Below are 57,671 nucleotides of genomic sequence, written 5' to 3'. Positions count from 1 at the left end.
GTTGCGAGTGGCAGAGGCGAAACCTAACCAGCTAGCCAGTTGTTCGCGATCGATGTCATAGGCAGTACCTGCCAATGCCCCACAGCCCAATGGGCTGACATCCAAGCGCGTCAGGGTATCTTGCAGTCGGCTTTGGTCACGCGACAGCATTTCTGCATACGCCAGACACCAGTGAGCAAAAGTCACCGGTTGAGCACGTTGCAAGTGGGTATAACCCGGCATGACGGCATCCTGATTCGCTTCGGCTGTGGCAACCAGCGCCTGCTGCAACTGCTTAACCGCAGTTTGTAATTCAGTAATCTGGAATTTGCACCACAATTTCAGATCGGTCGCCACCTGATCATTACGGCTACGGCCGGTATGCAGTTTTTTACCTAAATCGCCAACTTTATCAATCAGTTTGGTTTCGACCCAACTGTGAATATCTTCAGCATCACTGTGCAAGATAGCCTGCGGATCGGCCTGCACTTCTTTTTGCAATGCATCAAGTGCCTGTTCCAGTTGTTGCTGTTCGGTAGCCGTTAATACCCCAACCGTCACCAGCGCTTTCGACCAGGCAACAGAACCGATAATATCCTGCTCCGCCAGCCGATAATCAAACCGCAGTGAATCGTTGAATTGCTTGAAACGCTGATCTGCCGCCTGACTGAACCGCCCGCCCCACAATGCCATAATCTTTCTTCCCTAGTTTCAGAATAAAAACTCATAATATACCCAAAGTAGTTGGAGTGGCAGCAAGGCAGCAAACGCACGAATCCCGTTGAGCTGACTCAAGTCAGTGATTCGGGTGAGTAAGAGCCGCTAACAGCGCTGCAACTTCAAATAAGAAGGGTATTTAGGCCAGAATACGTGTGCCAATTGGCTCACCATTAAACAGTGCCGGTAACTGATCCGCATGACGCCAACTGGCAATATCTACCGGGCGGCCTAGTGAGCGTGCTGCATCCAGTGCTGCGTTCACTTTAACTACCATACCATCGGTGATGATGCCTTGAGCAATGAGTTGCTCGGCCTTTTGCGCCGTCATTTCAGCAATCCGTTGGCCTTTACCATCCAGTATGCCACTAACATCAGACAACAAGATCAAATCTGCCCCAAGGGTGGCGGCTAACGCGGTGGCTGCCTGATCGGCATTCACATTCATCAGTTGGCCGTCGGCAGTAATACCAATGGAGCTGATAATGGGCATGTAATCCGCAGCCAGCAAGGTATTCACCAAAGTAGGTGATCCCGGCTGAGCATTACCCACATGCCCCAGCTCGGCATCCAGTAGCGTTACCGAGACGGTTCCACCATCGCCCAGACACAAGCCAACAGCATTAATATTATGTTTCACCGCCCAAGACAGCAGGGTTTTGTTAGCGGTGCCAGCCAGTGCGCCGGTAATGATATCAATCTGATCAGCAGGGGTGACGCGTAAGCCGTTTTTCTTCACTACTGGCAAAGCGAGTTTTTTCATCAGAATGTCAACCAGACAACCGCCACCGTGCATAATCACTAGCGGGCGCTCATGCTTTTCGCGATAAGTCACCAATGCAGTAAACAGGCGTTCCAGCGCTTCTTCGCTGTCGAGCAACACGCCACCTAATTTAATGACTAACGGATTCATCATTTTTGCGCCTTATTTAATCGGGTAAAATTTATGGGTTTACAGGCATGACCGCAACCAGCAATTTCGGCTAGTGACTTACCTTGCCCCACAACAGAGACTCGGTTTCTGTAAAACCAAAACGTATATTCATGCATTGTACAGCCTGAGCTGCCGCACCTTTCAGTAGGTTATCTTCAGTAGCGACAATAATTAAATGTTCGCCTTGCACCGAGAAACCAATATCGCAGAAAGGCAAACCAACCACCGCTTTCAACGCGGGAACACCCTGCTGATACAACCGCACCAGCGGTTTATCCTGATAAGCATGGTGATACGCGTCGGCAATATCTTGCGCCGTAATACCCGCGTTCAGACGGCAGGTAATGGTCGCCAAAATGCCCCGGGCGAAATTACCCAAGTGCGGGGTAAAAATAACTGGCGTGCCAAGGTGAGCCACAATTTCTGGATGATGACGATGATTAAACAAGCCGTAGGGCTGTAAACTCACTTCACAGAAACTGTTGCCGATACTGGCCTTACGCCCTGCGCCGCTGACGCCACTGACCGCATTAATCACCGGCCACTGTGCTTCATTCAATAATTTGCTATCAACCAACGGCTTAAGCGCTAATTGCGATGCGGTTGGATAACAGCCTGGTACCGCGATCAACTGTGCCTGCTTAATCTCTTCTGCCTGCCATTCAGCAAGCCCATAGACGGCTTTATCCAGCCAATCGGGATGTTTATGTTCAAAACCATAATACTGACGGTAAAACGCCGTATCTTTAACCCGAAACGCACCGGAGAGATCGAATACTACACAACCGGCAGCTAAAAATTGCGGCGCTAAATCATGGCTGACCTCGTGGGCGGTAGCGAGGAACACAACATCAACCCCTTTTGCCGCCTGAGCCACATCCACCAAGGGTTGCAGCGGGAGATCAATAATGCCTTTTAGCTGCGGATGCAGGTCAGAAAGTAATTTTCCTGCATCTGCACTTTGCGCTGAAACCGTTAAACCGGTTATGTTCATATGTGGGTGACGACTCAGGTAAGCCGTAAGCTCCGCTCCGGCATAACCACTGGCACCAACAATTAGCGTATTCAACATGGGTTCAGTTCACCTTACCCTACTTACTTGACGTTGCAGCAGTGCTTATTACTCACTTGCCGCCTACCTGCAACTCCAAGTACTTTGGGTATAAAAATGTAATTCGGTATAAAGACATAAGTAGTCAAAACCGGTATTTGGGTTTTCAGCAAGGTTTTGCTGTTCCCCTCGTGATTGAGCGTTGACATTTTCGTAAATTTAAGGGTGTTTTTCGGTTCCCTTACGCTCAAGCTTAATGTATTTTTATTCATAATTACTGCATGAATATTGATACTATCCTAACCAAAGGCTGTCAACAGTGAAGATGAAATTACCTCCATTTATTGAGCTGTATCGGGCGTTAATCGCGACGCCATCGATCAGCGCAACCGATAGCGCTCTCGATCAAAGTAATGAGGCGTTAATCAACTTGTTGGCCGGATGGTTTGCAGACTTGGGTTTTCGTGTCGAGATCCAACCCGTGCCCGATACACGCCACAAATTTAATCTGCTTGCCAGCATTGGAGAAGGCAATGGTGGATTATTGCTGGCGGGTCATACCGATACAGTGCCTTTTGATGAAGGGCGTTGGACGCGCTCACCGTTCACCCTGACCGAACATGACAATAAGTTGTATGGTTTGGGTACCGCCGACATGAAAGGCTTTTTCGCCTTTATTCTGGATGCGGTGCGCGATATCGATGCCAGCAAACTGAGCAAGCCGCTGTATATTCTGGCAACCGCCGATGAAGAAACCACCATGGCAGGCGCGCGCTACTTTGCCGCCTCCAGCCAGTTGCGCCCAGATTTTGCCATTATCGGTGAGCCAACCTCGCTGCAACCGGTGCGGGCGCACAAAGGGCATATTTCCAATGCTATCCGAATTACCGGTCAGTCTGGGCATTCTAGCGATCCGGCACGTGGGGTGAATGCCATTGATTTAATGCATGAATCTATCACTCAATTGATGAAGCTACGCACCAAGTTGCAAGAGCGTTATCACAATCCGGCGTTTACTATTCCGTATCCCACCATGAATTTTGGTCATATTAACGGCGGTGATGCGGCAAACCGTATCTGTGCTTGCTGCGAATTGCATATGGATATCCGCCCGTTGCCGGGCCTGACATTAAGTGATCTGAATGAGTTAATGACCGAAGCGCTGACACCGGTAAGCCAGCGCTGGCCAGGCCGTTTGAGCATTGACGAACTGCATCCACCGATCCCAGGCTATGAATGCCCAACCGATCACCATATGGTAGGGGTTATCGAGAAATTATTGGGTGAGCGTACCGCGGTGGTGAACTACTGCACCGAAGCGCCGTTTATCCAGCAAGTGTGCCCAACTCTGGTGCTGGGACCCGGTTCGATCGATCAAGCCCATCAGCCAGATGAATTTATCGATATGGCCTTTATCGAGCCAACCCGCGAGCTGATTGGTCAGTTGGTTGACCATTTCTGCCAGCAGTAATTACCTCTTATGGGGTAGGCGATCAATTTTGCCTATTAGGAAGACTGATAACCTGACCTTGGTAATTAAATTTCAGCAATATCCCTAAAATTGATGTTTTTTTGCTAAAAATAGTGTCAATTGGAGTATGGAATTGAACGTGGCGAGTGGAATTGTCCATCTCGGCCTTTTGGGTGAAATTAATTTACAAAAAGAAACCATAAAAGTTTATACCCAAAGTCATTGGCGTTGCAGGTAGGCAGCAAGTGAAAGACAAATCGGTTGAAGACCGATTTGAACAGCATTTATGCTAGCCCGCAGGGTGAGCCTCTTTGAGGCTCATTAATCCCGATAAGCTGACACCGGTCAGTGATTCAGGTGAGTAAGCGTCGCTAACCACCCTGCGGCGTCAAGGGCGAAGGGGATATGGGTCAGGGGTCATATGAACGAACAATATTCCGCAATGCGAAGTAACGTCAGTATGCTCGGTACGCTACTCGGGGACACCATCAAAGAAGCGCTTGGTGAACACATCCTTGAAAAAGTAGAAACCATCCGTAAATTATCCAAATCTTCGCGTGCTGGTAATGAAGCGAGCCGTCAGGAACTGCTGACCACGCTGCAAAATCTGTCCAACGACGAGCTGCTGCCGGTAGCCCGTGCTTTTAGCCAATTCCTCAATCTGACGAATACGGCGGAGCAATATCACAGTATTTCACCACACGGTGAAGCCGCAAGTAACCCAGAAGCTCTGGCCCAGCTTTTCACTCGCTTAAAAGATAAAAAGCTGAGTGAGAAAGATATGCGCAGCGCGGTTGATGAGTTATCCATTGAGTTGGTGTTAACCGCTCACCCAACCGAAATTACACGTCGCACCCTGATCCACAAACTGGTGGAAGTGAATACCTGCCTGAGCCAGTTGGATCACAATGACTTAGCCGATTACGAACGCAACAAGATCATGCGTCGTTTGCGCCAGTTAGTTGCACAATCGTGGCATACTGACGAAATTCGTAAAATACGCCCTTCCCCAGTAGATGAAGCCAAATGGGGCTTTGCCGTGGTTGAAAACAGCCTGTGGGAAGGTGTGCCCGCATTCCTGCGTGAGTTTAACGAGCAGTTACAAAACTCGCTCGATTACCGCTTGCCTGTAGAGGCCGTGCCAATACGCTTCACCTCTTGGATGGGGGGGGACCGTGACGGTAACCCGAACGTTACCGCTGAAATTACCCGCCATGTGCTGTTACTCAGCCGTTGGAAAGCCACCGACCTGTTCTTGCGTGATATTCAAGTGTTGGTATCAGAGCTGTCCATGTCGGAATGTACCCCGGAACTGCGTGAATTGGCCGGTGGCGAAGAGGTGGTCGAACCTTATCGCGAATTAATGAAACGCGTCCGTACCCAGTTGACCAATACTCAGGCTTATCTGGAAGACCGTCTGAAAGGCGAACGTGTCTTGCCACCGACTGATTTGCTGGTGAGTAATGACCAACTGTGGGACCCACTTTACGCCTGTTATCAGTCTCTGAAAGCCTGTGGCATGGAGATCATTGCTAACGGCCAACTGCTGGACACCCTGCGCCGCGTACGCTGTTTTGGTGTGCCATTGGTGCGTATCGATGTACGCCAGGAAAGTACCCGCCACACCGATGCCATCGCTGAACTGACCCGTTATCTGGGCCTCGGCGATTATGAAAGCTGGTCTGAGGCGGACAAACAAGCCTTCCTGATCCGCGAGCTGAACTCCAAGCGCCCACTGGTTCCGCTGAAATGGGAACCGAGTGCTAATACACAAGAAGTGCTGGAAACGTGCCGGGTGATTGCCGAAGCACCACAAGGCTCTATCGCCGCTTACGTTATCTCCATGGCTAAAGTGCCATCAGACGTGCTGGCAGTGCATTTGCTGCTGAAAGAAGCGGGTTGCCCATTCACGCTGCCCGTTGCGCCATTGTTCGAAACCCTTGATGACCTGAACAATGCCGACGAAGTGATGACCCAGTTGCTAAATATCGACTGGTATCGCGGCCTGATCCAAGGCAAGCAGATGGTGATGATTGGCTATTCCGACTCAGCAAAAGATGCTGGCGTGATGGCTGCATCCTGGGCGCAATATCGGGCGCAAGATGCGTTGATCAAAACCTGTGAGAAGGCCGGTATCTCTCTGACGCTGTTCCACGGTCGTGGCGGTTCTATCGGCCGTGGCGGTGCGCCTGCACATGCAGCTCTGCTCTCTCAGCCTCCGGGTAGCTTAAAAGGCGGCTTACGCGTCACTGAACAAGGCGAGATGATCCGCTTTAAATTTGGGCTGCCGGAAGTCACTATCAGCAGTCTGGCGCTGTATGCCGGAGCGATTCTGGAAGCCAATCTGTTACCGCCGCCAGAGCCGAAGAAAGAGTGGGTTGAGGTGATGGACATTCTATCGGACGCTTCCTGCGATATGTATCGCGGCTACGTGCGTGAGAATCCTGAGTTTGTCCCTTACTTCCGCGCCGCGACCCCAGAGCTGGAATTAGGTAAGTTGCCATTGGGTTCTCGCCCGGCAAAACGCCGTGCGGATGGCGGAGTCGAGAGCTTACGTGCCATTCCATGGATTTTCGCTTGGACACAAAACCGCCTGATGCTACCTGCCTGGCTGGGTGCGGGGGCCGGTTTGCAAAAAGCGATTGATGCCGGTAAGAAAGAAGTATTAGCCACGATGTGTCGTGACTGGCCATTCTTCTCTACCCGTATCGGGATGCTGGAAATGGTGTTCGCCAAAGCTGATTTGTGGCTGGCGGAGTATTACGACCAACGTTTAGTGGATAAATCACTGTGGCCGTTGGGTCAGCAATTACGTGACCAGTTAGCCGCGGATATTAAAGTGGTGCTGGCTATCGCCAACGATGACCACTTGATGGCTGATTTACCGTGGATTGCGGAATCGATCGCGTTGCGTAATGTGTATACCGATCCACTGAACGTGCTGCAAGCTGAGCTGTTGCACCGTTCGCGCCAGCATGAGCACCCAGATGCCCGTGTTGAGCAGGCATTGATGGTGACTATCGCCGGTGTCGCTGCGGGCATGCGCAATACAGGTTAACCATTGATTTTGGGGGAAGCGATTCCCCTGATTATCTTTTGTTTACTTGATGATTATGATGAAAAGGGGCCAGCGCCCCTTTAACAACTTACGGCCTCACCCCAAGAGTATGGCAAATCGCATAACTCAACTCTGCCCGATTCAAGGTATAGAAATGGAAATCCTTCACCCCTTCACGGCTTAAAATCTTCACCATATCCATCGCCACTGAGGCACCCACCATTTTGCGCGTCTCAGGATCATTATCCAGCCCTTCGAAAATACTGGTCATCCAGTGTGGTACCCGCACGTTGGTCATGGTGGCAAAGCGCTGAAGCTGTTTAAAATTGGATACCGGTAAAATGCCCGGCACGATTTCAACGTCGATGCCGGTAGCCACACAGCGGTCGCGAAAACGCAGATAGCTCTCAACATCAAAGAAGAACTGGGTAATTGCCCGGTTAGCACCCGCATCAATCTTACGCTTGAGGTTGATCAGGTCAGCTTGCGCGCTTTTAGCTTCAGGATGGACTTCTGGATAAGCCGCCACCGAGATATCAAAATCCCCTACGTCTTTCAGCAAGGTCACCAAATCAGATGCGTACATTTCTGGTTTACCACTATCCGGTGGCAAATCCCCTCGCAGAGCAACGATATGACGGATACCGCTGTTCCAGTAATCGGTAGCAATATCACGTAACTGAGTCGGTGAAGCATCAATGCAGGTCAGATGTGGTGCGGCTTCCAGGCCAGTGCGCTCTTTTATCCCTTTGATGATGCTGTGGGTACGATCGCGCTCGCCAGAGTTCGCGCCATAAGTCACCGAGACAAACTTGGGTTTCAGGGTGCTCAGACGATCAATCGAACTCCACAGGGTCTCTTCCATCTCGCTGGTGCGCGGCGGGAAAAACTCAAAAGAAACATTAATCTGACCCTGCAACTCTGACAGACTTTGATTCAGCGCTTCCCGCTGGTTTGCGTGGAAAAAACTCATACCCTGTTACTCCATTGTCGTTATGACGACTTATGTTATCTGTTACCGCTCATTTATGAGCGTCTATACGTTTAGACGGCTAAATAGAAAATGACGGAAGTTGGCTAAAGAGTCAACTTTTAAATAAGTTTAGGGTGATGATTAATCTTCACACGCCATACGCGGAAAATTCATGTAGACCTCTAACCCTTGAAGTTACAGGGGTTCGCGGTATTCGCTTACTGCCTGTCAGCAATATGCGCTCTTGGGGACCGGCATTAAAGAGGGGATGGGTTAAAGAGGCAGTTTCGCCTCCTCCGCTTAAGCAGAAGAGGCGAGTTAATGCAAATTACAGCAATTGAGACAGGCGGTTTAAATCAGACTGAATTGCACCAGCAGTAACATCACGCCCGGCACCTGGGCCACGAATGACCAGTGGGTTATCGCGATACCAACGGCTCTCAATGGCAAAGACGTTATCGCACGGCAGCAATGAGGCCAGCGGATGGTCAGCACGGACTGCTTCAACGCCCACTCGAGCCTTACCATTAGCATCAAAGCGTGCCACGTAACGTAACACCAACCCCATCTCATTCGCGGCTTCTAAGCGCTGAATCATTTGCTGATTCAATGCTTCGCCATTTTCAAAGAACTGATCTACCGACCCCACATCAGCACCAGCAGGCACCAGCGACTCCACCCGCACCTGATTCGGTTCAATGTCATAACCCGCTTCACGGGCCAGAATCACCAGTTTACGCATCACATCCTGGCCTGAAAGATCCACCCGTGGATCTGGCTCAGTCAGACCTTGTTGCCAGGCTTGATCTACTAATTCGGTAAAGGGTACCGTGCCGTCAAATTGCAGGAATAACCACGACAGCGTGCCGGAGAAGATACCACTGATCGCCAAGATACTGTCGCCGCTATCACGTAGATCACGCACCGTGTGGTTAACCGGTAAGCCAGCGCCCACCGTGGCGTTGTACAGCCAGTGGCGGCCGGTTTTGGCAAAAGCATCGCGAATTTGGCGGTAGTTATTGCTACTGGATGCTCCGGCCAGTTTGTTGGCGCTGATAACGTGGAAACCGTAGCTGGCGAAATCCAGATATTGTCCGGCCAGCGACTCACTAGCGGTCACATCCAGCACCACCAAATCATCAAACGGGTGTGCTCGCATCCATAAAAACAGCGACTCTTCATCCTGCTCTTTGGCTTCGTCATCATAAAATGCCAATGTCCGACTGGCATCCAGCCCATCGTAACTTAACAGGCTGCGGCGGCTATCCACCACACCTGCTAGCACAAACTCAAAACCACTGCGCGCCGAGATATTCTTCTGCTCGCGGGCGAACAGTTCCAGCCAGCGGGCACCAATATTACCTTTGCCAAACAGCATCAGACCAATGCGTTTTTCTGCACGGAACAGTGACTGGTGCAAGCCCTGAATCAGGTGTTCAGTCGGACCAAGGCGCAAAACGGCCACCATGCTGATCCCATCTTCTGCCTGCCAAATAAACTCAACTGGCTGATCTTTTAACTGTTGGTAGAACCGGTGGCTGTGCAGTGGGTTCTTGCAAACCCCCGCGCCCACCAGTGCGACCAGTGCCAGCCCTTCGCGTAGGGATAATTTACCCGGCAGCGCGGCATCTTCCAGCACTCTTAGTGCACTGTTAACTACTTCGGAGGTATAGCAGAGTTGCAACAGATTGCGATCGGGATGAATACCGGTGGCTAGCGGTTTGATTTGCGCACGTTTGAGTAGCAAATCAATCTCTTTCTGCGCCAGCGAGAAATCGTGATGACCGGCAATCTGCAATTCGATCAGGCAGACATCATCATGGCTGGTAACGATTTTCGCCCCCGAACCTGATGCCAGTACGCGCTCAATGCGGGTTGAACCCTGCTCTGGCTGATAACTACAACGCAGTTGTAAATCGATATCGCTGCCTGAAACCGGCTGTAGCGTGCGGGTATGCAGCACCGGTGCTGCCAGACGGGCCAATTCACTGGCTTCATCCAATCGTAGCAACGGTAACAGACAGGCATCTTTTACTTTGCGTGGGTCAGCACTGTATACCCCAGCAACATCACTCCAGATGGTCACGCGCTCGACACCCGCCAGCGCCCCGACTTGTGTCGCCGAGTAGTCACTGCCGTTACGCCCCAGCAGCACGGTTTCACCGGAATTACTGCGCGAGATAAACCCTGTCACCACCAAACGTTGATGTGGGTGCTGGGCCATTAATTGTTGTAACAGCGGGTAAGAACGGCCTTCATCGATTTGTGGTTGTGCCGCACGCTCTGCACGCAGGAAACTACGGGCATCCAGCCAGGTGGCGTTCATATCCTGCTTGTTCAAAACCGCCGCCATCAAACGGGCGGACCAAATCTCACCGTGCCCCACCACTTCGGCGTAAATTGCATCGTCGACTTTGTTATCCAGCAGGCCCGCCAGACGCTCCAAATCATGGATAAACTCACTAATCAGCGGTTCGGCCATTTCTGGAGACAATAAACCACTGATCAGATCATGTTGATAACGACGTAAATTTTGTTGCACCTGATGAGCAGAAAGACGATCACTTTGGCTCAGTTTCAACCAGCTAATCAGTTGGTTGGTGGTACTGCCTGCCGCAGACACCACCATCAGATCACCAGGATGACTGTAATTGGCCATAATATTGGCCACCCGCAGGTAACACTTCACATCCGCAAGGCTACTACCACCAAACTTATGCAGTTGACGGCCGGTCACCGCCGCTGCTACCGCTGTTGCATTCATGCTTACCTCGTTCCCGCCAACTGGAAAGCATTTTCCAAATCGGCAATCAAATCTTCGCTGTCTTCAATACCCACGGAAATGCGCAACAAGCTGTCAGTAATACCTGCGGCAATGCGCGCTTCTGGTGCCATACCGGCATGGGTCATGGTCGCTGCATGGGAAATCAGACTTTCCACACCGCCCAAAGACTCCGCCAGAGTAAATAACTCAAGGGCTGAGAGGAAGCGACGCAGTAGCTGTTCATCACCATCAAGCTCAAAACTGAGCATCGCACCGAAACCAGACTGCTGACGGCAGGCAATTTCGTGGCCGGGATGTTGTGGCAGAGAAGGATGATACAGCTTTTTCACCAAAGGCTGCTGCTGTAAATAACGAACAATCTCATCCGCGTTACGTTGCTGCTGAGCCATACGTGGCGACAAGGTACGCAAACCGCGTAATAACAGGTAGCTATCAAATGCTGCCCCCGTTACCCCGATATTATTCGCCCACCATGCCAGCTCAACCGCCAGCTCAGGATCTTTGGCAATTACCGCACCAGCGACCACATCAGAGTGACCATTTAGGTATTTAGTACAGGAGTGAACCACCAAATCCGCCCCTAAAGAGAGTGGCTGCTGCAAGGCAGGGCTGAGGAACGTGTTATCACAAACCGTCAGAGCACCTACTGCATGTGCCGCCTTGCAGATAGCGGCAATATCTACCACCCGTAGCAGCGGATTGCTGGGTGTTTCAATCAATATGAGCTTGGGTTTTTCCGCCAAGGCCCGGCTCAATGCCGTTTCATCACCCTGATCGACAAACAGCACCCGATAAGCACCGCGCTTGCTCAGACTATCGAATAAACGATAACTGCCGCCGTAACAGTCGTGTGGGGCGACCAGCAAGTCACCCGGTTTTAGGAATGTGGTGCAAACCAAATGAATCGCCGACATCCCGCTGCTGGTCATGACTGCACCCGCACCACCTTCCAGTTCCGCCAGTGCACGCTGTACCACATCGCGCGTCGGATTCCCGCGACGTGAATAATCATGTGCGCGCGGCTGATTAAAATCGATAAAATTATAGGTACTGGAGAGGTGAATCGGGGGGACAACGCAGCCGTATTGCTCGTCATCGTTCAACCCGCTACGGACTGCTATTGTTGCCTGTTTACGCGTCATATGGATTTCCACCAGCCGGTTATCAAGAAAATGTTACGCCAGATTAGACGCACAAATTACGGACGTCAATACATCTGGACATCTAAACTTCTTTGCGTATAGATTGAGCAATGGAATAATAACCGCTAAAATTGTAGAGGCTTTAACTATCTTAATGATGTCAGTGAGTTTTCGGTGGTGTTTTGTTTAACCGCGAGGACCGTATCGAAAGGTAACGGCTATCAATAAGTAGTAAAATGATTAAATGGGTGATGTTGCTCTAGTAAAATCGACATTTATTTAGTGAGAACAGCGAAGATCGGGCATAATTGGCCGGTTTTCAGAATTTTGTATTTTCCCGACAAATTTAAGGTGTCCCATGGCTGAGTGGAACGGCGAGTATGTCAGCCCTTACGCTGAACACGGTAAGAAAAGCGAACAGGTCAAAAAAATTACGGTATCCATTCCGCTGAAGGTGTTAAAAATCCTCACCGATGAACGGACCCGCCGTCAGGTGAACAACCTGCGCCACGCCACCAACAGTGAATTGTTGTGTGAGGCCTTTTTGCATGCATTTACCGGCCAGCCGCTACCGAATGACGAAGACCTGCGTAAAGAACGTAGCGATGAAATCCCGGAAGCCGCGAAAATTTTAATGCGTGAGTTGGGTGTTGACCCCGATACCTGGGAATACTAATCCCCAGCTACCACTCGGTTCATTAGTCATAGTGAACCTGAAATGTAGAAACAAAAAAGGCACCCGAAGGTGCCTTTTTCATCTGACGGGCAATAATTACTTCTTAGCGCCCGGCATGCTGAAACGCTTGTTAAAGCGGTCAACACGGCCACCGGTAGCAACATCACGCTGCTTGCCAGTGTAGAACGGGTGGCATTCGCCGCACACGTCCAGATTCAGGTCATGACCAACAGTAGAGTTGATCTTGATAACGTTACCGCAAGAGCAAGAAGCAGTAACTTGTTCGTATTTAGGGTGGATACCTTGTTTCATGGAAAACCTCTATATTTAGGCCGTGTCGCTATCCAGCCCTGTTCCGCCAGACACCACACGATTGATAAATAACAATTTGATTGTTAACGAACAGCTGCGGATAAAGTAAGCAACGGTTGTTAACAGGATTTGATATCGAATTATACCAAAGGCGGCGAATCATACAGAATTTGACCAAACCGCGCAATCGAATCCGCACATTGTGAAGCACGCAGTGTAAACTGTTCAATCTTTATTTAGACCCGTCATACTTCAAGTTGCATGTGCGTTGGCTGTGCTCAATAACCCGAATCACTTACTCATGTAAGCTCATCGGGATTTTCTCGCTTGCCGCCTTCCTGCAACTCGAATTATTTAGGGTATAGGCCAATTGTACTTATTTAGACCAATTTTAGTTATCAGGATGAAAACACATGTCCGTTGTTCAAGTGGCATTACCCGTACCGTTGGCCCGTAGCTTTGATTACCGTTTAGACAGCGCCATGGCCTGCCCGGTGGTCGGTGCTCGCGTTAGTGTGCCATTTGGTAAACGCAAAGCCATCGGAATTGTGGTGGGTATCAGTGATACCAGCACATTCCCCCTTGAACAACTGAAAGCCATTGACGCCGTTCTGGATGAGCGCAGCTTATTCCCACCCAGCTTGTGGCGCATTCTCTGCTGGGCAACCGAGTATTATCATTACCCGATAGGTGAAGTGCTGTTCCATGCTCTACCTATTCTGTTGCGCCAAGGGAAGCCTGCCCAATCTGCGCCGTTGTGGCAGTGGTTCGCAACCGAACAAGGGCGAGCCACACCACCGGAAAGCTTAAAACGCGCCCCGAAGCAGCAACAAGCGCTTGCCGCATTATTGCAAAAACCGGTCTATCGCCATCAAGTTAATGAAATGGCACTCACCGAAAGCGCATTGCAGGCATTACGCAGTAAAGGGCTAATTGACCTGCGGGCACAGGAAATCGCGACTACCGATTGGCGCAACGGCTTCGCCGTTCTGGGTGAGCGCCTGCGGCTGAATACCGAGCAGGCAACCGCCGTTGGGGCGATTCGCAGTGAAGATACCCAGTTTGCAGTCTGGCTGCTGGCTGGGGTGACCGGCTCCGGTAAAACAGAAGTTTATCTGAGCGTGCTGGAAAATATTCTGGCACAAGGCCGCCAGGCGTTGGTTTTAGTCCCTGAGATCGGCCTGACCCCACAGACTATCGCTCGTTTTCGCGAAAGGTTTAACGCCCCCGTTGAGGTGCTCCATTCAGGTTTAAATGACAGCGAACGTTTGTCCGTCTGGCTACGGGCACGTAACGGCGAAGCCGCAATTGTTATTGGTACCCGCTCGGCACTGTTTACGCCGTTTTCCCGCCTCGGGGTCATTATTATCGATGAAGAGCACGACAGCTCTTATAAACAGCAAGAAGGCTGGCGGTATCATGCCCGGGATTTAGCCGTATTTCGGGCCCGTGAAGAAGGCATTCCTATCGTGATGGGCACGGCGACCCCGGCGCTTGAGACCCTGCACAATGTGCAAATGGGTAAATATCGCCAGTTGACGCTATCTAAACGGGCGGGGAATGCCAAACCCGCCGTACAGCATTTGCTCGATTTAAAAGGCTTACCGCTTAAAGTTGGCCTCTCTCAGCCACTGCTAAAACGGATGAAAACCCATTTACAGGCCGATAATCAGGTAATTTTGTTCCTGAACCGCCGTGGCTATGCTCCCGCGCTACTGTGCCATGAGTGTGGCTGGATTGCTGAATGCCAGCGTTGCGACCACTATTACACCTTGCATCAAAATCACCGTCAGTTGCGCTGCCACCATTGCGACAGCCAGCGCCCGGTGCCTCAGCAATGCCCAAAATGTGGTTCAACCCATCTGGTCTCTGTCGGTGTTGGCACTGAACAGTTAGAGAACGAACTGGCTCCTCTGTTCCCGGATACTCCCATCACTCGAATTGACCGCGATACCACCAGCCGCAAAGGCTCGCTGGAACAGCATTTGGCTGATGTCCATCAAGGGGGATCGCGCATCTTGATTGGTACCCAAATGTTGGCTAAAGGGCATCACTTCCCTGATGTCACGCTAGTGGCCTTGCTGGATGTCGATGGCGCACTGTTCTCGGCAGATTTCCGTTCGGCAGAACGGTTTGCCCAGCTTTATACACAAGTTTCAGGTCGTGCCGGGCGCGCGGGTAAGCAAGGTGAAGTTATTTTACAAACACACCACCCTGAGCATCCACTGCTGCAAATTTTGCTGCAACAGGGCTACGATGCCTTTGCCAAACAGGCCCTAGAGGAACGTAAAAGCGTATTTTTACCGCCTTATACCAGCCATATCATCGTGCGCAGTGAAGATCACGATAACCAGCAATCCGCGCTGTTCCTGCAACAATTGCGTAATTTGCTGGAGGCCAGCCCACTCAAAGATGATGCATTGTGGATTATGGGGCCAGTGCCCGCATTGCAGGCCAAACGCAGTGGACGCTTCCGTTGGCAATTGCTGTTACAGCACCCTTCACGGCAATTGCTACAACGGCTGATTAAAACCTCTCAGCCGCTAATCAATACATTGCCGCAGGCACGTAAGGTTAAGTGGACGTTGGATGTTGACCCAATAGACAGCTAATTCCCCGCCTTAATTAATGCCAATAACGTTGAGTACTCTCTCTTTCACTTGGGGAATTTATTGTTTGATCTGTGCCACAAAGCAATCGATTACCCCGCTTTCTGCGAGCCAGTTCGAAAAAACCTACTTATGTCACACTTTTTATGCAAATTAGGTAACAAATTACCCCCACTATCTGTATAGAATGACGGAAAGCCTGCATTAAGCATCAGTGCTGGCTCGGAGCCAGAGCAAGGAGAAAGGCGTTGGAACATAAGAAAGAATTCACGATGGCTACCATGAAAGACGTTGCTGAAATGGCAGGTGTTTCAACTGCGACGGTGTCACGCGCACTGATGAACCCGGAAAAAGTGTCAACAGTAACCCGGCAAAAAGTGGAGCAAGCTGTTCTGGCGGTGGGTTATTCTCCTCATGCTTTGTCCCGCAATATTAAACGTAATGAATCGCGCACGATTCTGGTTATTGTACCGGATATTAGTGACCCGTTTTTTGCTGATATCATTCAAGGGATTGAGTATGCGGCAGCCCAGCAAGGTTATCTGATCTTAATTGGCGATTGCGCACAACAAACCCAGCAAGAGCGTAGCTTCGTTAACCTGATCATTACCAAGCAAATTGATGGCATGTTGTTGTTAGGTTCCAATCTGCCTTTTGATGCCAGCAAAGAAGAGCAGCGCAATTTGCCGCCAATGGTGATGGCAAACGAGTTCGCTCCTGAACTGGAACTGCCAACGGTACATATCGATAATCTGACTGCCGCTTATGAAGCGGTTAATTATCTACATGAATTGGGGCACAAACGTATTGCCTGTGTTGCCGGGCCGGAAAGTTTGCCGCTAAGTCATTATCGGCTCCAGGGCTATATTCAGGCACTGCGTCGTAATGGTATCGCTGTCGACAGTGACTATATTATGCGCGGTGACTTTAGCTATGAAGCTGGCGCAGAAACCTTTGCGGTGCTGATGGCATTACCTCATCCCCCAACAGCAATATTTTGTCACAATGATGTGATGGCGATAGGCGCGATGTGGCAGGCAAAGAGAATGGGACTACGTATCCCGCAGGATGTCTCGCTGGTAGGCTTTGACGATCTGAAGTTGTCACAGTATTGTGATCCCCCTTTGACCACCGTGGCTCAACCACGTTATCAAATTGGTCAGCAAGCCATGTTACTATTACTTGAGCAGCTACAAGGGCATTCAGTACAAAGTGGCTCCCGGTTGTTAGACACCGAGTTAATTGTCAGGGAAAGTACTGCTGCGCCTAAACGCTAGGCAAATATTCAGGGGTTCAGTAACATGACGGACTTATTCCATCATCAAGACGCAGCGAAACGATAGTGGCACAAAGAGATTATGTAAGCCGAGGGCGCTCAGGAGCGCGGCGCAAAAGCACCAGCCGGAAAAAACGCAGTGCGCCAGCAGTATCTAAAACCGTGGTGGCGCTGGCCGTCGCGCTATTAGTGGTATTTGTTGGTGGCCTCTATTTCATCACCCATAATAAGCCGGGTGAGCTTCCGTTATTGCCCAGCCATGATCCTCGTACCGGTAATGGGTTACCGCCCAAACCCGAAGAACGCTGGCGTTATATTAAAGAGCTGGAAAACCGTCAGATTGGCGTCCCAACACCTACAGAGCCCTCTGCTGGTGGCGAAGCCAATTCTAAAACGCAACTGACTAATGAGCAGCGCCAATTGCTAGAGCAGATGCAGGCAGATATGCGCCAGCAGCCAACGCAGTTATCAGAGGTTCCGTATAACCAAGGGATGACGGTGCCACGCTCTGCTGTGACCATCAAACCACCGGTCACGACCCTGCAACAGCAGCCGCTAACACCGCCGCGCCAGACTACCGCGCCGGTACAGCAGCAGACGCAGGTACAATCGCCTGTGGCTACCCCACAACGCGCGCAACCGGCAGCTCCGGTAACACCGGCCGTTACACCGCCGAAACCGGAAAAAGAGAAAGAAAAAGCACAACGTTGGATGGTGCAGTGTGGTTCATTCAAAGCCATCGATCAGGCCGAATCTATCCGCGCCCAATTGGCATTTGGCGGTATCGAAAGCCGCATTACCAGCGGTGGTGGCTGGAATCGTGTGGTCCTTGGCCCTTACAGTACCAAAGCAGCCGCTGATAGTACCTTGCAACGTTTGAAAGGCGCGGGTCAATCAGGATGCATTCCCCTCGCTGTAGGGGGTTGAAAAGTCGCAATCCTCCCCCATTTATAATCTCAATATACCCCGTGCTGTTTTTTGACAGGCAGTACGGGGACTCATTCAGTCTGCAACGAGGGTCCGCTCGTGACAACAATTGTAAGTGTACGTCGTAATGGTCATGTCGTTATTGGTGGTGATGGCCAGGTCACTCTGGGTAATACCGTAATGAAGGGTAATGCCAAAAAAGTACGCCGCCTTTATAACAATAAAGTGATTGCGGGCTTTGCTGGCGGTACTGCCGATGCCTTTACGCTGTTTGAGCTGTTTGAGCGCAAACTGGAGATGCATCAAGGCCACCTGACTAAAGCGGCTGTCGAGTTAGCCAAAGACTGGCGTACTGATCGTATGTTACGCAAGCTTGAAGCACTACTGGCTGTAGCGGATGAAACAGCATCACTCATCATTACCGGCAACGGCGATGTTGTTCAACCAGAAGACGACCTGATTGCTATCGGTTCCGGTGGGCCTTATGCCCAATCTGCCGCGCGCGCGCTGTTAGACAATACTGAATTAAGTGCCAAAGATATCGTTGAGAAGTCTCTGAGCATTGCGGGGGATATCTGTATCTATACCAACCGCTTCCAAACCATCGAAGAATTAACGTATAAAGCGTAAGGATAGAGTGACATGTCTGAAATGACCCCACGCGAAATCGTCAGCGAACTTGATAGCTACATCATCGGCCAGGATAAAGCTAAACGTGCGGTGGCAATTGCCCTGCGTAACCGCTGGCGCCGTATGCAGCTCAATGAAGAGTTGCGTCACGAAGTTACCCCTAAAAACATTCTGATGATCGGTCCAACCGGTGTCGGTAAAACTGAAATTGCTCGCCGTCTGGCAAAATTGGCCAATGCGCCATTTATCAAAGTTGAAGCGACCAAATTCACCGAAGTGGGTTATGTTGGTAAAGAAGTGGATTCTATTATCCGCGATCTGACCGATGCGGCTGTGAAAATGGTTCGCCATCAATCAATTGAGAAAATGCGTTACCGGGCTGAAGAGTTAGCCGAAGAACGTATTCTGGACGTGTTGATTCCACCGGCCAAAAATAACTGGGGCCAGCCGGATGAAACACAAGAGCCATCCGCTACCCGCCAGGCTTTCCGCAAAAAATTACGTGAAGGGCAACTGGACGACAAAGAGATTGAAATCGATCTGGCTGCTTCGCCGATGGGGGTTGAAATCATGGCACCTCCTGGCATGGAAGAGATGACTAACCAGTTACAATCTATGTTCCAGAACATCGCCGGTCAGAAACAAAAACCGCGTAAAGTCAAAATCAAAGACGCGTTCAAACTGCTGATTGAGGAAGAAGGCGCGAAACTGGTCAATCCAGAAGAGCTGAAACAGCAGGCGATTGATGCCGTTGAACAACACGGGATCGTGTTCATCGATGAAATCGATAAAATCTGTAAACGCGGTCAAACGTCAGGCCCGGATGTGTCCCGTGAAGGGGTACAGCGTGACTTGCTGCCATTGGTCGAAGGTTGCACCGTATCAACTAAACACGGCATGGTGAAAACTGACCATATCTTGTTTATTGCCTCCGGCGCATTCCAGGTGTCCAGCCCGTCAGATCTTATCCCGGAATTGCAAGGCCGCCTGCCAATCCGCGTTGAATTGCAGGCGCTGACCACCGATGATTTCGAGCGTATCCTGACCGAGCCAAGTGCCTCATTAACCGAGCAGTACAAAGCGCTGATGGCTACTGAAGGGGTTACCGTTGAATTTACTCGCGAAGGTATCCGCAAAATTGCTGAAGCAGCATGGCAAGTTAACGAGCGCACCGAGAATATCGGCGCACGCCGCTTGCATACCGTGCTGGAGCGTTTGATGGAAGATATCTCCTATGACGCTAGCGAAAGTAATGGTCAATCCATCACTATTGATGCTGTATATGTTGGTAAGCATCTTGATGAGCTGGTAGCAGATGAAGATCTGAGTCGTTTTATCCTATAATTCGCTTTATATCTTTATGCTGGATAAAATAGTCCGTCAGGACAATATCGAGTGGGAGGCATCGCCTCCCACTGTTGTTTTTTGACAGACATAATGTTTTTAACACGCCGATATGGGCGGACCAGACTCCTAATATAATAAAATGAAGCGAAACATGAGCCTATCAACCAACACCAGCCAGACCCAGGCTTGGCTGGAAAGCCTGCGACCACGAACCCTGCCACTGGCCTTTGCCTCAATCGTTACCGGTTCAGCCCTTGCTGTCTGGCTCGATAGTTTTAAACCTGCCGTAGCACTCCTCGCCTTATTAACTGCTGGCCTGCTGCAAATTCTATCTAATCTGGCTAATGATTACGGTGATGCCATCAAGGGCAGTGATACTGAAGAGCGTATCGGGCCATTGCGCGGGATGCAAAAAGGGATGATTACCCGCCAGCAGATGAAAGTGGCGCTGATTGTCACCGTTATTCTGACGATTATTTCCGGTATCGCACTCATTGCTGTGGCCTGTGAAAAACCCAGCGATGTTTTAGGCTTTTTATTGCTTGGGTTAATGGCAATTGTGGCAGCTATTACCTATACCGTCGGTAGCAAACCCTATGGTTATATGGGGCTGGGTGATATTTCAGTACTGGTCTTCTTCGGCTGGCTGAGTGTCGCGGGGACTTACTATCTCCAGGCTGGGCACTTTGACACTATCGTGATGTTACCCGCCACGGCCTGCGGTTTACTGGCAACGGCGGTTTTGAATATTAATAATTTGCGCGATATTGAAAACGACGCAGCTAATGGTAAAAACACGTTGGCAGTGCGTTTGGGGCCGGTGGTCGCACGTTATTATCATGCCATATTAATCGCGGCAGCAATTTTGTGCCTGGCAATATTCACACTTCAGAATTTGCATAGCTGGGCCGGCTGGATCTTTATTCTAGCCGTTCCGTTACTGGTCAAACATGCGCTGTTTGTACTGCGTGAGCCTACTGCTGCGGGTATGCGCCCAATGCTTGAGCATATGGTTAAAGCCGCATTACTGACCAACGTTCTGTTTGCTGTCGGTCTGGTATTCAGTTAATCCCAGCGGTTTGTTCTTCAAACCTTCTCCGGGCCACACCCCATAAAGGCCAGCCCGGATAAATTTAACAATTGATGATTTTGCCAACAGCAGCCAGAAAGGGATATACTTAATCTCCCAGCCGCAACCAGACGTTAATCCTATGAAATATGATACTTCCGAACTCTGTGATACCTATCATGAAGAGGTAAATGTGGTAGAACCACTGTTCTCCAATTTTGGGGGGCGCACTTCATTTGGTGGCAAGATTACTACTGTAAAATGTTTCGAAGATAACGGCTTGTTGTTCGACCTGCTTGAAGAAAATGGTCTGGGCCGTGTTCTGGTCGTCGATGGCGGTGGCTCAGTGCGCCGTGCATTAATCGATGCTGAGTTAGCTGAATTAGCATTGAAAAACGAGTGGGAAGGCATTGTGGTTTACGGTGCTGTGCGTCAGGTAGACGATCTGGCGGAGTTAGATATCGGTATTCAGGCAATGGCTGCAATTCCGGTAGGTGCGGCAGATGAAGGCATTGGTGAGAGCGACATCCGTGTGAACTTTGGCGGTGTAACATTCTTCTCTGGTGACCACTTGTACGCAGATAACACTGGGATCATCTTGTCAGAAGAACCACTGGATATTGAATAATATCCCTCTGATTTTCATAAGAAAGGGCGATATTGATATCGCCCTTTTTGCTACTTCGTATTTGCAGTAGCTACGTGACAAGCCGCCTTCAACAACCGATTACGGTTGCGTTAAGCCAGCTAGCACTTAGACTTCTTCCATCTTTCCCAACAGTGCCCGCAGACGATCCTGCCAAACATGCTGCTCTTGTTTTAGTTGCTCATTTTCGCGCACTAAGGCTTCACGGCCACCAGCAGCATCCTGAACTTCTTGGGACAGGGTGTTATTCTTCTCTTTCAGCTCTTCAATTTCCATCTGTAGCAAAGTGATGGTATCAATCGCCTGCTGAACTTTAACTTCCAATTTCTCAAATACTTCAAATGACATTCTTCGGTCCCCTTATGGTAGCAAGGCGTACATCTTTTGGTCGCAGTCATCATTCTTAGCCGACGTCGCCGTATTAACTAAGTCACCGTATCTACTGAGCTGACACTCGGCAGATGAAACTGCTGTGAATACTTATCGCGCTATATATCCATCGAACTAGGTGTAACAAGCGCTATGTTCTAACGCGTTCCTTTGCAGAGGCAACGCAGCTTGATAAAAACGATGCTCTTGATAAACCGATTGTATGTAGCCAGCCCCCCCCTGTCTAGCGCCATACCGGTACAAACCACACTCTGTAGCAATTTCGTGTCAGTAACTATCAGCAAAAACCGAAAAACCGCTATGACCCATCCTGTAAAATTATACATGCCTTTAACAACTGATAGCGAAACCACTGGTCTGATCACACTTTCAAAGTCCCTTAACAGCCGTGAATAACGCGAAATCGCTCATTTTTATGACACACCACACACATTTTGATTTCGCTATTTCTCGTTTGTGCTCGTTAACGATAAATTTACATCACTCCCTTCGCGGTTCGAAGGGCAAAAATAAGAAATACCCTATAAATCTCTGTCTGTAGGACATCTACTATGAGCCAAACCGCTAGTTCGACGTTGAAGGGCCAGTGTATTGCGGAGTTTCTCGGTACCGGTCTGCTGATCTTTTTTGGTGTAGGCTGCGTTGCTGCATTGAAGTTGGCTGGAGCCAGTTTTGGGCAGTGGGAAATCAGTATCATTTGGGGCCTGGGTGTTGCCATGGCCATCTATTTGACAGCAGCAATCTCAGGTGCACATCTTAATCCGGCCGTAACCATTGCATTGTGGTTATTCGCTTGTTTCGATCGCCGTAAAGTTCTCCCTTACATTGTGGCGCAGGTTGCCGGCGCATTTTGCGCTGCCGCGTTAGTGTATGGCCTCTATTACAACCTGTTTGTCGATTTCGAACAAACGCACCAAGTGGTTCGCGGTAGCGCCGAGAGCCTGAATCTAGCCGGAATCTTCTCAACTTATCCAAATCCACATATTTCTGTGTTCCAGGCCTTCCTGGTTGAAACAGTGATTACTGCCATTCTGATGTGTCTGATTCTGGCACTGACCGATGATGGTAACGGTATTCCACGCGGCCCACTGGCTCCTCTACTGATTGGTATCTTGATTGCCGTTATCGGTGCATCTATGGGTCCATTGACTGGGTTTGCATTGAATCCAGCACGTGACTTTGGTCCAAAGGTATTCGCTTATCTGGCAGGTTGGGGCGAAATTGCCTTCACTGGCGGGCGTGATATTCCTTACTTCCTGGTCCCTATTTTCGGGCCTATCGTCGGTGCATTACTCGGTGCTTTCGGTTATCGCGCCCTGATTGGCCGCCATTTACCGTGCGATGTGTGCGTGGTTGATGATGAAGAAACCACGGTAACGACCACAGAACGTAAAGCATAAATAATAGATACTACCCAATAGATTTACGGCAACTTAAAAGTAGGCTAACTATGACAACTGAAAATACTACTCAAAAGAAATACATTGTCGCGCTTGATCAGGGAACCACCAGCTCCAGAGCCGTGGTGCTGGATCATGATGCCAATATCGTGAGTGTTTCTCAGCGCGAATTCACTCAAATTTACCCTAAAGCCGGTTGGGTTGAACATGACCCGATGGAAATCTGGGCGACGCAAAGCTCAACACTGGTTGAAGTACTGGCAAAAGCCGGTATCAGTTCTGACGAAATCGCCGGTATCGGTATTACCAACCAACGTGAAACCACCATTGTTTGGGATAAAGTAACTGGGAAACCAGTGTATAACGCCATTGTTTGGCAATGCCGTCGTACTGCTGATATCTGCGAAAAACTGAAAAAAGAAGGGCTGGAAGAGTACATCCGTTACAACACCGGCCTGGTGGTCGACCCTTACTTCTCCGGCACCAAAGTGAAATGGATCCTTGATAACGTCGAGGGTGCCCGTGAGCGCGCTGAACGCGGTGAGTTACTGTTTGGTACGGTGGATACCTGGCTGGTATGGAACATGACCCAAGGCCGCGTACACGTTACGGATTACACAAACGCATCACGTACCATGATGTTTAATATCCGTACCAAAGAGTGGGATGACCGTATGCTGAAAGCGCTGAATATTCCGCGCGCTATGCTGCCTGAAGTCCGTCCATCCTCAGAAGTTTACGGCCAGACCAACATTGGTGGTAAAGGCGGGACCCGTATTCCAATCGCAGGGATCGCGGGTGACCAGCAAGCGGCCTTGTTCGGTCAGCTTTGTGTACAACCCGGCATGGCTAAAAATACCTACGGAACCGGCTGTTTCTTGTTGATGAATACCGGTACAGAAGCCGTTCAGTCTACTCATGGCCTGCTGACTACTATTGCCTGCGGCCCACGAGGTGAAGTTAACTATGCACTGGAAGGCGCGGTATTTATTGGCGGCGCATCTATCCAGTGGCTGCGTGATGAGCTAAAACTGATCAGTGATGCTACCGACTCCGAATATTTCGCCACTAAAGTGAAAGACAGCAACGGCGTATACGTAGTGCCAGCGTTCACCGGCCTCGGTGCACCTTATTGGGACCCGTATGCCCGAGGTGCGATTTTCGGCCTGACACGTGGGGTTAACAGTAACCACATTATCCGTGCAACCCTTGAATCGATTGCTTACCAGACGCGTGATGTACTGGATGCGATGCAGGCAGATGCCGGCGAACGTCTGAAATCACTGCGTGTGGACGGTGGTGCGGTGGCGAATAACTTCCTGATGCAGTTCCAGGCCGATATTCTGGGTACCCGCGTTGAACGCCCAGCGGTTCGTGAAAGTACCGCTCTCGGTGCTGCGTTCCTGGCAGGTCTTGCGACTGGCTTCTGGAGTGATCTGGATGAAGTGAAAAGCAAGGCAACGATTGAGCGCGAATTCCGCCCAGGGATTGAAACCACTGAACGTGATGTTCGCTACCGTGGCTGGAAGAAAGCCGTGGCGCGTGCCCAGGCATGGGAAGAGCACGAAGAGTAACGGCCCGCTTGTTTTACACTGTTTTTTGTAAACCAAAGGCGCCATCATTCCTGATGGTGCCTTTTTATTGTGAAAAATCTCATCCCGCCAAAAGACACCCCTACGGCTTTACTTCGCAAAGATGGTAGAATTCCTGCTTACATCCTTCTTCTATTACCCTAAATAATTCGAGTTGCAGAAAGGTGGCAAGCGAGAAAAGCCCCAAGAGCTTACATTAAGTAGGTGACTGGGATGAAAAATCTGCTTGCAGCGGTCTCGCCTTGTGAGGCCCATTGACGAGCCAAGTAACGAGCGTAGCCAACGCACATGCAGCTTGAAGTATGACGGGGATACAGGTCTAACCATGAAACGTGAACTAGCCATCGAGTTTTCCCGTGTCACCGAAGCTGCCGCGCTGGCAGGCTATAAGTGGCTGGGCCGGGGCGATAAGAATGCCGCCGACGGCGCTGCCGTACGGGCCATGCGTATTATGCTCAATCAAGTCAATATTGATGGGCAGATTGTTATCGGTGAAGGTGAAATCGATGAAGCACCGATGCTTTTTATCGGTGAAAACGTGGGGACCGGTCAAGGTGATGCGGTTGATATTGCGGTTGACCCGATTGAAGGCACCCGTATGACCGCCATGGGCCAGGCAAATGCGCTGGCGGTGCTGGCGGTGGGAGATAAAGGGACATTTTTACATGCCCCGGATATGTACATGGAAAAGCTGGTAGTTGGACCGGGAGCCAAAGGGGCTATCGACCTTAACCTACCGCTGGAACAAAACCTGCGCAATATCGCCATCAAGCTCAATAAACCCTTGAGTGATTTAACTGTTATCACACTGGCTAAACCACGCCATGACGGTATCATCGCTGAAATGCAGCAACTTGGGGTGAAAGTGTTTGCCATTCCAGATGGCGACGTGGCAGCGTCCATTTTGACCTGCATGCCAGAAAGCGAAGTCGATGTGATGTACTGCATCGGTGGTGCGCCTGAAGGTGTCATTTCTGCTGCGGTGATCCGTGCACTGGATGGCGATATGCAAGGCCGCTTGTTGCCACGCCATCAAGTTAAGGGCGATAACGAAGATAACCGCCGTATGGGTGAACAAGAATTGATTCGTTGCAAATCCATGGGTATTGAAGCAGGTAAAGTGCTGTTATTGGGGGATATGGCCCGTAATGACAATGTGATTTTCTCTGCAACCGGTATTACCAAAGGCGACTTGCTGGAAGGGATTTATCGTAAAGGCAACATGGCGACCACTGAGACACTGCTGATCCGGGGTAAATCCCGCACTATCCGCCGTATCCGTTCGACCCATTTCCTTGATCGCAAAGACTCAGCATTACACGAGTTCTTGCTGTAAACCGCCCCGTGAATCTTTTTCGTCCTCTTTGAGCAAAAAATAAAACGGGTACCGCATTAAATCAGTACCCGTTTTTATCTGCCGACTTAAGCATGATGCTCTTGTGGTTGCATCCGATGAGATAACGGCCACCAACACAGCAAAATCAGAATTGCCATGGCAAACATCAGTAGCCCCAAACTAAATTGCCCGGTTTGTGGCAGCATAGCTGACAACCAGGTAGCCAATCCTGATCCCATATTCTGCAATCCCCCCACTAATGCCCCTGCCGCACCGGCCAGGTATGGAAACGGCTCCATGGCACCGGTAGTTGCCAGTGGGAACAGCATTCCGGCGCCAAAGAAGAACAACGCTGCCGGTATCACCAGTGTCCAGATATTCATGATGCCGAACCAACCAGGGATCCACATCATCAACCCGGCCAGCAGGCAACTGATAACCGAATGCCACATCAGGCTGTGAAAGGTTTTACCTTCGCGCCCGGCATACCATGCACCGAAAAATGCGGCTGGGATCGGCAAAATAAACAGAATACTGACCATCATACCGCTCAGCCCTAGCACTCCCCCCATCAACACGCCGGCACTGGCTTCAAATACGGCAATCCCGGCCAACGCTCCAATCAACATGATTAAATAGCAACTAAAGGCCCGGTCAGCGAGTAACAGGCGGAAGCTGGCCAACATTCGCCGCTTTTCAGTTTGCTGTGGCCGAGTCTCCGGCAACCAGCGGAACATACAAAACGCCACACCACCACACAGAAATAGCAAGAACGCATAGCAAGCGCGCCAGCCAAATAGACTGGCCAGCACTCCACCGATAACCGGTGCCATTAAAGGGCTGACTAAAATACCCATATTTAACATACTGTTGGCGTAGCGTAGCGCCGTACCGGCATATAAATCCCGTGGCATGGTGCGTGCCATCACACCTGCAACTCCCGTCCCCATCCCCTGCAAAGCGCTGGCAGCAACCAACATGGTCAGGCTATCCGCCAGCCAAGCCCCAAGCGCCCCCAACATGAATATCATCATACCAACCAGAATCACCGGCCGGCGACCAACCCGGTCTGATAGCGGGCCATAAATCAATTGTGAAAAACCATAGGTCAATAGATACGCTGCCATCACGCGCTGCACCACTCCGGTGCGAACCGATAAATCACGGGCGATATCCGAGATAACCGGCACATAAATGGTTTGCGCCATCTGACCAACGGCAACCAGGAGGATCAACATAACCAGCAGGTGGAAATTTTCTATTTTTCTCATTGTCTTAACTAGTCTATTAGCCGGACTACGTGCCACATTGATATTGAAAAAGTGACACACCTCACTATTGGCGCATAAGCTAACAAATCTAGAAATTTTAGCGAGCCAGCACGACATATTGCCAAATAGCCAACTGGCAGATAAAAACACCATGGCCGTAAAGTAAACTGTCCAGATGAACCTTGATGGAGAAGAGATGTGTTTAAATATTGGAAAATAATTATACGATAAGCCTGTTTTTTGAACAGAACAGATCGTTATATTAGGGTGCTCCAGCGCAGTAAAGCATTTATGCGGCAATCGTGAATAATGGCATAACCTAAAAGCAATACATGGAGAGAGATAATTTAAAAGCGGTAATCATTGACGCTAAATAAATCTGTTGCGTATCGATAGTGGTTAAATAATGTTCTAAACGTACAATAATTTCCGTTTCCTGAGCGGACCTCAAAATTAGCAATTGTATTAATAGAGTTCTGAATAAAAATGTGACTAAAAAATACTATAAAGACCCCACAAAATAGTCTATACCAATTAATATCCCCCCGGTATCATTCAGCGAGTTTTATATTTACTGATACACTTTGTTTTTTATTAAATTATTTTTCATACAATAACATCATATTATGAGTAACAGGATTTAAAATCACCGGTTGAATAAGCCAAATCATCAATATAAGATTTATTTGCACCACTCATGGCTAATAAAGTCGATGGGTGAAATCTCAACCTAAAGAGGTGATATATGTCTAACTGGAATGATATAGCAAGTATATATAAATTAAGTATTTATATTTCCAATGGTGAGAAATCGACTTCTATCTATGCCAATGGTAATAATCAAATACCCGTAGATATAATTATTGAAGCTAGAGATAAAAAAATAACCCAGTATTTTTATCCAGCGATGAAATATACGACCATATTAATCTCGTCGATTATAAAAATACGCCTATTCCCAGCAGGATATTAACCAAATCAAAAGTGGCTGGGGAATATGTTTATCCTGTTCTCAAGCAAATATCACGAGACAATCCCGGTAACCCTTGTCACTTCTATTTATCTGTTCCTAAAGTTTCAGAGTCCCCACTCAAAGTATATGTTCAGGTTTTCATTAACGATCCCAATACTGGGACCAAAATAGAGTATACAACGGCACAAATAAACAATAATAACAATGCAATACCTGACTATATATCAATGAGAATTCTCCCGGCGAGAATATTCACTGATAATGATTTGGACATTTTGACTAAACAAGAAAACCGTGTTGACGGCTATAACAGTATCTTGAGAAAGTATTACGTCCGATTTAAATCGACAGATAATACCATTACCCATGATGCTTTATGTGATCAGAGATACTGGTTCTATTATAGACAGCAAGGCAACTATAAAGGCTGTTCTACCTCAACTGATAGCTCAATTGATATTAGCTCAGCTAACTATACTGCCAAATTTCAAGTGTCGAACTCCTGGACCATTAGCGTTACCTCGAAAAATCATGAGGAACGCGGTATCTGTTTCTGGTCTTATCGCCTATGGTACGGTGCGCTATGGTCTTATAACGATTGGTCTAAATCTCTGCATTTCTTCTTACATGACCAATACGGTAACAGAGCTGATATTGACGTAAAATCTAATGGCGACCAGGACATATCCTTCCATGTCTTGGCTTAGTTCACCTTGCATTCATCCCATTGCTTAACCGTGATTTATTATTAAAAGTAGTTTCAGTTTTACCGACTGGGCTACTTTCATTTCAATATTAAAAAAACTCAATGGAGGTCATTTATATGACTCAAGTGGCTAACTATTTCACTCAGAGTGGTAATTTCATCAGTGCAGCCTTAGGCGGCGTTGACCCGAGAACCGGTTTATATTCATTTTCTTTTCCTATTACCAGTGTGGTGGCTAATAACAATTTAGGGCCGGAAATAGATGTATCACTACATTATAATATGTTTGATAATAATAACATTGGCCTTGGCATGGGGTTTTCATTTTCTTTCTCACAGTATGATGCACTAAATAAAGTTTTGTATTTATCAACAGGTGATAAATACCATATTTATGAAAGTGCTAACGGCGTAGAAATTGAGCAAAAAAAATCAAGCTCTTTTAAATTCGAGCGTAATAATGATAACTATATTATTACTTATAAATCAGGTGTGGTCGAAATATTAGAAGGCAGGAATTCAGGTCAAAATATTAAAAATGTTATTTCAGTGATTTCTCCGTTAGGGCATGAAGTTCATTTTAACTGGATATTTAAAGGTTTCAAGCGTTTAGCCAGCATCCGAGATGCCAATAGAGAATTACTTAAAATAAATTACGACGATGCGATATTCCCTGAAATTACTATTTTTTCAGGGACGCAGGAACAGCGCACGCTACAATTTCAGTTGTTCAACAAACGATTGCAAAAAATAACCTTAGTTGATAATAAGTATCAATGGGTTATGGCCTATACTGGCGAGGGTTATATTGAACAGGTGACTTATCCATCCGGCTTAATTGAAAACGTTGATTACCAAAATAACTTGATGCGCTTTCCTGAGAATGCCGTGCCCGCGTTGCCTGCCGCCGTCAGACACACTATCACCCCCGGAACTGGGCAGCAAAAGTTGGTCACCCTCTACGAATATACCAACACGAACTATTTAGGCTTTGCCAGTGGCGTGAATTTCTTACCAAATAGCGATAATGCTTATCGGATCCTGACGGATTACCAATATGGATCAACGGAAACTCAACTCGGTGATAAGCACAATATTGTTATTACCCGTAGATACAATAATTTCCATCTGATTACGCGGGAAAGCACCCAACAAGGCAGCTGTTCATGTACTGTAGAAACTGAGTATTACGCCCAAAAAGGCACCCCTTTTGACCAACAGCCCGCACAATTTCAGCTCCCCAAACAAACCACAACGACGTTTCTTGATACCAGCAAACCGGCAACCGAACAACGCCGCGTTGAAATAACGAAAACTGAATTTGATCTCTGGGGCAACCCAACGAAGGAAGAAAATCCTGATGGTTCGGTGGTAGTGACCCGTTGGTACGCCAGCCAGGGGGAGGAAAACTGCCCAGCGGAACCCAACGGTTTTGTGCGATTTATAAAACAACAAAAACTCATCCCTGCCGAATCCGCTTATACCACGCCAATCCGGACCTGCCGTTTTACCTACCAAAGACTCGGCAATACTCCGTATGTGGTGCAAGAGAAGAAATTCTTTTATCGCGACGACCAGTTGTTGTCGCAACAGAACCTAATGTCAATAAGTGACGCTAATGACGCCGAGTTTGGGCGAATTATTGCCATTAACGAGGGCATGTATGAGCTGTCAGATAGCGGCAAGCAATTCACCAGCACTCAGCGTTTTACGACTCAAATACAAAGTGGTTTATTAACTCAAATAGCAAAATTTATCGGCTCTGACGGTGTAACCAGTACGGTAACTCACACTCGCTCCGCTTATACTGGGCTGTTGTATGCAAAAACCGATGCTCAAGGTATTACTACGCATTATCAATACGATGAAATGGGCCGTCTTACCTCCAGAGTTACCTGCCCTGGCACTCGCTATGAAAATACGACCCGTTGGGACTACCTGATCGATGGCGAAGGGAAGCTTTCCACTACTGAAACAGATGCCGCAGGTAATAAGCTTCGCACCTATTTTGATGGTCTGGGTCGCACATTACGCCAACAGCAGTCGAATGCGGGAGAGACACCTTCTTGGTATGAAATTCAGTCTTATAGCTATAACCTGTTAAATGAAATCACCGCAGAGAAAAGCAGTGATTGGTGGATAGCGAAAAATCAGCGGCCTGAACAATATGCCATTAACTCGGCTCATACTTATGATAATTGGGGGGAAATAACTAAAGCCGCTGGCAGCGACGGCATTACGCGTTGGCAAGTGAATGACCCTATTCAGCTTACCCAAACTCTCCACCAGAGTGGTAACAACAATAACCGTGAGATCGACAGTGGTAGCAGCAAAATTCAATACGATATCAATCTACGCCCTCTGAGCACGACCCGTATTGACACTGCCGGAAAGCCACAGGGAGTGTGCCACTATGCTTACGATGGACTGGGCCGCTTATGCCGAGAAGAAGATGAACTTGGGCATGTCACTTTACATACCTATGATGCTTACGACCGGCTGGTCAGCCAAACTACAGCAGACGGCAGCATAGTAACCCGCACCTACCCCGGCTATTTAAAGGGCAATTATGTAGCCTCACTCACCCTTACGGGTAAGAATTCAGCAGGAGAAACCCAGCATTGGCTACTAGGTACTCAGAATTTTGATAGCCTGGGGCGGCTGATCGAAAGCTCCAGCTGTGGCCGAACTACGTCCTATCGCTATCAGGAAGCATCACCCGTTCCGTTCAGTATCATCACCCCTGAGAAGGAAGTGATTAATCTATCTTACATTCCCGAACTGAATAATTCGGTGCAATCTCTCAACGCAAACGGTGTCACCCAAGAGTTTAGCTATGACCCTATTAGTGGCCGGCAGTTGGACGCCAAAGAAACTGACAGTGTCGATACTCAATTTTCCTGGCACCCTTCCGGCAGTTTGAAAACCGAAACAGTGATCCATCACCAAGATTCCCCCCGTGCCAGTCATTATCGCTGGACGCTGCGTGGTAGCAACACCACTTTTACCGATATCACCGGCGCACAAACCCGCTATAACCGAAATACTGACGGCAGAATAATTGAAGTTGCGGATGATGATCTGAATGCACGGCTAAGTTATAACCCGTTAGGCTACCTTGCCAGCTTGCTGATTACCGATGGAACAACGCAGAACAGCCTGAAAACTCAGCTAGCTCACGATGATTTTGGCCGGGAAACATCCCGTAAGGTGACTGATAGCAAAGGCATAGAAATCATCATATTACAAACATGGCTGGCAAACGATCAGTTGGCTACTCGTATCACCAAACACAATAATATCACCATTCACACTGAAAATTACGGCTATGATAAACGTAATCGTTTGGTCAGCTATGTCGCGACCGGAAGCAACCTGTCACCCGCGCCTAATGGCATGATGTTATCTGCACAACGCTACGCTTATGATGCTCTGAATAATCTGACCCACCTGGAAACCACTTTCTCCGATGGCACTACCGACAGTGTAGTGTACCGATATCTCAATGATGACGATCCCACACAATTAACCTCAATAACTCATACGCATCCTAATTATCCCGCCAGTATTGCCCTCGACTATGATGCCAATGGGCGCATGATTAAAGATGAATCGGGCCGCACGCTCACCTACGACGTAACCGGTCGTCTTATTGGCATAAACGGAGAGAATATCGCAGGCGGTAGCTACAGTTACGATGCACTGAACCGACTGGTGGCCCAGAACGTCAGTGATGGCGATAAGCGAGTGTTGTATTACCAAGGAAATGAGTTAGCCAACGAAGTCATAACGTATCAGGCAAGTAATAATCGATTGATTAAACTGGGTCATGCCTGTCTGGGGGTAAAAGAGCTCAGCCATCTTACCCTGACGGCCACCGATAACCATGATAATTTGCTCTGGTCACGAGAGGTAGCTAACAGCAGCGGTACTCTCAACACTTGGTCACCCTACGGCTATGGCTATGGCTACACGCCTTCCCCGTTACCGGGGTTTAATGGCGAACGCCTCGATCCGGTTAGTGGAAGCTACCATTTAGGTAACGGTTATCGTGCCTACAACCCTTTACTAATGCGATTCAACTGCCCGGATAGCCTCAGCCCGTTTGGCGCTGGCGGCATTAATCCATATGCTTACTGCGCAGGAGATCCTATTAATCGCCTAGATCCAAGCGGTCACCTGAGCGGAAGCGCCATTGCTGGGATCGTGTTGGGCTCTCTGGGATTATTGGCAGCTATATTTAGCGCCGGTGCATCAATAATTGCCGCTGGCAGCGTGATGACAGCAATCAGCTCAGCTTCAGCAATATCACTGGTGGTTGGCTCGATGGGCGTTGCTTCAGATGTAATATCTATTGTGAGCAACGCTATTTCCGATAGTAATCCCGAAGCATCCTCAGTATTGGGATGGATATCACTGGGAACAGGGATTTCCGGACTGGCAGGAGGCGTGGGCCGTGGCGTTTATAAAGGTATCTCCCGCGCCACATCGGGGCTGAGAACACGAACTGCTAATATTCTGGAAAAAGGCTTATCAGGCCGTGGTAGCCCAGCTGCGGCCAGAACATGGGCTTCTGAGGATCTGATGACGTTTTATCGCGGTGACGATCGTTCACCGGAGGCCATCAGAAAAGCGGGTGGATTCTACCCCAGAAGCGGTGATTCCTCGAAAGACGTGCTTACGCGATTTAAAAAAGCCTTTGGTGAAGACGCCGCTGGGCATTCCCAGGCGCATGTACGTCAAGGCAATCCTGATTATATTTCCTTTGGTACCGATCTCGATTCAGGCGGCTATGCTGACACCCGCAGCTATTTTTATGAAGTTAAAATTCCAGGCCTGCGTCAGCAAAACATTACCGCTGAGGTGATCGGCACTCAATCGGTTAGAACCGGCCCCAAAGTCAGTGCGCCGCGATTGCTGCTTGACGGTCATTCGGTGGATACGTCTAATTTTGTTGCCATGTTACCAGCACGTACCGTCGAAGCCACTTTCGTAACACCAGTACCGATACAATTCATTAGCCGTTATCGAATGAAAGGTGGTAGTTGGATGAGTTTTTGACCTGAGATAGTAATATGATGCCCCCTATCAATTTGGATGAAACGGCAGTTCCTGCAAGACAAGGGGGGACGCGATGATAATACCAGTAGAAATCATAGCCCAGTGTCATTTTCAGAATGATGACAGAGGTCCAAGGACGAAAGGCATAACATTTTATCGATAATGTTTTTCAACCAAATGCTCTAAAATATCGCCATCGCTTTAGGCATCACTTCAGATAAGTATATGATGGGAAAGAATTATGGCTGAATGGGTTAGTGGCAAAATTACTCACATCGAACACTGGACCGACTCGTTGTTCAGTATTCGGGTCAATGCGCCAATTGACTCCTTTACCGCCGGTCAATTTGCCAAGCTGGCATTAGATATCAACGGCGAGCGGGTACAGCGGGCTTATTCTTACGTTAATGCGCCAAGTGACGACAATCTGGAGTTTTATCTGGTCACAGTACCGGAAGGCAAACTCAGTCCACGGCTGGACCAGTTGCCCGTAGGCGGTGAAGTGATGGTTACCAAGCAAGCGGCGGGCTTCTTTGTGCTAGAAGAGATCCCCGATTGCGATACCTTGTGGATGTTAGCCACCGGCACCGCGATTGGCCCCTATCTGTCAATTTTACAGGAAGGGCGTGATTTAGAACGCTTCAAAAATCTGGTGTTGGTCCATGCGGCACGTTTCGCCCGTGATCTCAGCTACCTGCCACTGATGCAACAACTTGAACAGCGCTACAACGGCAAGTTACGTATCCAAACAGTGGTGAGCCGTGAAGAGTCCCACGGTTCATTGACCGGCAGAGTTCCGGCCTTGATTGAGAATGGCTCACTGGAAGCCGCTGTCGGCCTGAAAATTGACGCGCATGACAGCCATGTAATGCTATGCGGTAACCCGCAAATGGTACGAGACACCCAGCAATTGCTGAAAGAACAGCGTGAGATGCGTAAACATTTACGCCGCAAACCGGGGCATATGACCAGCGAGCAATATTGGTAATAGACAGTATTGTCAAAGCTAACCAACTGATAGTAAAGGGCCATATGGCCCTTTTGGCTTTATCAAACCCTATTCACTGTGGTGTTTTATCAGCCAGAAACTTCACCGGTACCGCTTCTGGGCCAAAACGATTGTCACCCTCGGTACCGAGAAATGCGCCACAATCAATAAACATCATGACAATAATTAGTGTGGGAATAAACCGCCCAACACCCCATTGCCAGATGGGCGCTAGCATCTGCCAGTTACCGGCCATCAGCATCCAGGCCAGTACCACCAAAAATGCCCACCAACCGGCTTTATTACGGTCATGAAGCCGTTTAACCACCACTGCCGCCGTTGGCCACAGCAAAAAAACTATCGCAAAAGCCGCAGTCTGAATGGGTAACCAATCCTTACCTGCCAGCGTAAAAACAACCAGCATCGCCAACAGCCACAAACTAATCCAGATCCAAAAGTCCCGCCGCCCGATACGGCCTTTAAACGAGAAACACCACTGCTGTATTGTCATCAATGAACCGATCCATTTACCTGATATAACCTAAAGTTGATGTATACCCTAAATAATTCGAGTTGCAGGAAGGCGGCAACTGAGCGAGTCCCCAAGAGCTTACACAAGTAAGTGACTGGGGTGAACGAAGGCAGCCAACACACATGCAGCTTGAGGTATGACGGGTATACACAATAGAGTACCCCAATGCCGCAACTAACCTATAATCTTTGCAGTGAATTTTGACAATCACACTCAATTACCGCTTTAATCCCCTACACACACTTCTAACGACGGCATAAGTCATGAGAAAAGAGAGAGTCGCGATACTGGCAATACTGCTGCTAATAGCAACAGTTAGCCGCGCTCATGCCGACCCCGCAGACGACAGCGGTCAGCCAACGGAAGAGGCTCAGCCGACCGCGCCTTATCTACTTTCTGGCGCGCCAACTTTTGATTTAACACTGGTCAAATTTCGTGAAAGCTATAACCGCACGAATCCAACACTGCCTCTCAGTGAGTTTCATGCGATTACAGTAAAAGATGATCTGCCCCCACTGACTCGGGCTGCCAGTAAGATTAATGAGAATCTCTATGCTTCAACCGCACTGGAAAAAGGTACCGGTAAGATTAAGACCTTACAAATTACCTATTTGCCGATAAAAGGGAGTGAAGAGAAAGCGGCCCGACTAGTGGCTGTCAATTATATGGCAGCCCTGATGCGCCAGTTTGAGCCCACACTCACGCTCCAGCAAAGTCTTGATAATGTGCAGCAACTGCTGACACAAGGTAAAGGTTCGCCTTTCTATGCCCATCCGGTTGGCGCAATTCGCTATGTGGTAGCGGATAACGGCGAAAAAGGGCTAACTTTCGCTGTTGAACCGATTAAGCTGTCACTATCTGAAGCATAGTCTTGCCGCAATTAATGACGAAAAGCAAAGCCATTGCCACTAATCATCTCTATACTGTTGGACAGGTAAACTGCCTGTCGGGCAGTCATTATTATTGACCCTCGCGTCCCCTTGTTGGAGGAAGAAACATGCGTCATCCATTAGTTATGGGTAACTGGAAGCTGAACGGTAGCACTAACATGGTCAAAGAGCTTATCGCTGGCCTGCGTACAGAACTGAGCACCGTTGACGGTTGTGGTGTTGCTATTGCCCCACCGACTATCTATCTGAATCAAGCTAAGCACGAGTTGGCAGGTAGCCGCATCGCTCTGGGTGCACAGAATGTTGATGTGAACCTGTCTGGTGCATTTACCGGTGAAACCTCTGCTGACATGCTGAAAGATATCGGTGCGCAATACATCATCATCGGTCACTCTGAGCGCCGTACTTATCACAACGAAAGTGATGAATTCATCGCCAAGAAATTTGGTGTATTGAAAGAAGCCGGTCTGATCCCCGTTTTATGTATTGGTGAATCCGAAGCAGAAAACGAAGCGGGCCAAACTGAAGCAGTCTGCGCCAAACAACTGGATGCCGTGCTGACTACTTTGGGCGTAAAAGCGTTCGAAGGCGCAGTCATTGCTTATGAACCAATTTGGGCAATCGGTACTGGCAAATCAGCCACTCCGGCACAGGCTCAGGCAGTTCATAAATTCATCCGTGACCATATCGCGAAACAAGATGCCGCGGTTGCAGCACAAGTTATCATTCAGTACGGCGGTTCTGTTAACGACAAAAACGCAGCAGAGCTGTTCACCCAGCCTGATATCGATGGCGCACTGGTTGGCGGTGCATCACTGAAAGCGGATGCTTTCGCGGTTATCGTGAAAGCAGCAGCGAAAGCTAAAAAAGCCTAATTCAGGTTCTAAGTTACTGATTAAGCTGGGGCAGATGATGCTCCGGCTTTTTTATTAAAATTTTCATGAAACTCTTTTTTATATAAATCAATTCCGTCAGTGCCAATTGGGCCAAGAAATTTGCTTATCTCCGCGCTTTTTCCTGCAATATTATTAAGGTGACATTCAACATAAGTCTTTTTCTGCGCATCAAAAAAATGAATAATATTACTGCCTTTAAATTTAATCACATTACAGGCATGCCCTTGTGTCGCCCCCGGTAACATGCGCAACATAGCTGGCCGATGAATCACAAGGACACCATTTAACTCGTCAGTGGGTTGATATTGCTGTAGCTGAGTCAACAGTTCATCAACAGACTTAGCACTCTTATCTAGCAACCCCATATTCCCTTTGACATCCCCACCTCTCAGTTCGGGTATTGCAAGATAAACCGTATTCTTCTCAAATGTTTCAGCCACGGCGGTGGCACAAGAAGCACAGTTAGTTTGCCCAAAACCATGAATGCCGAAGTATGCCAGCAAAGCAGCGAGTGGTCGTAGTAACAGAGGCGGCTTACCCTTACTATTGCCTATATTTAACAAATAGCCTGTTAGATAATTCTCTTTGGTACCAAAAATGGAGTAGTTACTGGGCTTAATGCCAAAGGAGGCTTTCTCATTTGTTATGGCTAATGTTGGTGGTGTATAGCTCTCAGTGATAACTGCTGAAGCGGCATCCCATTCATCAGGTTCACATATAATTGACACGTTACTATACAGTGATTCAGTACTCCCACCCCTCGATAATGCCCTCAATGGCGGACTTAATGGGTCCAAACCTGGATTATCTATCAAGCTCGTACTTGAAACGCCACGAATGCTCATAATTCTCTCCGCATAATTTGCCACATTTATTAGACCAAATAACTCAATAGCGCATTTAACACGTGCTGGCGAATTACGCGGTTTTTATCTGTAAGAAAGAGATGAATTGTGAAAATAATCAGAGGGTTAAAATGGTTAATAAAACAAAGCGCCCGCAAGCATTAACCTACGGGCGCTGAGCCTACTACGGCTATAAAAATGTTATTATTTTATCGTTTACTTATTTCATCAAACACGCCACCAGTGGCGAAATGTGTCTGCTGTGCTTTGGTCCAGCCACCGAACACTTCATCGATAGTAAACAACTTCAATTTCGGGAACTCGTTGGCGAATTTAGCCGCCACTGCCGGATCCCGTGGCCGATAGTAATTCTTGGCAGCAATAGTCTGGCCTTCTGGCGAATAGAGGTATTTTAAGTAAGCATCCGCCACTTCCCGGGTACCACGCTTATCAACCACTTTATCCATTACAGATACCGTCGGTTCAGCTAAAATAGAGACACTTGGCGTGATGATATCAAACTTGTCTTTACCTACTTCATTCACCGCCAGCAGAGCTTCGTTCTCCCAGGCAATCAGCACATCGCCAATACCGCGTTCAACAAAGGTATTCGTGGCACCACGCGCGCCGGAGTCCAACACTTCCACATTCTTATACAGCGTTTTAACGAATTCCTGCGCTTTAGCCTGATCATTATCGTTGTGTTCTAACGCATAACCCCATGCCGCCAGATAGTTCCAACGCGCGCCACCCGAGGTTTTCGGATTAGGTGTAATGACCGAAATTCCTGGTTTCACTAAATCTGACCAGTCATGAATCTGTTTCGGGTTCCCTTTACGCACCAAGAACACGATAGTTGAGGTATACGGCGCAGAGTTATCAGGCAGGCGCTTAATCCAGTTTTTATCAATACGACCACGCTCAGCAATAGCATCGACATCATATGCCAGTGCTAATGTCACCACATCAGCTTCAATACCATTAATAACCGAGGTCGCCTGCTTACCGGAACCGCCATGTGATTGACGCACCGTCACCTTATCACCGGTTTGCTGTTGCCAATGCTTACTGAATGCCTGGTTATATTCCTGATAGAATTCACGTGTCGGATCATATGACACATTCAGTAGTTGGATATCTTTTGCCATGGCACCTGATGCCAGCAGCAGTAATGACAGACCTACACCCCATTTACGCATTGACCCGCTCCCATAAATATTGTTATTAATTAAATAGTTATTAACCTATACCCTAAATAATTCAAGTAGCAGGAAGGCGGCAAGGGAGATAATCCCGATGAGCTTACATAAGTAAGTGATTAGGGTTATTGAGTGTAGCCAACACATACGCAGCTTGAAGTATGACGGGTATAAATTGTAATCAACTAAATTGGTTGACCTGATACTGAGCGTGCCAGAAACTTCCCGCGCAATTAAAGAATAAAAAAGTTTTGATTATATCAATACGAAATATACAGGCAGCACGACCAATAAATATCAAGCAATCGACACACCGGTGGTCTGAGAAATAGCAGGCATAAATGCAAAAAGCCCCCGGCATGCGGAGGCTTTTATATTGGATAGCAGACTGTTTTAGAACAGTTTTTTAGCTGTGTCGTACCAATCTTCTTTAAATTTACTTTTCTTGTTCTCTGGCGCGATACAAACAGAGATAAGTTCATGCACCATTTTCTCGTTTTGTACGCCAACGCAGAAACCACCTTGCGTATAGTCGTGGTCTTCCAACAACAAGTCGACGGCATAAGCACCCATACGGGAAGCCAGAATGCGGTCATAGGCTACTGGTGCACCACCACGCTGAATGTGGCCTAATACAGTGCCACGGGTTTCACGGCCGGTTTCTTTCTCGATATATTTAGCCAATTCGTCGATATCATCCAGTTTTTCAGTAATAGCAACGATAGCGTGCTTTTTACCTTTCGCGATGCCAGCTTTGATTTCATCAACCAAATCATCACGTTTGAATTCGACTTCAGGAATAGCAATAAACTCACAACCACCAGCAATGGCAGCCGCCAAAGTCAGGTCACCACAATAACGACCCATCACTTCAACGATAGAGATACGTTGGTGTGAAGAGGAGGTATCACGCAGACGGTCAATCGCTTCAACCACGGTCCCCAGTGCGGTGAAGAAACCGATGGTATAGTCAGTACCGGCCACATCGTTATCGATGGTGCCCGGTAAACCTACACAGTGGATACCACCCTCTTTGGTCAGCAAGTCTGCACCGGCATAAGAACCGTCACCACCGATAACCACCAGGCCATCGATACCCCGGTCTTGCATGTTCTTCAGGGCCACTTTACGTTTTTCTGGATCACGGAACTCAGGAAAACGTGCAGAACCCAGGAAGGTACCACCACGGTTAATCATATCGGACACGCTATAGCGGTCCAGTTTTCTCATGCGATTTTCATACAAGCCCAGGTAGCCATCTTCAATACCGTAAACTTCTAATCCTGCTGACAAAGCGGCACGAACAACCCCACGAATGGCTGCGTTCATACCTGGCGCGTCACCGCCGCTTGTTAGTACACCGATTTTTTTGACCATGACTACCTCTAAACTTGTAGATGCGATTTTTAAAATTCTTTATTTGCTAATTTTGTCTTGCACAAGAGACCCGTACAGAAAACCAGCTTTATGAGATTAATATCGGATATTATAGCAAAAACACCAAGCTGAATTGATTCAAGTCATGCCATCTGGCGGTATTTTCTTCAACACTGAACCATAATGTAACCACAGTTTACCTGTCGTTAATGAAGAAATTATAACTCCCAATGCGCATGGCGCTCTTTCGGCACCACAGAGCAGGGATCTTGATGGATAAGTACATCGGCACCGGGGAATCGGTGCAACAGTGCGCGTTCAACTTCCTCAGCTAAGATATGTGCTGCCATCAATGGCATCATATCTTCCATTTCAAGATGAAGTTGAATAAAGCGTGTTGGCCCCGATTGGCGGGTACGCAGATCATGAGCACCAATCACGCCCGGCCATGACATCACAATATCAATAATCTGCTGGCGCTCGTCATCAGGCAATGCCCTGTCCAGCAAGGCTTGAACCGCTTCATATCCCATACGTAACGCACTATAGAGAATATAAACACCAATACCCAATGCAAACAACGCATCAGCCCAGTGAAAACCATACCAACTTAATGCCAATGCAATAAGAATAGCACCATTCATCATGACGTCAGATTGATAGTGCAACATGTCGGCGCGAATGGCCTGGCTGTGGGTTTTTCGTATCACCCAACGCTGAAAAGTGACTAATATCAATGTACTGAATAATGCAATTAAGGTGACCCAGATACCTATACCTGGATCTTGCACTGGTTGCGGTGACGCCAAATGCTGAAAACCCGTCAGGAACAGGAATAACGCCGAGCCGGAAATAAACATGCTTTGTGCCAGTGCGGCCAGTGACTCAGCCTTGCCATGACCAAAAGTGTGCTCTTCATCGGCGGGTTGCAGAGAGTAACGCACCACAAAAAGGTTTGTCAGAGAAGCGGCCAGATCCACCAGAGAGTCAACCAACGCCGCCAACAAACTTACCGAACCGGTATGCCACCAGGCAAAAATTTTAATAATCAGTAAGGTTGATGCCAGCCCTGTCGCACTGAGCGCGGCAGCTTTAACCAAACGCGCATATTGCGGATCCATAACTTATCCTAAATGATATTTTAGAATTATGAGTATACGGAAATGGAATAAAAAAAGCCCTCCATCATGGAGGGCGAAAGACAGGGATGGTGTCTATGGCAAGGAAAACAGGGTATTACAGGGTACTACTTACTTCTGGGCAGAAGAGGGTTGTGCTGCTGGCGCCTGCTGCATTTTCTCAATGCGCTGCTGGTGCTTTTGGTTCAAGACAGCTTTTTGCTCTGGAGTGAGCAAGTTAAACATTTGGTTACGAACTTTGGCCATTTCGACCTGACGTTCAATCTGGTCCTTGGACATTTTCTCAGCCTGCGCTCTTACCGCAGCTTCATCGAATTTATCGGCGGTAATCAGCTTGTGCATTGCGTCTCTGTCCGCCATATCAAGGCGTGGCTGGCCTTGGCGAGACTGGCGCATCAGGTCACGCATTTGCTGACGCTGTTGTTCTGTCAGATTGACGCCGTCAAACATGTTATGGTGACCGCGACCATCTTTCTTGTTCATCATCGCACTATCACCGTGGCACCAGCTATCAGTGGCCCCGGTCTTATCGGCGGCGAAGGCGGCTTGAGAGCCTAGAACTAACATTGACGCCATGATTAACGTTGTTACTTTAGTTACTTTGCGCATTATTAACTCCTGGGTTCTGTCTGCTAAGCGATTTGCTGCTATGCGATTCAATGTGAAGCAGTCTATCGCTCCTGCTGCAAACAAGCGTCAGCGCATGTAAAACTGGGGTCAGTGCATGTAAAGCTAAGTAAAGTCATGGAATACCGGCAATTGTTAACGTATTTTGCGTCAAGAGGAGAAATAACCATGCATAAAATCCTATTAGTTGATGATGATCGTGAATTGACGTCGCTGTTGAAAGAATTACTGGAAATGGAAGGCTTTAATGTTGTTGTTGCCTATGATGGCGAACAGGCGTTAAACCTGCTAGATAACTCTATCGACTTGTTATTGCTAGATATTATGATGCCGCGTAAAAACGGTATCGAAACTTTGAAAGAATTACGTCAACATCACCAGACCCCTGTCATTATGCTGACTGCTCGTGGCAGTGAATTGGATCGGGTGCTTGGCCTTGAGCTGGGCGCTGATGATTATCTGGCAAAACCGTTTAATGATCGTGAGCTTGTGGCGCGTATCCGTGCCATTTTGCGCCGCTCGAACTGGAGCGAACAACAGCAAAATGTCGATCAAGGTGCGCCAACACTGGACGTTGATTGCCTGCAATTGAACCCAGGCCGTCAAGAGGCTACCTTTGAAGGCCAATCGCTGGAATTGACCGGGACTGAATTTACCTTGCTCTACCTGCTGGCTCAGCATCTCGGTCAGGTAGTCTCGCGGGAGCATCTCAGCCAGGAAGTGCTGGGGAAACGGTTAACACCTTTTGACCGTGCTATTGATATGCACATTTCAAACCTGCGCCGTAAGCTGCCGGATCGCAAAGACGGGTTACCTTGGTTTAAAACTCTGCGTGGTCGCGGATATCTGATGGTATCAGAAACATGATTAACAGTTTAACGACGCGAATTTTTGCTATTTTTTGGTTCACCTTAGCACTGGTATTAATGCTGGTATTGATGGTGCCAAAGCTCGACTCGCGTCAACTGACTGCCTTGCTCGACAGTGAACAGCGCCAGGGAACAATGCTCGAGCAACATATCGAAGCTGAACTGGCCAGTGACCCCGCCAATGACCTGATGTGGTGGCGCAGGCTTTATCGCGCCATCGAAAAATGGGCACCACCGGGCCAACATCTCGTGTTAGTCACCACTGAGGGCCGTGTCATTGGCGCTCAACGTCACGAAATGCAAATTGTCCGTAATTTTATCGGCCAGTCTGATAACTCAGATCAGCCGAAAAAGAAGAAATATGGCCGTGTCGAGATGGTCGGCCCCTTCTCTATCCGCGATGGTGAAGATAACTATCAGCTCTATCTGATACGCCCGGCCAGTAGCCCGCAATCTGATTTTATCAATTTGATGTTTGACCGCCCGCTGCTGCTATTGATTGTCACCATGCTTATCAGTGCGCCACTGCTGCTATGGTTGGCTTGGAGTCTGGCAAAACCGGCTCGTAAGTTGAAGAATGCCGCCGATGATGTGGCGCGGGGTAATTTGAAACAGCACCCTGAGCTGGAGTCCGGCCCACAAGAGTTTTTAGCCACCGGTGCCAGTTTTAATCAGATGATCAGTGCGCTCGATAGAATGGTTGTGGCCCAACAACGGCTGATTTCTGATATCTCCCATGAGTTGCGCACGCCACTTACCCGCCTGCAACTGGCGACCGCGTTGATGCGACGTCGTCATGGTGAGGGGAAAGAGCTGGAACGTATCGAAATGGAAGCACAGCGACTGGATAGCATGATCAATGATTTACTGGTGTTATCCCGTAGCCAACATAAAAATGAGCTACATCGCGAACCCATTAAAGCGAATGATTTATGGTCTGACGTGCTGGAAAATGCCCAGTTTGAAGCAGACCAAATGGGCAAAACTCTGGAAGTCACCGCACCTCCCGGGCCATGGACCCTATTTGGCAATCCCGCAGCACTTGATAGCGCGCTGGAGAATATCGTGCGTAACGCACTGCGTTACTCTCATCATCACATTGCGGTGGCATTCAGCTCTGATAATCAGGGTATTACTATCACTGTCGATGATGATGGCCCCGGTGTTAGCCCGGAAGACCGCGAACAAATATTCCGGCCGTTCTACCGCACTGATGAAGCGCGGGATCGCGAATCAGGTGGTACGGGTTTGGGATTGGCGATTGTCGAAACAGCCGTCAATCAGCATCGCGGATGGGTGCGGGCTGAAGATAGCCCATTAGGGGGCTTGCGCTTGATACTGTGGTTGCCGCTGCATCCACTTAAGTCTTAATCTATCGTACCTCTGCCCGATCATCTGGGATCGGGCAGATCTCTGCTATCACGGTTTGCTGACCTCTTCTCCCTGCCCCTCTTTTTCCAGCAACAGCTTTTTGCGCTCAATACCCCAACGATAGCCTGACAACGTGCCATCCTGGCGAATAACCCGGTGACAAGGAATAGCAATCGCCAGCATATTGGCAGCACAGGCACCAGCTACCGCACGCACCGCTTTGGGCGAACCTATTCTGGCGGCGATATCAGCATAACTGGCGGTCTCACCTACCGGTATTTCCCGCAGTGCCTGCCACACCCGCTGCTGAAAAGCGGTGCCCTGAATATCCAGTGGCAAATCTAGCCCGAGCTGAGGAGCCTCAACCAACCCCACCACCTGCGCGAACCATTGCTCAAACTCAGCATCGCCGCCAATTAACTCTGCTTGTGGAAACTTATCCTGTAGCTGCTGCACCAACAGCGCTGGGGAGTCACCCAGCAAGATGGCGCAAATACCCAGCTCACTTTTTGCCATCAGAATCGCACCGAGAGAACTTTCTCCGACGGCAAAATGCAACGTGACATCACGCCCGCCACTGCGGTAGCGGGTCGGTGTCATCCCCAACAACTGATTCGATTGCTCATAAAATCGGCCATTAGAGTTATAACCGGCTTCAAAGATAGCGTCAGTTACCGAGCCTTGCCCCGCTAATTGTGCACGAATACGCGCACTGCGCGTTGCACTGGCATATGCCTTAGGGGTCAACCCGGTAATGGCTTTAAATAAACGATGGAAATGAAAAGCACTGAGATTCACCTGCGCCGCTAGCTCATCAAGTTTAAGTGGCGTCTCGGCCTGCTCAATTAAGCGGCATGCCCGACTGATTTTGTCTGCATGCTGCTGTGACAGTGGTAATTCAGTGGGCTGACATCGTTTACAGGGCCGATAACCGGCCTGTTCAGCAGCATGATTATCGGCAAAGAATTCAACATTCTCTGCTTTGGCCTGACGGGACGGGCAAGAGGGGCGACAATAAACACCGGTCGTTTTCACTGCATAAACGAACTGGCCATCGGCTGTTTTATCCCGATTAACGATCGCATCCCAGAATGTATCTTTCGTCCGGATCATGGTAAATACCCCGTTGGTAGTGACTGTGGTAATCAGCATATAAAACCGCCACTGCTTACACTCTCCGCTGCTTGCTTTTAAATTATTGTGCGTGCTACTGACATTAGCAACCGCTGCACAGAGGGGAGGTTTCTGATATCCTGCGCCCCTCATTATTGGGGGACATATGCTTAATATCGTTTTATTTGAACCTGAAATTCCGCCCAATACCGGTAATATCATCCGGTTATGTGCGAATACCGGCTGCCAGCTCCATCTGATTAAACCTTTAGGTTTCACCTGGGATGACAAACGCTTACGCCGTGCAGGTCTTGATTATCATGAGTTTGCCAGTATTAAGCATCACCATGATTATCAAGCCTTTTTAGATTGTGAAAATCTCGACAGTGCGCAGCCTGCCCGATTATTTGCACTAACCACCAAAGGGACGCCAGCCCACAGTGCAGTAAGCTATCAAGCTGATGATTACCTGTTGTTTGGCCCTGAAACCCGTGGCTTGCCCGCCAGTGTTTTGGATGCATTACCTGCTCAACAGAAAATCAGGATTCCGATGCAAGCCGATAGCCGTAGCATGAATCTGTCAAACGCGGTGTCAGTGGTGGTGTATGAAGCCTGGCGGCAATTAGGTTATCCGGGTGCGTTACTGAGAGAGTCGTTGTTTTAGCCAAAATGTGTCGGTGATCAGCTAGCAACCCAATAGAAAGGTGTACATCCAAGGTAATTGGAGTTGTAGCCAGGCAGCAAACGAACTCATCCCGATGAGCTGACATAAGTCAGTAATTCGGGTGAGTAAGAGCAGCTAACACCGCTACAGCTTCAAGTACGAAGGAGATGATCAGATGCCGTCGCCGTACTCAAACCCATGGGTAATCCCATTGAAATGCTGGTCCATATCCAATGACGGCTTATCACTTTCGGGTTTACCAACGATGCGGGCAGGTACCCCTGCTGCGGTGGTATGAGCGGGAACCGCCTGCAATACAACGGACCCGGCACCAATTTTCGCACCGCGTCCAACCTCGATATTCCCCAAAATTTTTGCCCCAGCCCCAATCATCACACCTTCACGGATCTTCGGATGACGATCACCGCTGGTTTTACCGGTCCCCCCTAAAGTAACCGATTGCAGGATCGATACATCATTCTCAACTACTGCCGTTTCGCCAATAACAATACCGGTCGCGTGGTCCAACATGATGCCGCAACCAATGGTAGCCGCAGGGTGGATATCAACCCCAAAAGCAACAGAGACTTGATTTTGAAGGTAAATAGCTAACGCTTTACGATCCTGCGCCCACAACCAATGACCGATACGATAAGCCTGTAAAGCGTGGAAACCTTTGAGATACAGCAGTGGTGTAGAGTATTTATCAACGGCCGGGTCACGCAGCCGCACCGCCAGAATATCCCGCGCGGCCGAAACTATCATCTGAGCATCTGCACGATAAGCATCCTCAACCACCTCACGGATGGCAATAGCAGGCATGATCGGATTAGCCAGTTTATTCGCGAGAATATAACTCAGGGCACTGCCTAAATTCTCATGCTTCAATAATGTCGCGTGAAAAAAGCTCGCCAGCATGGGTTCACACTCAGCCAGTGCTCTTGCTTCTGATTTAATGCTACTCCAGACCAGTTCTAACTCTTCTGACGACATTACCTACTCCTGCCCATAAAAAATTGCCCAAGGGAACGACCAAGGCAACTATACCCATATTCGTTGAGGTCACCGCAGTGTTAGCGGCAACACCAATGACTTTAGGTATGTAATTATTATTTTATTCCGCCAAACCCGCGTAACCGATCAAATGCCGCTTTTCTCATCTTTTTTGGTCCGACCCAATAAGGTCAATGCCGCTTCACGGGCATTTTTGTGACAATAGAGCACTTGATAGATCTGTTCAGTTATCGGCATTTCAACACCATGGCGCTGGGCTAATGCCAGAACTTCTTTGGTATTGCGGTAACCTTCAACCACCTGACCAATCTTGTCCTGCGCTTCTTGTACCCCTAACCCTTGGCCCAGCATAATACCAAACCGGCGGTTACGAGATTGGTTATCTGTGCAGGTTAGCACCAAATCACCCAAGCCTGCCATGCCCATAAAGGTGGAAGGGTCGGCACCCAATGCAGAACCCAGCCGCGTCATTTCGGCCAAACCTCGGGTTATCAGTGCAGTACGGGCATTCGCACCAAAACCAATGCCATCGGACATCCCGGCACCAATCGCAATCACGTTTTTCACCGCACCGCCAAGCTGCACCCCGATAAAATCAGCATTACTGTAAACCCGGAAGCTTTTGCCACAGTGCAATAACTGTTGCAGGTCTTCGCTAAATTGCGCATCGGTTGATGCCAGCGCAATTGCCGTCGGTAACCCTGCTGCCAACTCTTTAGCAAAGGTTGGGCCAGACACCACCGCCAGCGGGATAGTTTCACCCAACACTTCGCGCGCCACATCCGCCAGCAAGCGGCCAGTTTCGGCCTCAAGCCCTTTGGTCGCCCAAACGATACGTGCATCTTTGCGTAAATGTGGTTTCAACTGATGCAATACCGCACCGAAGACATGGCTAGGTACCACGACTAACACATCGCGGCTGGCTGCCAGCGCACGTGCCAGATCGGTTTCCAGTAATAAGGTATCTGGGAAAGGAACATCGGGTAGGAAAGCTTGGTTACAACGATCACGTTGCAAAACCTGAATATGCTTAGGGTCATGACCCCATAACACGACTTGATGGCCATTACGCGCCAGCGTAATGGCTAATGCGGTGCCGTAAGATCCGGCACCGATTACAGTCATTGAAGCATTGATGGTGTTCATCAGGCATCCTGACGTTGTTCAGCACCTTCGCCGTCAGCCTGCTGTTGCAGATAGTTCATGAACAGGGCATCAAAGTTAACCGGTGCCAAATTAAGCTGTGGGAAAGTACCACGAGAAACCAGGCTGGTGATGCATTCGCGAGCATACGGGAACAAAATGTTCGGGCAGTATGCACCTAAGCAATGCGCCAACTGGGTACCATCGATACCCGCGATGGAGAAGATACCACCCTGCTGAACTTCACACAGGAATGCAGTTTCTTCACCCAAAGAGGCGGTTACCGTCACTCGCAGTACCACTTCATACACATCTTCAGCCAGTTGACTAGAAGCAGTATCAAGATCAAGTTTAACTTCTGGTTGCCAATCCTGCTGGAAAACCTGCGGGGCATTTGGTGCTTCGAAAGAGATATCTTTGGTGTAGATACGCTGGATCTGGAAAGCCATCTCTGTGTTGTTTTGTTCGGACATGTGTATAAATACCCTAAGTTAGACGTCTGTATTAAATAGCACTGCCGCCGTGGGCTCTGTCCATCAAATTAATGGGACCCACTGACGAGTTAAAGCAGCGGATCAAGCCCACCGCGCGCATCCAGGGCGTGTAAATCATCACAGCCACCGATATGCTGCCCATCAATAAATACCTGAGGCACAGTCGTCCGCCCACTCCGAGCAATCATCTCTTCGCGTTTGGCCGGATCACTATCAATTGCGATTTCATGGAAAGCAGCACCTTTGTGGTTCAGCAGTGCTTTGGCACGATGGCAGAACGGGCAGGTTGCTTTGGTATAAATCTCAATCTTCGCCATGGATACACCTCAGTTAACATTATAATTTATTGATATAGCGAATTTTTATAACAAATACGGGTACAGCTCAATACTCATATCACTAAAACGCAGGCAATATGATTACTTGCCGCGCGCCAGTGGTAGATTCTCGCCACTCCAACCGGAGATACCTTCTTTCAAGGTAAATACGCGTTCAAAGCCTGCTTTGTTCAGCAGTTCAGCCGAAGCACGAGAGGTTGTCCCAGTAGCACAAACCACAATGATAGGCTGTGTTTTGTGTTTTTCCAATTCAGCCAAATTACCGTTTTTAATGTCGCTTGGCAGCAAATTAATAGAACTGGCGATATGGCCTTTGCGATAATCATCACGTGTGCGGATATCAACCACAACCGCATCTTCTTTGTTAATCAGACGCGTCGCTTCACCACGGGTAATCTCTTTCACTTTAGAGAGAGAGGTTTTAAAGCTGGTGAAAATTACGGCGACGAACAACGCCACCCAAGCCAGACTCAAAACCGGATGCTGGCTAATGAATTGCATAATTTCTTGCAACATGGGGGTAAAAACTCCCGTTAGTTAGGGGATAATATTCAAGGTCACAGAGTATACCTGCGCGTTGCGGCAAATACAGCCAATATGCAAGTGCTATTGCAGAAACTGCGAGCCATTTCGGAAACTTTTGTCGTCTAAATGATGACAATTACGCAAAACCCCACGCCAATGTTGATCTCTTTGGGCTATTTTTAACCGGTTTTGTAGTAAATTACCGCCTTCGTTCTGGCGGTGTAAATACGTTAACGTAAATAGCCGAGTGTACATAGCCGCGCATATCGTTGGATGTTCGCTGCTATTTGACACTTGGACTTATAAGAAAGAGGTTATGCAATGTCGAGCACTAAAAAACCACTGGTACTGACTATTCTTGATGGCTATGGTCACCGCGAAGAGCAGCAGGATAATGCCATTCTGAATGCTAAAACGCCGGTTATGGACCGTTTATGGCAGCAACAGCCTCATACTTTAATTGCCGCGTCCGGTCTGGATGTTGGCCTGCCAGATGGGCAAATGGGTAACTCTGAAGTGGGCCACGTCAACCTGGGAGCTGGTCGCATTGTTTATCAGGACTTGACCCGTCTCGACAAAGAGATCAAAGACGGCGACTTTTTCACTAACTCAACCTTAACAGCAGCGATTGATAAAGCGGTTAAAGCAGGCAAAGCGGTCCACATTATGGGTCTGTTATCTGCCGGTGGTGTACACAGCCACGAAGACCACATTCTGGCGATGGTTGAACTGGCCGCCAAACGCGGTGCGACGGCTATTTATCTGCACGCATTCCTCGATGGACGTGACACTCCGCCGCGCAGTGCGGAATCTTCACTGAAACGATTCACTGAGAAATTTGCCGCGCTGGGTAAAGGTCGCATCGCTTCTATTATTGGTCGTTACTATGCGATGGACCGTGATAACCGCTGGGATCGCGTACAACTGGCTTACGATTTGCTGACTCAGGCAAAAGGTGAATTCACCGTCGATAACGCCGTCGCAGGTTTGCAAGCAGCTTATGCCCGTGATGAAAACGATGAATTTGTCCGACCAACTGTCATTCAGGCGGCTGGCGAAGCCGATGCGGCGATGAACGATGGCGACGCGCTGATCTTCATGAACTTCCGCGCTGACCGCGCCCGTCAAATCACCCGCAGCTTTGTTAATGCCGATTTTGACGGTTTCAAACGCGATAAAGTAGTTAATTTCGGCGATTTCGTTATGCTGACCGAATATGCAGCGGATATTAAAGTGGCCTGCGCTTACCCACCAGCATCACTACAGAATACCTTCGGTGAGTGGCTGATGAAGCATGACAAAACCCAGTTACGTATTTCCGAAACTGAAAAGTATGCTCACGTCACTTTCTTCTATAACGGCGGCGTTGAAGAACCATTTAAAGGCGAAGACCGTATCCTGATCAACTCACCGAAAGTGGCCACTTATGACCTGCAACCGGAAATGAGTTCAGCAGAACTGACTGAGAAACTGGTCGGCGCTATCGGCAGTGGCAAATATGATGTGATAATTTGTAACTATCCGAACGGCGATATGGTTGGTCATACCGGTGATTACGATGCTGCGGTGAAAGCAGTAGAAACACTGGATAATTGTATTGAACAAGTGGTTGCTGCCGTAAAAGCCGCCGATGGCCAATTGCTTATCACCGCCGACCACGGCAACGCTGAGCAGATGCGCGACCCGGCAACCGGTCAGGCCCATACCGCCCATACCAGCCTGCCAGTGCCACTGATTTATGTCGGCAATAAAGGGGTTAAAGCGGTGGAAGGTGGCAAACTTTCAGATATCGCACCAACCATGTTGTCACTGATGGAAATGGAAATCCCGCAAGAGATGACTGGTAAGCCGCTGTTCATCGTGGAATAATCCTTCGTTATGAAGGAAAAGGCGTCATTTGCAAAATTAATGGTTACGGAAGATGCCATTACCACCAGCCGAGATACAGTTTCTCGGCTGTCCGGTCAGTTGGTGCGTCGCCCGTGGTCAGCACTGTACGCCAGCGTTTTTTGCGCTGGCGTATTGCTATTGCCATTATCCGGCACGGCAGCAGATGCCCCCGCTACAGCAAAAACCGCACAAAGCAAAGACCAGTTGAAGACCATTCAGCAGGATATTGCCGAAAAAGAAAAAAGTGTTCAGCAACAAAAGCAGCAACGCAGTTCATTGCTGGATCAGTTGAAACAACAGGAAAATACCATTGCTCAGGCCAGCCGCAGCCTGCGTGACACCCAAGGTACCCTGACTGAGTTAGACCAAGAAATATCCCGTCTCACCTCCTCGATTGAGAAACTCGAGAGTAAACAATCCCAGCAACAAAATATTCTGTCTAAACAACTTGATGCTGCCTTTAAACAGGGCCAACACAGTGGTTTACAGCTTATTTTAAGTGGCGAAGAGAGCCAGCGCAGTGAGCGTATTCTGGCTTATTTCAGTTACCTCAATGAAGCACGACAGCAATCTATTGAAGAGCTGAAACAGACTCGTACCCATCTCTCTGCCGAGAAAAAAACGCTGGAGCAAAAGCAAAATCAGCAAAAAACCGTGTTGAATGAGCAGAAAACTCAGCAGCAAAAACTGGAACAAGCACGTACCGCACGCAAGAAAACCCTGACCTCGCTGGAAGCTTCACTGGAAAAAGATCAGCAAGGCCTGGCTGAGTTAAAACTAAACGAAACCCGCTTGCGTGATCAAATAGCCAAAGCAGAACGAGAAGCGAAAGCTCGCGCCGAACGAGAGGCCAAAGAAGCCGCTCGGGTACGCGAACAGATAAAAGTTAAAGAACAACAAGCCAAGAAAACCGGTTCTAGCTACAAACCAAGTGAAAGTGAGCGCTCATTAATGGCACGCACTGGCGGCCTTGGTCGCCCGGATGGGCAAGCTGTCTGGCCGGTCCGTGGTAATGTAACTCATCGTTTCGGTGAAGCCTTACAAGGTGAACTACGCTGGAAAGGCATGGTTATCTCTGCACCAGAAGGCAGTGAAGTAAAAGCGATCGCCGATGGCCGTGTCTTATTGGCTGACTGGCTGCAAGGCTATGGTTTGGTTGTGGTTATCGAGCATGGTAGAGGGGATATGAGTTTGTATGGCTACAATCAGAGTGCACTAGTCAATGTGGGTGCTCAGGTGAAAGCTGGTCAACCGATCGCCCTTGTTGGTACCAGTGGCGGCCAAGGTGAGCCATCACTCTATTTCGAAATCCGCCGTCAGGGACAAGCTGTTAACCCACAACCTTGGTTAGGACGATAGCGAACAACCTTAGGGAACTTGTATTGCACTATTTCAACACACGCCGATTTATCATTGTAACCGCCCTACTCATCGCTAACGCCGCACAGGCGGGCAAACTTTCTATTGTGATTGATGACTTTGGTTATCGCCCCCAGAACGAAAACAAGATTTTACAGATGCCACTGCCTATTTCGGTGGCTATCCTACCGAATGCACCTTATGCCAGAGAGATGGCCGTCAAAGCCCATAATCAAGGGCGCGAAATACTGATTCATTTGCCGATGGCTCCCCTAAGCAAACAACCGCTGGAGCGCGACACATTACAGCCATCAATGAGCAGCGAAGAGATTCAGCGCATCATGCGCCAGGCGGTGAATAATGTCCCCTATGCCAAGGGCATGAATAACCATATGGGCAGCGCAATGACCTCCAGTTTCTCCGGCATGCAGAAAGTGATGCGGGAGCTGGACCACTATCAGCTCTATTTCCTCGATAGCGTGACCATCGGTAATAGCCAAGCGAGCCGTGCCGCAGAGGGGACTCAGGTTAAGGTCATTAAGCGCAAAGTCTTTTTGGATGACCCACAAAATGAAGCGGCGATCCGCCAACAGTTTAACCGTGCGGTAGAACTGGCTCGTCGTAATGGTTCGGCTATTGCTATCGGGCACCCCCATCCGGCCACCATTAAAGTGTTGCAACAAATGTTGCCTCAGTTACCTGCTGATATCGTATTAGTCCGGCCAAGTGCACTTCTCAATGAGCCGGTACAAAACAATACGCAAAATAACAGTGGCGGCAGGTTGTCGGGTAAAACCAAACTACCTGGCTCAACCCAAGGCGATCGCCTGAAAGCTATCAAGCAATGCAAAGCGAAAGAGGGCTATGTAGCGGAGAAAATCTACGCAGACAGGATGTTTAGCATCATAGGTGAGAGCTTGATGCAAAGCCCTGCGGTGGTCTTTGTTCAGCGGCATTGGCAGCAATACTTCCCGCCAGTAGCGCCAGTTATTCCGGTGGATAAACCAAAATCGAATAACCAAGACGGCGATAAACCGAAAGCGGATAAGCCTTAATAAAACGGGGCAATCATCACCTGACTGCCCCGCTCTCAATCCTGCAGCTTCAAGGCCGAAGGGAATTCCCAAAGTCATTGGAGGTGCAGGTAGGCGGCCAGCAAACTCATCCCGATGAGCTTATTCATGTAAGGTCAACTACAAGTAAGTGATTCGGGTAACAAATCTGTCGGGAGCAGATTTGAACGCTGCTTGCAGCGGCCTCGCAGAGGCGAGGCCCATGGATGGGCCGAGTAACGCGCGCAGCCAACACCCCTGCAACTTCAAGGCCCGAAGGGAATATTTTAGTCCCAGCTTAAAACCACCTTACCCGACTTACCCGAACGCATCGCATCAAACCCTTGCTGGAACTCATCAATAGAGAAACGATGAGTGATTATCGGGGTTAAATCCAAGCCAGATTGAATTAGTGCTGCCATTTTGTACCAGGTTTCAAACATTTCACGGCCATATATTCCTTTGATAAACAGCCCTTTGAAGATCACCTGATTCCAGTCGATAGACATATCAGAGGGAGGTATCCCCAGCATTGCGATACGCCCACCATGATTCATTGAGTTAAGTAATGAACGGAACGCCGGTGGCGCACCTGACATTTCCAGACCGACATCAAACCCTTCAGTCATGCCCAGTTCAGCCATCACATCCGTCAGATTCTCTTTACTAACGTTAACGGCACGGGTTACACCCATTTTACGCGCCAGATCCAGGCGATATTCATTCACATCAGTGATAACAACATGGCGAGCGCCAACATGCTTACACACGGCTGCGGCCATGATACCAATCGGGCCAGCACCGGAAACCAGCACATCTTCACCCACTAAATCAAAGGATAACGCGGTATGCACCGCATTACCGAAGGGGTCAAAAATAGCGGCTAGCTCATCAGAAATATTGTCTGGAATTTTGAACGCATTGAAGGCAGGAATGACCAAATACTCAGCAAAAGAACCAGGGCGGTTAACCCCAACCCCCACGGTATTACGGCACAAATGAGTACGACCACCACGGCAATTACGGCAATGACCGCAGGTAATATGACCCTCGCCAGACACCCGATCACCAATATTAAAGCCTTTCACTTCCTGACCAATGGCGACAACTTCACCAACATATTCGTGGCCAACCACCATTGGGACGGGGATCGTTTTTTGCGACCATTCATCCCAATTATAAATATGCACATCGGTACCACAGATAGCGGTTTTGCGAATTTTGATCATGATATCGTTGTGCCCCAGCTCTGGTGGCGGCACATCGGTCATCCAGATACCTTCTTCGGCCTTCAGTTTAGACAATGCTTTCATGAACATTCCTTACGCAATAACGTTAAGTTGTTTGCCGATACGCACAAAGGCTTCAATAGCCCGCTCGACTTGCTCTGTCGTATGATCCGCCGACATTTGGGTACGGATCCGCGCCTGGCCTTTCGGTACCACCGGATAGAAGAAGCCGGTAACGTAAATACCCTCTTTCAGCAAGGCATTGGCAAATTTTTGCGCAAGTGCCGCATCACCGAGCATGACAGGAATGATGGCATGATCAGCGCCAGCCAATGTGAATCCGGCGGCACTCATTTTCTCGCGGAATAAACGCGCATTCGACCATAAGCGATCACGCAGTTCAGCGCCGTCTTCCAATAGCGATAACACTTCAATAGAAGCCGCTACTATTGCTGGAGCCAATGAATTTGAGAACAAGTAAGGCCGTGAACGCTGGCGCAACCACTCAACCACTTCTTTGCGGCCAGCGGTATAACCGCCTGACGCCCCACCCAGTGCTTTACCCAAAGTACCGGTGATAATATCAACGCGATCCATTACTTCGCAGTATTCATGAGTGCCACGACCATTAGCCCCCACAAAACCCACAGCATGGGAGTCATCGACCATCACTAATGCCTGATACTCATCCGCCAAATCACAAACACCTTTCAGGTTGGCAATGACACCATCCATGGAGAACACACCGTCAGTGGCAATCATAATATGACGCGCACCATCTGCTTTGGCTTGTTTGAGTTGGACTTCCAGTTCGCTCATATCGTTATTGGCATAACGGTAGCGCTTGGCTTTACATAACCGTACACCATCAATGATTGAAGCATGATTCAGCGCATCAGAAATAATGGCATCTTCTGGCCCCAGCAGGGTTTCAAACAAACCGCCGTTAGCATCAAAACAAGAAGAGTAAAGAATGGCATCTTCCATACCGAGGAAACTGGCTAGCTTCTGCTCTAACTCTTTATGTGTGTCTTGGGTACCACAAATAAAACGAACCGACGCCATACCAAAACCATGAGTATCCATGCCTTGCTTAGCGGCTGCGATCAACCTTGGGTGGTTGGCCAGGCCCAAATAGTTATTGGCGCAGAAATTAATAACACGGCTTCCATCAGCTACAGCAATGTCTGCTTGCTGGGCGGTGGTGATAATTCGCTCGTTTTTATACAACCCTTCAGCACGGGTAGTTATGAGTTGTTGTTCTAATTGCTGATAAAAAGGGTGTCGATTAAATGGCTGGGACATTCAGTTATCTCCAAGATGGGCAATTTCACAGTACATTTTACTGATTAGTGAGTGAACTGACGAGGAACCTTGTCTTATATTATAAAAAATGCAGTACATATCACGGTGAACAATCCTAAAGCGCATAGAAACCGTGAGATTAAGCCCCTTGCGGCTGTGCGCTATCCTATGAAATGTTATGATAACGCCAACTAGAGTGTGGGGCATTGTGCCCGACCAAGAAGATTAGCAAGGGTGAACCTGATGATTATCGTCACTGGCGGCGCCGGTTTCATTGGCAGCAATATCGTTAAGGCACTGAATAATATCGGTTATAAAGATATTCTGGTTGTTGATAACCTGAAAGACGGCACTAAATTCGTCAATTTGGTTGATCTGGATATCGCTGATTACATGGATAAAGAAGATTTTGTCGCCAGTATCGTTGCCGGTGATGACATGGGTGATATTGATGCTATTTTCCATGAGGGTGCCTGTTCTT

At 48.7% G+C, this 57,671-nt stretch carries 48 protein-coding genes (2 of these 48 only partly in view); 25 read left to right on the top strand and 23 right to left on the bottom strand.

The features are described 5' to 3' along the window. From argH to argC, 3 genes are all read right to left on the bottom strand, one after another. Positions 1-672 carry the 5' portion of an argininosuccinate lyase gene (gene argH, locus V2A84_RS19850; protein WP_442848264.1) on the bottom strand. The gene continues 702 nt to the left of window position 1, outside the view, so the window shows 672 of its 1,374 coding nt (coding positions 1-672); its start codon is at positions 670-672; its stop codon lies off the left edge, out of view. A 163-nt stretch (positions 673-835) separates the two neighbouring features. After that, positions 836-1,609: an acetylglutamate kinase gene (gene argB, locus V2A84_RS19845; RefSeq protein ID WP_083163986.1), complete on the bottom strand. Its 774-nt coding sequence runs from the start codon at positions 1,607-1,609 to the stop codon at positions 836-838. 70 nt (positions 1,610-1,679) lie between these two features. Beyond that, positions 1,680-2,702, bottom strand: coding sequence for an N-acetyl-gamma-glutamyl-phosphate reductase (gene argC / locus V2A84_RS19840; protein WP_083161798.1), 1,023 nt, complete (start codon positions 2,700-2,702; stop codon positions 1,680-1,682). A 304-nt stretch (positions 2,703-3,006) separates the two neighbouring features. On the opposite strand from argC, the gene argE reads away from it, so the two are divergent. Continuing rightward, on the top strand, positions 3,007-4,152 hold the full coding sequence (gene argE / locus V2A84_RS19835) for an acetylornithine deacetylase (protein ID WP_193784854.1): 1,146 nt from the start codon (positions 3,007-3,009) through the stop codon (positions 4,150-4,152). Between the two features lie 421 nt (positions 4,153-4,573). Next, on the top strand, positions 4,574-7,210 hold the full coding sequence (gene ppc, locus V2A84_RS19830; RefSeq protein ID WP_083161794.1) for a phosphoenolpyruvate carboxylase: 2,637 nt from the start codon (positions 4,574-4,576) through the stop codon (positions 7,208-7,210). 88 nt (positions 7,211-7,298) lie between these two features. Here the strand turns inward: ppc and metF are convergent, their stop codons facing one another. The 3 genes from metF to metB all read right to left on the bottom strand — a co-directional run bounded on the left by metF (position 7,299) and on the right by metB (position 12,110). Further along, entirely contained in the window at positions 7,299-8,183 is an 885-nt protein-coding gene (gene metF, locus V2A84_RS19825) for a methylenetetrahydrofolate reductase (RefSeq protein WP_083161792.1), read from the bottom strand. A 328-nt stretch (positions 8,184-8,511) separates the two neighbouring features. After that, on the bottom strand, positions 8,512-10,947 hold the full coding sequence (locus V2A84_RS19820) for a bifunctional aspartate kinase/homoserine dehydrogenase II (RefSeq protein ID WP_083161790.1): 2,436 nt from the start codon (positions 10,945-10,947) through the stop codon (positions 8,512-8,514). Positions 10,948-10,949: 2 nt separating this feature from the next. After that, positions 10,950-12,110, bottom strand: coding sequence for a cystathionine gamma-synthase (metB, locus tag V2A84_RS19815; protein WP_083161788.1), 1,161 nt, complete (start codon positions 12,108-12,110; stop codon positions 10,950-10,952). A gap of 358 nt (positions 12,111-12,468) precedes the next feature. On the opposite strand from metB, the gene metJ reads away from it, so the two are divergent. Further along, positions 12,469-12,786, top strand: a complete 318-nt coding sequence (metJ, locus tag V2A84_RS19810) for a met regulon transcriptional regulator MetJ (protein WP_004392248.1) — start codon at positions 12,469-12,471, stop codon at positions 12,784-12,786. 96 nt (positions 12,787-12,882) lie between these two features. Here the strand turns inward: metJ and rpmE are convergent, their stop codons facing one another. Further along, positions 12,883-13,098 (bottom strand): 50S ribosomal protein L31, encoded by a 216-nt coding sequence (gene rpmE / locus V2A84_RS19805; RefSeq protein ID WP_083161786.1) that lies wholly within the window; start codon positions 13,096-13,098, stop codon positions 12,883-12,885. A gap of 413 nt (positions 13,099-13,511) precedes the next feature. On the opposite strand from rpmE, the gene priA reads away from it, so the two are divergent. The 7 genes from priA (at position 13,512) to rraA (ending at position 21,584) form a co-directional block, all read left to right on the top strand. After that, positions 13,512-15,710, top strand: a complete 2,199-nt coding sequence (priA, locus tag V2A84_RS19800) for a primosomal protein N' (RefSeq protein ID WP_083161784.1) — start codon at positions 13,512-13,514, stop codon at positions 15,708-15,710. Positions 15,711-15,955: 245 nt separating this feature from the next. Further along, entirely contained in the window at positions 15,956-16,984 is a 1,029-nt protein-coding gene (cytR, locus tag V2A84_RS19795; RefSeq protein ID WP_083161782.1) for a DNA-binding transcriptional regulator CytR, read from the top strand. A 65-nt stretch (positions 16,985-17,049) separates the two neighbouring features. After that, positions 17,050-17,910 carry a cell division protein FtsN gene (ftsN, locus tag V2A84_RS19790; RefSeq protein ID WP_083161780.1) on the top strand — a complete coding sequence of 287 codons (861 nt, stop codon included), beginning with the start codon at positions 17,050-17,052 and terminating at the stop codon, positions 17,908-17,910. Positions 17,911-18,009: 99 nt separating this feature from the next. Beyond that, complete coding sequence (hslV, locus tag V2A84_RS19785) at positions 18,010-18,540, top strand: ATP-dependent protease subunit HslV (protein WP_005190517.1); 531 nt, start codon at positions 18,010-18,012, stop codon at positions 18,538-18,540. A 12-nt stretch (positions 18,541-18,552) separates the two neighbouring features. Beyond that, complete coding sequence (gene hslU / locus V2A84_RS19780) at positions 18,553-19,884, top strand: HslU--HslV peptidase ATPase subunit (protein ID WP_083161778.1); 1,332 nt, start codon at positions 18,553-18,555, stop codon at positions 19,882-19,884. A 154-nt stretch (positions 19,885-20,038) separates the two neighbouring features. Then, a complete protein-coding gene (locus tag V2A84_RS19775; protein WP_083161776.1) occupies positions 20,039-20,956 on the top strand; it encodes a 1,4-dihydroxy-2-naphthoate polyprenyltransferase in 918 nt (305 codons plus the stop codon). A 142-nt stretch (positions 20,957-21,098) separates the two neighbouring features. After that, positions 21,099-21,584, top strand: a complete 486-nt coding sequence (gene rraA / locus V2A84_RS19770) for a ribonuclease E activity regulator RraA (protein ID WP_083161774.1) — start codon at positions 21,099-21,101, stop codon at positions 21,582-21,584. Positions 21,585-21,710: 126 nt separating this feature from the next. Here rraA and zapB read toward each other — a convergent pair whose 3' ends face one another. Next, a complete protein-coding gene (zapB, locus tag V2A84_RS19765) occupies positions 21,711-21,950 on the bottom strand; it encodes a septal ring assembly protein ZapB (protein ID WP_004704796.1) in 240 nt (79 codons plus the stop codon). A gap of 593 nt (positions 21,951-22,543) precedes the next feature. Between zapB and V2A84_RS19760 the strand changes: the two genes are divergently transcribed. The 3 genes from V2A84_RS19760 to glpX all read left to right on the top strand — a co-directional run bounded on the left by V2A84_RS19760 (position 22,544) and on the right by glpX (position 26,320). Then, positions 22,544-23,392: an MIP/aquaporin family protein gene (locus tag V2A84_RS19760; RefSeq protein WP_083161772.1), complete on the top strand. Its 849-nt coding sequence runs from the start codon at positions 22,544-22,546 to the stop codon at positions 23,390-23,392. Positions 23,393-23,442: 50 nt separating this feature from the next. Next, positions 23,443-24,966, top strand: a complete 1,524-nt coding sequence (gene glpK, locus V2A84_RS19755) for a glycerol kinase GlpK (RefSeq protein ID WP_083161770.1) — start codon at positions 23,443-23,445, stop codon at positions 24,964-24,966. Positions 24,967-25,309: 343 nt separating this feature from the next. Then, a complete protein-coding gene (gene glpX / locus V2A84_RS19750) occupies positions 25,310-26,320 on the top strand; it encodes a class II fructose-bisphosphatase (protein WP_083161768.1) in 1,011 nt (336 codons plus the stop codon). Between the two features lie 86 nt (positions 26,321-26,406). Here glpX and emrD read toward each other — a convergent pair whose 3' ends face one another. After that, positions 26,407-27,591 (bottom strand): multidrug efflux MFS transporter EmrD, encoded by a 1,185-nt coding sequence (gene emrD, locus V2A84_RS19745; RefSeq protein ID WP_420073099.1) that lies wholly within the window; start codon positions 27,589-27,591, stop codon positions 26,407-26,409. 745 nt (positions 27,592-28,336) lie between these two features. On the opposite strand from emrD, the gene V2A84_RS19740 reads away from it, so the two are divergent. From V2A84_RS19740 to fpr, 3 genes are all read left to right on the top strand, one after another. Continuing rightward, entirely contained in the window at positions 28,337-28,564 is a 228-nt protein-coding gene (locus tag V2A84_RS19740) for a hypothetical protein (RefSeq protein ID WP_442821384.1), read from the top strand. Positions 28,565-29,387: 823 nt separating this feature from the next. Further along, positions 29,388-34,331 carry an RHS repeat domain-containing protein gene (locus V2A84_RS19735; protein WP_442849028.1) on the top strand — a complete coding sequence of 1,648 codons (4,944 nt, stop codon included), beginning with the start codon at positions 29,388-29,390 and terminating at the stop codon, positions 34,329-34,331. Between the two features lie 241 nt (positions 34,332-34,572). After that, on the top strand, positions 34,573-35,319 hold the full coding sequence (gene fpr / locus V2A84_RS19730; protein ID WP_083161762.1) for a ferredoxin--NADP(+) reductase: 747 nt from the start codon (positions 34,573-34,575) through the stop codon (positions 35,317-35,319). Positions 35,320-35,392: 73 nt separating this feature from the next. On the opposite strand, the gene V2A84_RS19725 is transcribed toward fpr, so the two are convergent. Continuing rightward, the gene (locus V2A84_RS19725) at positions 35,393-35,830 is read right to left on the bottom strand and encodes a DUF805 domain-containing protein (protein WP_083161760.1); all 438 of its coding nucleotides are present in this window, start codon (positions 35,828-35,830) and stop codon (positions 35,393-35,395) included. Between the two features lie 284 nt (positions 35,831-36,114). Here V2A84_RS19725 and V2A84_RS19720 point away from each other — a divergent pair, with 284 nt between their 5' ends. Together V2A84_RS19720 and tpiA are read left to right on the top strand one after the other, a co-directional pair. Then, positions 36,115-36,720: a DUF1454 family protein gene (locus V2A84_RS19720; protein WP_102970506.1), complete on the top strand. Its 606-nt coding sequence runs from the start codon at positions 36,115-36,117 to the stop codon at positions 36,718-36,720. 128 nt (positions 36,721-36,848) lie between these two features. Further along, the gene (tpiA, locus tag V2A84_RS19715) at positions 36,849-37,616 is read left to right on the top strand and encodes a triose-phosphate isomerase (protein ID WP_083161756.1); all 768 of its coding nucleotides are present in this window, start codon (positions 36,849-36,851) and stop codon (positions 37,614-37,616) included. Positions 37,617-37,636: 20 nt separating this feature from the next. Here tpiA and V2A84_RS19710 read toward each other — a convergent pair whose 3' ends face one another. From V2A84_RS19710 to cpxP, 5 genes are all read right to left on the bottom strand, one after another. Beyond that, the gene (locus tag V2A84_RS19710; protein ID WP_372569783.1) at positions 37,637-38,482 is read right to left on the bottom strand and encodes a hypothetical protein; all 846 of its coding nucleotides are present in this window, start codon (positions 38,480-38,482) and stop codon (positions 37,637-37,639) included. Between the two features lie 209 nt (positions 38,483-38,691). Further along, entirely contained in the window at positions 38,692-39,681 is a 990-nt protein-coding gene (locus V2A84_RS19705) for a sulfate ABC transporter substrate-binding protein (protein WP_442849027.1), read from the bottom strand. Between the two features lie 393 nt (positions 39,682-40,074). Continuing rightward, entirely contained in the window at positions 40,075-41,058 is a 984-nt protein-coding gene (gene pfkA / locus V2A84_RS19700) for a 6-phosphofructokinase (RefSeq protein WP_083161752.1), read from the bottom strand. A 218-nt stretch (positions 41,059-41,276) separates the two neighbouring features. Continuing rightward, a complete protein-coding gene (gene fieF, locus V2A84_RS19695; protein ID WP_420073071.1) occupies positions 41,277-42,179 on the bottom strand; it encodes a CDF family cation-efflux transporter FieF in 903 nt (300 codons plus the stop codon). Positions 42,180-42,308: 129 nt separating this feature from the next. Then, positions 42,309-42,806, bottom strand: a complete 498-nt coding sequence (gene cpxP, locus V2A84_RS19690) for a cell-envelope stress modulator CpxP (RefSeq protein WP_083161748.1) — start codon at positions 42,804-42,806, stop codon at positions 42,309-42,311. A gap of 186 nt (positions 42,807-42,992) precedes the next feature. Here cpxP and cpxR point away from each other — a divergent pair, with 186 nt between their 5' ends. Together cpxR and cpxA are read left to right on the top strand one after the other, a co-directional pair. Continuing rightward, a complete protein-coding gene (gene cpxR, locus V2A84_RS19685) occupies positions 42,993-43,691 on the top strand; it encodes an envelope stress response regulator transcription factor CpxR (RefSeq protein WP_005190576.1) in 699 nt (232 codons plus the stop codon). Further along, the gene (cpxA, locus tag V2A84_RS19680) at positions 43,688-45,064 is read left to right on the top strand and encodes an envelope stress sensor histidine kinase CpxA (RefSeq protein WP_372569784.1); all 1,377 of its coding nucleotides are present in this window, start codon (positions 43,688-43,690) and stop codon (positions 45,062-45,064) included. Before cpxR ends, cpxA begins: the two co-directional genes overlap by 4 nt. Positions 45,065-45,112: 48 nt before the next feature. Here cpxA and ada read toward each other — a convergent pair whose 3' ends face one another. Further along, the gene (ada, locus tag V2A84_RS19675) at positions 45,113-46,216 is read right to left on the bottom strand and encodes a bifunctional DNA-binding transcriptional regulator/O6-methylguanine-DNA methyltransferase Ada (RefSeq protein WP_372569785.1); all 1,104 of its coding nucleotides are present in this window, start codon (positions 46,214-46,216) and stop codon (positions 45,113-45,115) included. Positions 46,217-46,343: 127 nt separating this feature from the next. On the opposite strand from ada, the gene trmL reads away from it, so the two are divergent. Then, positions 46,344-46,841 (top strand): tRNA (uridine(34)/cytosine(34)/5-carboxymethylaminomethyluridine(34)-2'-O)-methyltransferase TrmL, encoded by a 498-nt coding sequence (gene trmL / locus V2A84_RS19670; protein ID WP_083161744.1) that lies wholly within the window; start codon positions 46,344-46,346, stop codon positions 46,839-46,841. 171 nt (positions 46,842-47,012) lie between these two features. On the opposite strand, the gene cysE is transcribed toward trmL, so the two are convergent. The 5 genes from cysE to V2A84_RS19645 form a co-directional block, all read right to left on the bottom strand. Then, the gene (gene cysE / locus V2A84_RS19665) at positions 47,013-47,834 is read right to left on the bottom strand and encodes a serine O-acetyltransferase (protein WP_005190588.1); all 822 of its coding nucleotides are present in this window, start codon (positions 47,832-47,834) and stop codon (positions 47,013-47,015) included. A gap of 147 nt (positions 47,835-47,981) precedes the next feature. Further along, the gene (gene gpsA / locus V2A84_RS19660; protein WP_083161742.1) at positions 47,982-49,001 is read right to left on the bottom strand and encodes an NAD(P)H-dependent glycerol-3-phosphate dehydrogenase; all 1,020 of its coding nucleotides are present in this window, start codon (positions 48,999-49,001) and stop codon (positions 47,982-47,984) included. Continuing rightward, on the bottom strand, positions 49,001-49,471 hold the full coding sequence (secB, locus tag V2A84_RS19655; RefSeq protein WP_032907531.1) for a protein-export chaperone SecB: 471 nt from the start codon (positions 49,469-49,471) through the stop codon (positions 49,001-49,003). The genes gpsA and secB overlap by 1 nt, the downstream gene beginning before the upstream one ends. Before the next feature lie 89 nt (positions 49,472-49,560). After that, positions 49,561-49,809, bottom strand: a complete 249-nt coding sequence (grxC, locus tag V2A84_RS19650) for a glutaredoxin 3 (protein WP_083161740.1) — start codon at positions 49,807-49,809, stop codon at positions 49,561-49,563. Positions 49,810-49,911: 102 nt separating this feature from the next. Continuing rightward, the gene (locus tag V2A84_RS19645; RefSeq protein WP_083161738.1) at positions 49,912-50,346 is read right to left on the bottom strand and encodes a rhodanese-like domain-containing protein; all 435 of its coding nucleotides are present in this window, start codon (positions 50,344-50,346) and stop codon (positions 49,912-49,914) included. Positions 50,347-50,676: 330 nt separating this feature from the next. Between V2A84_RS19645 and gpmM the strand changes: the two genes are divergently transcribed. The 3 genes from gpmM to V2A84_RS19630 are packed head-to-tail and all read left to right on the top strand — an operon-like array spanning position 50,677 to position 54,659. Then, positions 50,677-52,224 (top strand): 2,3-bisphosphoglycerate-independent phosphoglycerate mutase, encoded by a 1,548-nt coding sequence (gpmM, locus tag V2A84_RS19640; RefSeq protein ID WP_083161736.1) that lies wholly within the window; start codon positions 50,677-50,679, stop codon positions 52,222-52,224. 9 nt (positions 52,225-52,233) lie between these two features. Then, positions 52,234-53,604, top strand: a complete 1,371-nt coding sequence (gene envC / locus V2A84_RS19635) for a murein hydrolase activator EnvC (protein WP_083161734.1) — start codon at positions 52,234-52,236, stop codon at positions 53,602-53,604. Positions 53,605-53,627: 23 nt separating this feature from the next. Next, positions 53,628-54,659, top strand: coding sequence for a divergent polysaccharide deacetylase family protein (locus V2A84_RS19630; RefSeq protein ID WP_083161732.1), 1,032 nt, complete (start codon positions 53,628-53,630; stop codon positions 54,657-54,659). Positions 54,660-54,943: 284 nt separating this feature from the next. Here the strand turns inward: V2A84_RS19630 and tdh are convergent, their stop codons facing one another. Together tdh and kbl are read right to left on the bottom strand one after the other, a co-directional pair. Next, on the bottom strand, positions 54,944-55,969 hold the full coding sequence (gene tdh, locus V2A84_RS19625) for an L-threonine 3-dehydrogenase (RefSeq protein WP_083161728.1): 1,026 nt from the start codon (positions 55,967-55,969) through the stop codon (positions 54,944-54,946). Positions 55,970-55,978: 9 nt separating this feature from the next. After that, on the bottom strand, positions 55,979-57,190 hold the full coding sequence (kbl, locus tag V2A84_RS19620) for a glycine C-acetyltransferase (RefSeq protein ID WP_083161726.1): 1,212 nt from the start codon (positions 57,188-57,190) through the stop codon (positions 55,979-55,981). A gap of 243 nt (positions 57,191-57,433) precedes the next feature. Here kbl and rfaD point away from each other — a divergent pair, with 243 nt between their 5' ends. Beyond that, positions 57,434-57,671, top strand: the beginning of a protein-coding gene (gene rfaD / locus V2A84_RS19615; RefSeq protein WP_083161724.1) for an ADP-glyceromanno-heptose 6-epimerase. 695 nt of this gene lie beyond the right edge of the window; only the first 238 of its 933 coding nucleotides appear in the window; it begins with the start codon at positions 57,434-57,436; the stop codon falls past the right edge of the window.

Origin of the sequence: Yersinia sp. 2553 StPb PI (genome assembly GCF_052217105.1) — a bacterium.
GTDB classification, from domain to species: Bacteria; Pseudomonadota; Gammaproteobacteria; order Enterobacterales; family Enterobacteriaceae; genus Yersinia; species Yersinia enterocolitica_E.
Note: the sequence above shows the minus strand (reverse complement) of the source record. Positions and strands in the feature narration are given on the sequence as shown.

Coding starts and splice junctions, on each gene's coding strand:
- argB (WP_083163986.1), bottom strand. CDS start 1,609: ATGAATCCGTTAGTCATTAAATTAGGTGGCGTGTTGCTCGACAGCGAA.
- argC (WP_083161798.1), bottom strand. CDS start 2,702: ATGTTGAATACGCTAATTGTTGGTGCCAGTGGTTATGCCGGAGCGGAG.
- argE (WP_193784854.1), top strand. CDS start 3,007: ATGAAATTACCTCCATTTATTGAGCTGTATCGGGCGTTAATCGCGACG.
- ppc (WP_083161794.1), top strand. CDS start 4,574: ATGAACGAACAATATTCCGCAATGCGAAGTAACGTCAGTATGCTCGGT.
- metF (WP_083161792.1), bottom strand. CDS start 8,183: ATGAGTTTTTTCCACGCAAACCAGCGGGAAGCGCTGAATCAAAGTCTG.
- V2A84_RS19820 (WP_083161790.1), bottom strand. CDS start 10,947: ATGAATGCAACAGCGGTAGCAGCGGCGGTGACCGGCCGTCAACTGCAT.
- metB (WP_083161788.1), bottom strand. CDS start 12,110: ATGACGCGTAAACAGGCAACAATAGCAGTCCGTAGCGGGTTGAACGAT.
- metJ (WP_004392248.1), top strand. CDS start 12,469: ATGGCTGAGTGGAACGGCGAGTATGTCAGCCCTTACGCTGAACACGGT.
- rpmE (WP_083161786.1), bottom strand. CDS start 13,098: ATGAAACAAGGTATCCACCCTAAATACGAACAAGTTACTGCTTCTTGC.
- priA (WP_083161784.1), top strand. CDS start 13,512: ATGTCCGTTGTTCAAGTGGCATTACCCGTACCGTTGGCCCGTAGCTTT.
- hslU (WP_083161778.1), top strand. CDS start 18,553: ATGTCTGAAATGACCCCACGCGAAATCGTCAGCGAACTTGATAGCTAC.
- V2A84_RS19775 (WP_083161776.1), top strand. CDS start 20,039: ATGAGCCTATCAACCAACACCAGCCAGACCCAGGCTTGGCTGGAAAGC.
- rraA (WP_083161774.1), top strand. CDS start 21,099: ATGAAATATGATACTTCCGAACTCTGTGATACCTATCATGAAGAGGTA.
- zapB (WP_004704796.1), bottom strand. CDS start 21,950: ATGTCATTTGAAGTATTTGAGAAATTGGAAGTTAAAGTTCAGCAGGCG.
- V2A84_RS19760 (WP_083161772.1), top strand. CDS start 22,544: ATGAGCCAAACCGCTAGTTCGACGTTGAAGGGCCAGTGTATTGCGGAG.
- glpK (WP_083161770.1), top strand. CDS start 23,443: ATGACAACTGAAAATACTACTCAAAAGAAATACATTGTCGCGCTTGAT.
- glpX (WP_083161768.1), top strand. CDS start 25,310: ATGAAACGTGAACTAGCCATCGAGTTTTCCCGTGTCACCGAAGCTGCC.
- emrD (WP_420073099.1), bottom strand. CDS start 27,591: ATGAGAAAAATAGAAAATTTCCACCTGCTGGTTATGTTGATCCTCCTG.
- V2A84_RS19740 (WP_442821384.1), top strand. CDS start 28,337: ATGTCTAACTGGAATGATATAGCAAGTATATATAAATTAAGTATTTAT.
- V2A84_RS19735 (WP_442849028.1), top strand. CDS start 29,388: ATGACTCAAGTGGCTAACTATTTCACTCAGAGTGGTAATTTCATCAGT.
- fpr (WP_083161762.1), top strand. CDS start 34,573: ATGGCTGAATGGGTTAGTGGCAAAATTACTCACATCGAACACTGGACC.
- V2A84_RS19725 (WP_083161760.1), bottom strand. CDS start 35,830: ATGACAATACAGCAGTGGTGTTTCTCGTTTAAAGGCCGTATCGGGCGG.
- V2A84_RS19720 (WP_102970506.1), top strand. CDS start 36,115: ATGAGAAAAGAGAGAGTCGCGATACTGGCAATACTGCTGCTAATAGCA.
- tpiA (WP_083161756.1), top strand. CDS start 36,849: ATGCGTCATCCATTAGTTATGGGTAACTGGAAGCTGAACGGTAGCACT.
- V2A84_RS19710 (WP_372569783.1), bottom strand. CDS start 38,482: ATGAGCATTCGTGGCGTTTCAAGTACGAGCTTGATAGATAATCCAGGT.
- V2A84_RS19705 (WP_442849027.1), bottom strand. CDS start 39,681: ATGCGTAAATGGGGTGTAGGTCTGTCATTACTGCTGCTGGCATCAGGT.
- pfkA (WP_083161752.1), bottom strand. CDS start 41,058: ATGGTCAAAAAAATCGGTGTACTAACAAGCGGCGGTGACGCGCCAGGT.
- fieF (WP_420073071.1), bottom strand. CDS start 42,179: ATGGATCCGCAATATGCGCGTTTGGTTAAAGCTGCCGCGCTCAGTGCG.
- cpxP (WP_083161748.1), bottom strand. CDS start 42,806: ATGCGCAAAGTAACTAAAGTAACAACGTTAATCATGGCGTCAATGTTA.
- cpxR (WP_005190576.1), top strand. CDS start 42,993: ATGCATAAAATCCTATTAGTTGATGATGATCGTGAATTGACGTCGCTG.
- cpxA (WP_372569784.1), top strand. CDS start 43,688: ATGATTAACAGTTTAACGACGCGAATTTTTGCTATTTTTTGGTTCACC.
- ada (WP_372569785.1), bottom strand. CDS start 46,216: ATGCTGATTACCACAGTCACTACCAACGGGGTATTTACCATGATCCGG.
- trmL (WP_083161744.1), top strand. CDS start 46,344: ATGCTTAATATCGTTTTATTTGAACCTGAAATTCCGCCCAATACCGGT.
- cysE (WP_005190588.1), bottom strand. CDS start 47,834: ATGTCGTCAGAAGAGTTAGAACTGGTCTGGAGTAGCATTAAATCAGAA.
- gpsA (WP_083161742.1), bottom strand. CDS start 49,001: ATGAACACCATCAATGCTTCAATGACTGTAATCGGTGCCGGATCTTAC.
- secB (WP_032907531.1), bottom strand. CDS start 49,471: ATGTCCGAACAAAACAACACAGAGATGGCTTTCCAGATCCAGCGTATC.
- grxC (WP_083161740.1), bottom strand. CDS start 49,809: ATGGCGAAGATTGAGATTTATACCAAAGCAACCTGCCCGTTCTGCCAT.
- V2A84_RS19645 (WP_083161738.1), bottom strand. CDS start 50,346: ATGTTGCAAGAAATTATGCAATTCATTAGCCAGCATCCGGTTTTGAGT.
- gpmM (WP_083161736.1), top strand. CDS start 50,677: ATGTCGAGCACTAAAAAACCACTGGTACTGACTATTCTTGATGGCTAT.
- envC (WP_083161734.1), top strand. CDS start 52,234: ATGAAGGAAAAGGCGTCATTTGCAAAATTAATGGTTACGGAAGATGCC.
- tdh (WP_083161728.1), bottom strand. CDS start 55,969: ATGAAAGCATTGTCTAAACTGAAGGCCGAAGAAGGTATCTGGATGACC.
- kbl (WP_083161726.1), bottom strand. CDS start 57,190: ATGTCCCAGCCATTTAATCGACACCCTTTTTATCAGCAATTAGAACAA.